This is a genomic window from Pseudomonas sp. NY8896 (genome assembly GCF_039634505.1).
This window is the reverse complement of record NZ_CP132350.1, coordinates 5,431,487-5,489,157: the sequence shown is the minus strand read 5'-3', so window position 1 is coordinate 5,489,157 and position 57,671 is coordinate 5,431,487. Positions and strand designations below refer to the sequence as shown.

The 57,671-nt window shown below is 62.2% G+C and carries 50 protein-coding genes (1 of these 50 cut by a window edge); 37 read left to right on the top strand and 13 right to left on the bottom strand.

The window, feature by feature from the left end; all coding sequences use genetic code 11:
- Window positions 1-64 carry the start of a succinyl-diaminopimelate desuccinylase gene (dapE, locus tag Q9451_RS24735; protein ID WP_012270818.1) on the bottom strand. Its footprint begins 1,088 nt before the window's first position, so 64 of the gene's 1,152 nt are visible here — the first part of the coding sequence; the start codon lies at window positions 62-64; its stop codon lies beyond the left edge, outside the window.
- Window positions 65-270: 206 nt separating this feature from the next.
- Between dapE and Q9451_RS24730 the strand changes: the two genes are divergently transcribed.
- From Q9451_RS24730 to Q9451_RS24715, 4 genes are all read left to right on the top strand, one after another.
- The gene (locus Q9451_RS24730; protein ID WP_012270819.1) at window positions 271-918 is read left to right on the top strand and encodes a DUF1120 domain-containing protein; all 648 of its coding nucleotides are present in this window, start codon (window positions 271-273) and stop codon (window positions 916-918) included.
- A gap of 145 nt (window positions 919-1,063) precedes the next feature.
- Window positions 1,064-1,738: a fimbria/pilus chaperone family protein gene (locus Q9451_RS24725; RefSeq protein WP_231118579.1), complete on the top strand. Its 675-nt coding sequence runs from the start codon at window positions 1,064-1,066 to the stop codon at window positions 1,736-1,738.
- Between the two features lie 44 nt (window positions 1,739-1,782).
- The gene (locus Q9451_RS24720; protein WP_012270821.1) at window positions 1,783-4,134 is read left to right on the top strand and encodes a fimbria/pilus outer membrane usher protein; all 2,352 of its coding nucleotides are present in this window, start codon (window positions 1,783-1,785) and stop codon (window positions 4,132-4,134) included.
- Complete coding sequence (locus Q9451_RS24715; protein ID WP_012270822.1) at window positions 4,100-5,248, top strand: DUF1120 domain-containing protein; 1,149 nt, start codon at window positions 4,100-4,102, stop codon at window positions 5,246-5,248. The genes Q9451_RS24720 and Q9451_RS24715 overlap by 35 nt, the downstream gene beginning before the upstream one ends.
- A 30-nt stretch (window positions 5,249-5,278) precedes the next feature.
- On the opposite strand, the gene Q9451_RS24710 is transcribed toward Q9451_RS24715, so the two are convergent.
- Window positions 5,279-7,867, bottom strand: coding sequence for a glycosyltransferase (locus tag Q9451_RS24710; protein ID WP_012270823.1), 2,589 nt, complete (start codon window positions 7,865-7,867; stop codon window positions 5,279-5,281).
- Window positions 7,868-7,986: 119 nt separating this feature from the next.
- Here Q9451_RS24710 and tcdA point away from each other — a divergent pair, with 119 nt between their 5' ends.
- The gene (gene tcdA / locus Q9451_RS24705; protein WP_012270824.1) at window positions 7,987-8,796 is read left to right on the top strand and encodes a tRNA cyclic N6-threonylcarbamoyladenosine(37) synthase TcdA; all 810 of its coding nucleotides are present in this window, start codon (window positions 7,987-7,989) and stop codon (window positions 8,794-8,796) included.
- Window positions 8,797-8,958: 162 nt separating this feature from the next.
- Here the strand turns inward: tcdA and Q9451_RS24700 are convergent, their stop codons facing one another.
- From Q9451_RS24700 to Q9451_RS24685, 4 genes are all read right to left on the bottom strand, one after another.
- On the bottom strand, window positions 8,959-9,369 hold the full coding sequence (locus tag Q9451_RS24700; RefSeq protein WP_012270825.1) for a SufE family protein: 411 nt from the start codon (window positions 9,367-9,369) through the stop codon (window positions 8,959-8,961).
- On the bottom strand, window positions 9,366-10,571 hold the full coding sequence (locus Q9451_RS24695; protein ID WP_012270826.1) for a cysteine desulfurase: 1,206 nt from the start codon (window positions 10,569-10,571) through the stop codon (window positions 9,366-9,368). The genes Q9451_RS24700 and Q9451_RS24695 overlap by 4 nt, the downstream gene beginning before the upstream one ends.
- A gap of 81 nt (window positions 10,572-10,652) precedes the next feature.
- Window positions 10,653-11,687, bottom strand: a complete 1,035-nt coding sequence (gene dapD, locus Q9451_RS24690) for a 2,3,4,5-tetrahydropyridine-2,6-dicarboxylate N-succinyltransferase (RefSeq protein ID WP_012270827.1) — start codon at window positions 11,685-11,687, stop codon at window positions 10,653-10,655.
- A 31-nt stretch (window positions 11,688-11,718) separates the two neighbouring features.
- Window positions 11,719-12,066: an ArsC family reductase gene (locus Q9451_RS24685; protein ID WP_003252272.1), complete on the bottom strand. Its 348-nt coding sequence runs from the start codon at window positions 12,064-12,066 to the stop codon at window positions 11,719-11,721.
- Window positions 12,067-12,374: 308 nt separating this feature from the next.
- Between Q9451_RS24685 and Q9451_RS24680 the strand changes: the two genes are divergently transcribed.
- Window positions 12,375-14,021 carry a Na+/H+ antiporter gene (locus Q9451_RS24680; RefSeq protein ID WP_012270829.1) on the top strand — a complete coding sequence of 549 codons (1,647 nt, stop codon included), beginning with the start codon at window positions 12,375-12,377 and terminating at the stop codon, window positions 14,019-14,021.
- 56 nt (window positions 14,022-14,077) lie between these two features.
- Here Q9451_RS24680 and Q9451_RS24675 read toward each other — a convergent pair whose 3' ends face one another.
- The 4 genes from Q9451_RS24675 to map all read right to left on the bottom strand — a co-directional run bounded on the left by Q9451_RS24675 (window position 14,078) and on the right by map (window position 19,207).
- Entirely contained in the window at window positions 14,078-14,308 is a 231-nt protein-coding gene (locus Q9451_RS24675) for a calcium-binding EF-hand-containing protein (protein ID WP_012270830.1), read from the bottom strand.
- A gap of 141 nt (window positions 14,309-14,449) precedes the next feature.
- Window positions 14,450-15,649 (bottom strand): succinyldiaminopimelate transaminase, encoded by a 1,200-nt coding sequence (gene dapC, locus Q9451_RS24670; RefSeq protein WP_012270831.1) that lies wholly within the window; start codon window positions 15,647-15,649, stop codon window positions 14,450-14,452.
- A 30-nt stretch (window positions 15,650-15,679) separates the two neighbouring features.
- Window positions 15,680-18,382: a [protein-PII] uridylyltransferase gene (locus tag Q9451_RS24665; protein ID WP_012270832.1), complete on the bottom strand. Its 2,703-nt coding sequence runs from the start codon at window positions 18,380-18,382 to the stop codon at window positions 15,680-15,682.
- A 42-nt stretch (window positions 18,383-18,424) separates the two neighbouring features.
- Window positions 18,425-19,207, bottom strand: coding sequence for a type I methionyl aminopeptidase (gene map / locus Q9451_RS24660; RefSeq protein WP_012270833.1), 783 nt, complete (start codon window positions 19,205-19,207; stop codon window positions 18,425-18,427).
- Between the two features lie 345 nt (window positions 19,208-19,552).
- Between map and rpsB the strand changes: the two genes are divergently transcribed.
- The 23 genes from rpsB to ispD all read left to right on the top strand — a co-directional run bounded on the left by rpsB (window position 19,553) and on the right by ispD (window position 45,665).
- Window positions 19,553-20,290 carry a 30S ribosomal protein S2 gene (gene rpsB, locus Q9451_RS24655; protein WP_012270834.1) on the top strand — a complete coding sequence of 246 codons (738 nt, stop codon included), beginning with the start codon at window positions 19,553-19,555 and terminating at the stop codon, window positions 20,288-20,290.
- A 185-nt stretch (window positions 20,291-20,475) separates the two neighbouring features.
- Window positions 20,476-21,339: a translation elongation factor Ts gene (gene tsf, locus Q9451_RS24650; protein ID WP_012270835.1), complete on the top strand. Its 864-nt coding sequence runs from the start codon at window positions 20,476-20,478 to the stop codon at window positions 21,337-21,339.
- Window positions 21,340-21,519: 180 nt separating this feature from the next.
- Window positions 21,520-22,263: a UMP kinase gene (gene pyrH, locus Q9451_RS24645; RefSeq protein ID WP_345960799.1), complete on the top strand. Its 744-nt coding sequence runs from the start codon at window positions 21,520-21,522 to the stop codon at window positions 22,261-22,263.
- Window positions 22,260-22,817, top strand: coding sequence for a ribosome recycling factor (frr, locus tag Q9451_RS24640; RefSeq protein WP_012270837.1), 558 nt, complete (start codon window positions 22,260-22,262; stop codon window positions 22,815-22,817). Before pyrH ends, frr begins: the two co-directional genes overlap by 4 nt.
- A 15-nt stretch (window positions 22,818-22,832) precedes the next feature.
- Window positions 22,833-23,588, top strand: a complete 756-nt coding sequence (gene uppS / locus Q9451_RS24635; protein ID WP_012270838.1) for a polyprenyl diphosphate synthase — start codon at window positions 22,833-22,835, stop codon at window positions 23,586-23,588.
- Window positions 23,588-24,403, top strand: coding sequence for a phosphatidate cytidylyltransferase (locus Q9451_RS24630; RefSeq protein WP_012270839.1), 816 nt, complete (start codon window positions 23,588-23,590; stop codon window positions 24,401-24,403). The genes uppS and Q9451_RS24630 overlap by 1 nt, the downstream gene beginning before the upstream one ends.
- Complete coding sequence (gene ispC, locus Q9451_RS24625) at window positions 24,400-25,590, top strand: 1-deoxy-D-xylulose-5-phosphate reductoisomerase (RefSeq protein WP_012270840.1); 1,191 nt, start codon at window positions 24,400-24,402, stop codon at window positions 25,588-25,590. The genes Q9451_RS24630 and ispC overlap by 4 nt, the downstream gene beginning before the upstream one ends.
- A gap of 71 nt (window positions 25,591-25,661) precedes the next feature.
- Entirely contained in the window at window positions 25,662-27,014 is a 1,353-nt protein-coding gene (gene rseP, locus Q9451_RS24620; RefSeq protein ID WP_012270841.1) for an RIP metalloprotease RseP, read from the top strand.
- Window positions 27,015-27,088: 74 nt separating this feature from the next.
- Window positions 27,089-29,452 (top strand): outer membrane protein assembly factor BamA, encoded by a 2,364-nt coding sequence (bamA, locus tag Q9451_RS24615; protein ID WP_012270842.1) that lies wholly within the window; start codon window positions 27,089-27,091, stop codon window positions 29,450-29,452.
- 44 nt (window positions 29,453-29,496) lie between these two features.
- Entirely contained in the window at window positions 29,497-30,000 is a 504-nt protein-coding gene (locus tag Q9451_RS24610) for an OmpH family outer membrane protein (protein ID WP_012270843.1), read from the top strand.
- 1 nt (window position 30,001) lies between these two features.
- On the top strand, window positions 30,002-31,057 hold the full coding sequence (gene lpxD, locus Q9451_RS24605) for a UDP-3-O-(3-hydroxymyristoyl)glucosamine N-acyltransferase (RefSeq protein WP_012270844.1): 1,056 nt from the start codon (window positions 30,002-30,004) through the stop codon (window positions 31,055-31,057).
- 114 nt (window positions 31,058-31,171) lie between these two features.
- Window positions 31,172-31,612, top strand: coding sequence for a 3-hydroxyacyl-ACP dehydratase FabZ (gene fabZ, locus Q9451_RS24600; protein WP_003252314.1), 441 nt, complete (start codon window positions 31,172-31,174; stop codon window positions 31,610-31,612).
- Window positions 31,609-32,385, top strand: coding sequence for an acyl-ACP--UDP-N-acetylglucosamine O-acyltransferase (lpxA, locus tag Q9451_RS24595; protein ID WP_012270845.1), 777 nt, complete (start codon window positions 31,609-31,611; stop codon window positions 32,383-32,385). Before fabZ ends, lpxA begins: the two co-directional genes overlap by 4 nt.
- Before the next feature lies 1 nt (window position 32,386).
- Window positions 32,387-33,514 (top strand): lipid-A-disaccharide synthase, encoded by a 1,128-nt coding sequence (gene lpxB, locus Q9451_RS24590; protein ID WP_012270846.1) that lies wholly within the window; start codon window positions 32,387-32,389, stop codon window positions 33,512-33,514.
- 1 nt (window position 33,515) lies between these two features.
- Window positions 33,516-34,139 (top strand): ribonuclease HII, encoded by a 624-nt coding sequence (rnhB, locus tag Q9451_RS24585; protein ID WP_012270847.1) that lies wholly within the window; start codon window positions 33,516-33,518, stop codon window positions 34,137-34,139.
- Between the two features lie 178 nt (window positions 34,140-34,317).
- On the top strand, window positions 34,318-37,842 hold the full coding sequence (gene dnaE / locus Q9451_RS24580) for a DNA polymerase III subunit alpha (RefSeq protein WP_012270848.1): 3,525 nt from the start codon (window positions 34,318-34,320) through the stop codon (window positions 37,840-37,842).
- Window positions 37,843-37,949: 107 nt separating this feature from the next.
- Entirely contained in the window at window positions 37,950-38,897 is a 948-nt protein-coding gene (locus Q9451_RS24575; RefSeq protein ID WP_041166396.1) for an acetyl-CoA carboxylase carboxyltransferase subunit alpha, read from the top strand.
- 141 nt (window positions 38,898-39,038) lie between these two features.
- Window positions 39,039-40,322: a tRNA lysidine(34) synthetase TilS gene (gene tilS, locus Q9451_RS24570; RefSeq protein ID WP_012270850.1), complete on the top strand. Its 1,284-nt coding sequence runs from the start codon at window positions 39,039-39,041 to the stop codon at window positions 40,320-40,322.
- A 269-nt stretch (window positions 40,323-40,591) separates the two neighbouring features.
- The gene (locus Q9451_RS24565; RefSeq protein ID WP_012270851.1) at window positions 40,592-42,220 is read left to right on the top strand and encodes a CTP synthase; all 1,629 of its coding nucleotides are present in this window, start codon (window positions 40,592-40,594) and stop codon (window positions 42,218-42,220) included.
- A gap of 3 nt (window positions 42,221-42,223) precedes the next feature.
- On the top strand, window positions 42,224-43,069 hold the full coding sequence (kdsA, locus tag Q9451_RS24560; protein WP_012270852.1) for a 3-deoxy-8-phosphooctulonate synthase: 846 nt from the start codon (window positions 42,224-42,226) through the stop codon (window positions 43,067-43,069).
- Window positions 43,070-43,223: 154 nt separating this feature from the next.
- Window positions 43,224-44,513, top strand: a complete 1,290-nt coding sequence (gene eno / locus Q9451_RS24555; protein ID WP_012270853.1) for a phosphopyruvate hydratase — start codon at window positions 43,224-43,226, stop codon at window positions 44,511-44,513.
- 166 nt (window positions 44,514-44,679) lie between these two features.
- Entirely contained in the window at window positions 44,680-44,961 is a 282-nt protein-coding gene (gene ftsB / locus Q9451_RS24550) for a cell division protein FtsB (RefSeq protein ID WP_012270854.1), read from the top strand.
- Window positions 44,958-45,665 (top strand): 2-C-methyl-D-erythritol 4-phosphate cytidylyltransferase, encoded by a 708-nt coding sequence (gene ispD, locus Q9451_RS24545; RefSeq protein WP_345960798.1) that lies wholly within the window; start codon window positions 44,958-44,960, stop codon window positions 45,663-45,665. Before ftsB ends, ispD begins: the two co-directional genes overlap by 4 nt.
- 69 nt (window positions 45,666-45,734) lie before the next feature.
- On the opposite strand, the gene Q9451_RS24540 is transcribed toward ispD, so the two are convergent.
- Entirely contained in the window at window positions 45,735-46,631 is an 897-nt protein-coding gene (locus Q9451_RS24540; RefSeq protein WP_012270856.1) for a LysR substrate-binding domain-containing protein, read from the bottom strand.
- Between the two features lie 107 nt (window positions 46,632-46,738).
- Between Q9451_RS24540 and Q9451_RS24535 the strand changes: the two genes are divergently transcribed.
- The 8 genes from Q9451_RS24535 to rpoS all read left to right on the top strand — a co-directional run bounded on the left by Q9451_RS24535 (window position 46,739) and on the right by rpoS (window position 53,933).
- Window positions 46,739-47,851: an S-(hydroxymethyl)glutathione dehydrogenase/class III alcohol dehydrogenase gene (locus Q9451_RS24535; RefSeq protein ID WP_012270857.1), complete on the top strand. Its 1,113-nt coding sequence runs from the start codon at window positions 46,739-46,741 to the stop codon at window positions 47,849-47,851.
- A gap of 8 nt (window positions 47,852-47,859) precedes the next feature.
- Entirely contained in the window at window positions 47,860-48,714 is an 855-nt protein-coding gene (gene fghA, locus Q9451_RS24530; RefSeq protein WP_012270858.1) for an S-formylglutathione hydrolase, read from the top strand.
- 76 nt (window positions 48,715-48,790) lie between these two features.
- Window positions 48,791-49,264, top strand: a complete 474-nt coding sequence (gene ispF / locus Q9451_RS24525; RefSeq protein ID WP_012270859.1) for a 2-C-methyl-D-erythritol 2,4-cyclodiphosphate synthase — start codon at window positions 48,791-48,793, stop codon at window positions 49,262-49,264.
- Window positions 49,261-50,319 (top strand): tRNA pseudouridine(13) synthase TruD, encoded by a 1,059-nt coding sequence (gene truD / locus Q9451_RS24520; RefSeq protein ID WP_012270860.1) that lies wholly within the window; start codon window positions 49,261-49,263, stop codon window positions 50,317-50,319. Before ispF ends, truD begins: the two co-directional genes overlap by 4 nt.
- Entirely contained in the window at window positions 50,307-51,056 is a 750-nt protein-coding gene (gene surE, locus Q9451_RS24515) for a 5'/3'-nucleotidase SurE (RefSeq protein WP_012270861.1), read from the top strand. Before truD ends, surE begins: the two co-directional genes overlap by 13 nt.
- Window positions 51,057-51,091: 35 nt before the next feature.
- Entirely contained in the window at window positions 51,092-51,730 is a 639-nt protein-coding gene (locus Q9451_RS24510; RefSeq protein ID WP_003252348.1) for a protein-L-isoaspartate(D-aspartate) O-methyltransferase, read from the top strand.
- A 229-nt stretch (window positions 51,731-51,959) separates the two neighbouring features.
- On the top strand, window positions 51,960-52,817 hold the full coding sequence (locus Q9451_RS24505; RefSeq protein ID WP_012270862.1) for a peptidoglycan DD-metalloendopeptidase family protein: 858 nt from the start codon (window positions 51,960-51,962) through the stop codon (window positions 52,815-52,817).
- Window positions 52,818-52,925: 108 nt separating this feature from the next.
- Window positions 52,926-53,933, top strand: coding sequence for an RNA polymerase sigma factor RpoS (gene rpoS, locus Q9451_RS24500; protein ID WP_003252351.1), 1,008 nt, complete (start codon window positions 52,926-52,928; stop codon window positions 53,931-53,933).
- A gap of 534 nt (window positions 53,934-54,467) precedes the next feature.
- On the opposite strand, the gene fdxA is transcribed toward rpoS, so the two are convergent.
- On the bottom strand, window positions 54,468-54,791 hold the full coding sequence (gene fdxA / locus Q9451_RS24495; protein WP_012270863.1) for a ferredoxin FdxA: 324 nt from the start codon (window positions 54,789-54,791) through the stop codon (window positions 54,468-54,470).
- A 140-nt stretch (window positions 54,792-54,931) separates the two neighbouring features.
- Entirely contained in the window at window positions 54,932-57,505 is a 2,574-nt protein-coding gene (gene mutS, locus Q9451_RS24490) for a DNA mismatch repair protein MutS (RefSeq protein ID WP_345960797.1), read from the bottom strand.
- Window positions 57,506-57,671: the final 166 nt, after the last annotated feature.

Below are 57,671 nucleotides of genomic sequence, written 5' to 3'. Positions count from 1 at the left end.
AGGGACGGCGGATCAGGTCGCAGGCCAGTTGAAGGGTAGGCGAGAGCTCGGCAGGCGCCGTCATGGTAAATCTCCGAAAGCAGGGCAAGGCAGGCAAGGAGCGGTAGTTTAAAGCAAAACCTATGTGTGAAGCGTGTGGTGTCGATTGATCGCAACAGAACGCTTGCCTTGAGGGGAGGTATTTCACGCTGAATACGCAGTGCGGGTGGGGGTAGGTTGCATCGGCCCCTAGAGGGTCAACCAACTCGTATCGAAAGGTAGAAGAGCGCTATGAATATCAAGCAGTGGATTGCCATGGGTATGGCACTGGGATGCAGTACAGCCGTGTTCGCCAATACTACAGATGTCATCGTCAGCGGAGTGATCAAGCCAAGTGCATGCACGCCGTCGCTCAGCGGAGGCGGAACGTTCGACTTTGGTGTCATCACGGCTGCCGAGCTCAGAGAGGATCGCGTGACCCGGTTCAAATCGCAGCCCCAGCAGCTTGCCGTGAACTGTGGTGCGCCAACTCGGTTCGCCTTGCGGGGCGTTGATGGTCGGGCAGACAGCAATATGTTGCCTTCCAACGTTACGTTCGGCCTGGGTACCAATGATCTCGATCAGCGTATTGGGGCTTATTTCCTGCAAGGGATTGGAAGCTCTGTTGTCGTCGACGGGAACAGTTCAGTGACTCGTCTGATTACGGCCGACAGCGGCAAATCCTGGGCGCCGGACAGCAACTCAATTAATTTCAGCCTGTACAACGGTAAGGAGGGCCACTTTCACGGCTTTGCGGTAGACGCGCAGATACCTACTGCCATCAAGCAGTTGACCGCTGACCTGCAGGTCGACATGAGCATCTCCGCGCTCAAGAACCTGACGGTCACCGACGACATCACCATCGATGGTGCTTCGACCATCGAGGTGTCCTACCTCTAAGGGCGCACCGAGCGCGCGCTTGTCGCTACGATGGCAAGCGCGGGCTCGGTCCCTTCCCTCGCTCGCTGCCTTTCGGGCAGCGAGCCTGTCTTGTATCGAGTCGAGCATGAGCAAATTGAAGCAATTGCTGTTGAGTGCTGGCTGCATGCTGCTGTCGATCAGCGGCGCCCAGGCCGCCGGCATGGTCCCGGAAACTTCCGTGGTGATCGTCAATGAAGCCGAAGGCGAGGCAACGATCACGGTGCGAAATGATGATCCAGCCCCAGCGCTGTTACTGGTAACCCTGCAGAACCTGCCGGAGGATGAGGAGCCCCTGTTGTTCCTCACCCAGCCCGCCTGGCGTGTCGAGGCCGGCGAGCAGCAGCAGGTGAGGTTCATGCTGCGTGCAACCGCGCCTCTGCACACCCAGCGGTTGAAGCGGGTTGTATTCGAAGGCGTGCCACAGCAGGAAGTGGCCGGTAAGCGTATTGCCAGGGTGGGGGTCAGTGTAAGGCAGAACCTGCCGGTCATCATTCACCCCAAGGGCCTGGCCCCCAACCGCTCGCCCTGGGAGGGCTTGCAGTGGCGCTACGGCACGCAAGGTTTACAGGTTGATAACCCGACGCCCTATGTGGTTAGGCTGGCGCAGGAAGTGAGGTTGATGCCTGCGAATGCGCAAGGCTACTTGCCACGCGCCTACATTTTGCCTGGCGAGTCGCTTGAGGTTCGCCTGGAATCGCCAGCCCCACAGGCCCCGCAAAGTGTCAGGCTGTTCCCGGCCACAGTGTACGGCTTTGCCGTCGATGAATTTGAAGCGCCGTTACTCAGGGGCGGCAATTGAATGGGCGGGCCAAGAGCAGCCGAACAGCGAACTGGCAATGTCTGATGGCGCTCCCTTGGGCCTTTCTATTTCTTGAGTGCAGAGCCAGCGATGGCCTGACATTCGATCTCGAACTCCTGCGTCAACGGGGTTTGAGTGAGGAGCTTGCGGCCTACTTTCGTGACATGCCGCGCTTCACCCCAGGCAATCACATCGTGAGCCTGACTATAAACGGCTCACGATCAGGAACGGTACAGGCACGCTTTCTGAACGACGGCAGCTTGTGCATTGACACTGGCCTGCTCGAGGCGGGTGGGATTCGGTTGCCGACGGCTGCGGCGAGCGAAAGCCAGGGCTCCTGCATCGACTTGCTGTCAAGCTACCCACAGAGTCAGATACAGGCAGACCCTCAGTCCGCCAGTGTGACCATGGTGGTGCCTGCGCAAGCCCTGCGCCCGGCCGCCGCAGGTGATGACCTTTCGGCTTATGACTCAGGTGGGTTCGCTGCAATGTTCAACTACGACGTGTCGATGCTCGATACGCGTTTCAAGGACGGCAGCAGCAGATCCTGGACTGCCCTTACCGAGCCGGGTTTGAACCTGGGGGACTGGATCGTGCGCAGCCGTCAGATTGCCAGTCTGGGGCAACAGGCAAGTCGGCTCAACGCACTGGAAGCCTACGCCCAGCGAACGTTCGCCGATCAGGCGACTGTCCTGCAGGTCGGTCAGATCCAGATGGGTAACCCCGTGCTGAGCGGCGTTTCGGTTGACGGTTTTCAGCTGTTTTCCGAGCAGGCGTTGGGCCATCTACAACAACGTCGCGTGGTTCAAGGCATCGCCAAGTCCCAAGCGAGGGTGGAGATCTACCAGCGCAACCGCCTGGTGTATGCCACCGTCGTGCCGCCAGGCCCGTTTTCCATTGATAGCCCTGCGCCAGTCGATGCCTTTGCTGAACTGGAAATGGTTATCCATGAAGCGGACGGTGAGGAGCGTCGCCTGACCTTGCCTGCCTCGCCGATGGCGGCGGGGTTGTCAGGAGGATACCAGTTCGGCATTGGTCAACTTCGCCACAGTCGCGCCGCGTCACCTTGGGTGCTTAGCGCCGGGTGGAGCGGGAGTGTGCTTGATGGCTTGGAAGTGGGGGGAGGGCTAATTGCGACCGACAGCTATCAGGCTACCGGGTTCGCGCTCGGTGCTCAGCCGTGGACGCAGGCTCAGATGCAATGGTCGCTGGGCTACTCGCAGCCGTTGCATCAGGAGAGGGGGATGCAAAGCCAGATGACCCTGAACCAGCAGTTTGCCGGCGGATGGGGAGCGGGCTTGACCTATGGGCTGCAGAGCCAAAGTTATCAGGACCTCCAGCAGGCGCTTGAGCCGTCAGGTCGCTTGGAGGGCTTGCGCGATTTTTTCAGCGTCGGCCTGTCATGGCAGGGCACTGGGCTGGGCAACTTCAGTGTCGGGGGCGGCCAATCGCGCACGCGTAATGGCCAGACCAGCAGCCAGGCAAACCTGCGCTGGGGAGCGACGTTGGGGCAGGTGTCATTGAATGCTGGTGTGGAATGGAGCCTCAGAGGAGCAGATGATCGAGGGCGTCTTCTTTACATGAGCGCTAGCGTGCCATTGGGCACCAATCGTCGTCTTGGTGCCTCGACCCGAGCTTCAGGTGACCACTACCGTTCTTCATTCAACCTGCGAGAACAGGTCAGCGATACGTTAGGTTATCGCCTGAGTGGCAGTCACGATAGCCATGATCCGGCGCTGCTACCCAGTGTGGGGGTTTCCTGGCTGGCCCCCTTCAGCCAGGTGCAGCTGGATTACTCAAAGACTGGCGATTCTGCACGAACCCTGGCAGCCAACCTGCGCGGTGGGGCCCTTGGGCATGCACAGGGCATCACGCTAGCACCTTATTCCATTCAGGATACTTTCGCGCTCATCGAAGTGGGTGATCTTCACGGGGTGAAGGTCGATACGCCCAGCGGCCCCGTATGGACCGATCGCCAAGGCCGAGCCATTGCCTCACGGATTACCCCCTACGCAGACAATCGAGTGCAGGTGCAGCCCCGAAGCCTGCCGCGCAGTGTCGATCTGGCCAACAGCCTTGGCATCGTACGGGCAGGTCGAGGCGCGGTTTCCCAATTGAGTTTCATCGTCGAGCGGACCAGGCGCGTGCTGTTGCAGACTTTGCAGGGCGACGGGCCGCCCTTGGCGGACAGTTCCATGGTAGTGGATGCCAACGGAAGCTTCGTGACCATGGTGCAGGCCGGAGGCTTGATATTCCTGCATGACTTCCAAGAGGAAGAGCGCTACCACGTGACCTCGCCAGACGGCTCTGGTTGTGCCCTTGAGTTCACCCTCAGCGACAGCCCGGACCCGGAGCAATATTATGAAACGACCACCGCACGCTGCCATGCGATCTGAATGCGTGTGCAGACAGCTGTGCCTGGCCTTGCTGTTGATGGGCATGAGCTGTGCTGCGGCCGCACAGGGTTGTCAGATTACGCTCGGCCAGCCCCAGATCGATTACGGCAAGGTCAACAAGACCCAGTTGCAGAAACAAGGCAATCGCTACCTACTGGGAGAGCGGCACCTGCAGATGACAGTCCAGTGTTCCAGAGATACCGATATGGTCCTCAGCTATCTGGCTGATGGCATCAATGGCGATGTTTTCGGTTTTGCTGAGCGAGGGCAGTATTCACTGCTGCTTTCTGATGCGCGGCTCGATGGCCGTCCGGTGGCCTTGGGAGCAGCAAGCGCGCGCAGCCCCTGGCAGATGAAGGGCGACAAGGTTCACTGGTTGCCAGCAATGCAGCTCGCGCCACTAGAGGCCAATGTACCCCTTCAAGGCACAACCTTCACGGCTCGCCTGACCGTTGATGCATGGCTCGACGCAACGTCGGATCTGTCGAGCACGGCCGAGCTGCAGGCAAGTGGCATGATGGCTGTCGACGATGCTGCCGTGAGCCTGGCACTGCAAGCCAATGTTGTACCCGCAGCGTGTAAATTGCATCTGGGCAATGACGGCCTCGTGGATTTTGGCGTGATCGCGACCGGGGAGTTGTCTGCCAGTAAAACCAGTACCTTGCGACGGTCTTTGTCCGCCGCGGTGACTTGTGACAGCCCCACTCGGTTTGCCCTTCGCGCGATTGACAACCGCCAGTCAGGAACGTTCGCCCATGTGCAAGGCCTTGCACGTTCTGTCTTGTTTGGCGCGGGTAAAAAGGCCAGCGACAGCCTGGCGTGGTCGTTGCGGTTCGACGGTGCGGTGGTAGGCGATGGGCTTGCATTGCAACCCCTGTATTCCTCTCAAGGTGGTGCTGGCTGGGAGCCAACCCCACGAACAGCGTTCCTTCACACCGACAATCGCCTGCACGGGTTCGCGGCCAGCGAACGCACTGCTGCCGGGCCTACCTTGATCAGGCAGCTCGACGCTATGCTGATGGTCGAGCTGTATGTTGCGCCTATGCGCCAGCTCGACCTGCGTGACGAGACGCTCATCGATGGGGCGGCCACGCTGGAGCTCATCTATCTGTGAGGATGAGCTGCAGGTGGCCGGCAGTCCAGGTCAAGTGTGCGCGGGATGTACCTGGGGTGCAGGCTTGGGCAGCGATGACAGGAACGCCATCACCAGCGCCGCCAGATAAGGCAACGACTGTACCAGCAGCATCGCCACCCAGAAGCGCATGTCCGAGCTCGGCAGCCCCTGCACCAGGTAGATGCCTAGCGCCGCCCCCCACAGCAGCAACATGATGAACAGCTCTTCACGCGCTTCGGAAATCGCCACCAGCAACCCGTGGCTGTCGGCATTCTTTGGCGTGCGGAAGAACGGCATGCTGCTGGTGAAGAACCCGTACAGCACCGCCTTGGCGATGGTATGTGACAGCGCCAGCCCCGCCAGCGCCGCCGCAAAGGCATCCTTCAGGTTCACCCCCACCGCACGGCGGTAGAGGAAGATGATTTTGCCGACCTTGAAGAAGAACAGCGCCAGTGGCGGGATGGCGAAGATCATCAGTGGCGGGTCGACCCGGTGCGGCACGATGATCATCGCCGCCGACCACAGCAACGCACCGACGGTGAAGAAGATGTTCATGCCATCGGCGATCCATGGCAGCCAGCCGGCCAGGAAGTGATAGCGTTGGCCACGGGTCAGCTCACTGCCCTTGCCGCGCAGCAGGGCGCCGGCGTGGTGCTTGATGATCTGGATGGCGCCGTAGGCCCAGCGGAAGCGCTGCTTCTTGAAGTCGATGAAGGTGTCGGGCATCAGGCCTTTGCCGTAGCTGTTGTGGGCATAGGCGGCCGACAGGCCCTTCTCGAATACCCGCAGGCCCAGTTCGGCGTCCTCGCAGATGCACCACTCGGCCCAGCCCAGCTCTTGCAGCACGCTGCGCCGGGTCATGGTCATGGTGCCGTGCTGGATGATCGCATCACGGTCGTTGCGGGTGACCATGCCAATGTGGAAGAAGCCCTTGTATTCGCTGTAGCACAACTTCTTGAAGGCGCTTTCGTGCTGGTCGCGGTAGTCCTGCGGCGACTGCACCACGGCAATTTTCGGGTCGGCGAAGTGCGGCACCATGTGCTTGAGCCAGTTGCGGTCGACGCAGTAGTCCGAGTCGATGACCGCGATCACTTCGGCGTCCTTGGCCGTGTGCGGGATCAAGTAGTTCAGCGCGCCACCCTTGAAACCGGCCAGGGGCGCGACGTGGAAGAACTTGAAGCGCTCGCCGAGCTTCTCGCAGTGGGCCTTGAGCGGCTCCCACACGGCTGGGTCCTTGGTGTTGTTGTCGATCACCAGCACTTCGTAATCGGGGTAGTCCAGGGCAGCCAGGGCGTCGAGGGTTTGTTTCACCATTTCTGGCGGTTCGTTGTAGCACGGCACATGCACCGACACCTTGGGCCGGTAGGCACTGTCGGCCTGCACCGGCAGGAACTCGCGGCGGCGCTTGTGTATCCAGACGGCCTCGGCCAGTTCGTGGGCTTCGGTGAGCAGCACGATGAACACGCCCAGCGCACCGAGGGCCAGCAGCACGCCCACGGTCAGGCTGAACCAGGTGCTGTACTGCTGGCTGTAGTCGTAGGCGATCCACACCAGCACCGACCCGCACAGGAAGGTGATGAACGTGAGGAAGGTCCGGCCACGCTGGCGCAGGGCCGAGCCGTCGATGAACAGCACCATCAGGGCGATCATCGCCAGCACCACCGAGGCCACCGCCAGAGCACGCCACTGCGGGATCGCCACCACCGGGCCGTCGAAGTTGAACTTCTGCTGGCGCTCGGCGTTGTACACGCCCCAGTAGGCGCCTACCGAGCCTTCGTCGCTGGCTTTCCACGGCTGGTCGTAGGCTTCGATGACAAAGTAGTTGTAGCCACGGCGGTTGAGGGTGTTGACCAGGGTGCGCAGGTAGATGGCCTGGTCGGCCTGGGTGGCATCGGCACCCCCGCGCATGCGGCCGTTGCTTGGCCAGCCGACTTCCGACAGCAGCAGGGGTTTGCGCGGGAACTGGTGCTTCAGCTCACGGGCGCGGTCGAGGACGAACTCGACCGAGTCCTTCATCGGCACGAACTCCCAATAGGGCAGGATATGCGCGGCAATCAGGTCGACGTGCTTGGCCAGTTCTGGGTGTTCCTTCCAGATGTGCCATTGCTCACTGGTGGTCACCGGCACTTTTACGGCCGCACGTACCCGATCCAGGTATTTGATCAGGTTTTCCGGGGTGACTTCTTCGCGGAATAGCGCCTCGTTACCGACCACTACCCGCACCACACTGCGCGAGGTGTTGGCCAGCTCGATGGCGGTGGCGATTTCGCGTTCGTTGCGTTCCAGGTCCGGGCTGATCCAGATGCCCAGCGTCACCCGCAGGCCGAACTCCTCGGCCAGGCGCGGGATGTCGGCCTGGGTGCCTTCCACGGTGTAGATACGGATGCTGTCGGTCAGTTTGCTCAACTGCTCCAGGTCCTGGCGCATCTCGTCGTCAGTAGGGTACTGGCCCTTCTGCGGGCTTTCACCCAGGCGGAATGGCGAATACGAAAAGCCAGAGATCTGCTCTGGCCAGGCGGGGGCGGAAACCGGGCGGTTGATCAGTGCCCAGAACCCGGTGAACAGCGCGGCGATGGCCAGCACCACAACCAGGTTCAGGCCGAATTTACGTGAAGACATTGTCGTCCATTTGTGTCGAAGTGATAGGACATTAAAGCAGGGTTGGTAGTCTCTTTCCTAACGATGCAGGCGATGGGCCCGCTGGCATATAATGCGCGCCGGTTTTTTGGGGTATGAACATGAGCACAGAAGATCCACGCTTCGCCGGCGTTGCCCGGCTGTACGGCGACCAGGGGCTGCAACGCCTGGGCCAGGCCCATGTGGCGGTGGTCGGTATTGGCGGAGTGGGCTCCTGGGTGGCCGAAGCGTTGGCCCGCAGTGGCGTGGGCGAAATCACCCTGTTCGACCTGGACGATGTCTGCGTCAGCAACACCAACCGCCAGGCCCATGCCCTGGAAGGCCAGGTGGGGCGGCCCAAGGTTGAGGTCATGGCCGAACGCCTGCGAGCGATCAACCCGGCGTGCAAGGTGCATGCGGTGGCTGACTTCGTCACCCGCGAGACCATGGTCGAGTACATCCATGAGCAGCTGGATTGCGTGATCGACTGCATCGACAGCGTGATGGCCAAGGCGGCGCTGATCGCCTGGTGCCGGCGGCGCAAGATCGCGATTGTCACCACCGGTGGTGCGGGTGGGCAAATCGACCCGACGCAGATCCAGATCGCCGACCTGAACAAGACCTTCAACGACCCGCTCGCTTCGCGGGTGCGCTCAACCCTGCGCCGCGACTACAACTTCTCGCGCAATGTCAGCCGCAACTATGGCGTACCGTGCGTGTTCTCCAGCGAACAGCTGCGTTACCCCAAGGGCGATGGCAGCGTTTGCCTGCAGAAAAGCTTCGTGGGTGAGGGCGTAAGGCTGGACTGCGCGGGTGGCTTTGGCGCGGTGATGATGGTGACCGCGACCTTTGGCATGGTGGCAGCCAGCAAGGCGATCGAGAAGCTGGTGGCCGGTGCGCGGCGCCCTTCGGAGCGTATCAAACCTGAGTAACCATTCTCAGGCCTACTCGGTCTTTGTAGGAGCGGCCTTGTGTCGCGAAAGGGCCGCAAAGCGGCCCCAGCAATTTTGGCGGCGAAGCTGAAAATGTGGGGGCCGCTGCGCGCCCCATCGCGACACAAGGCCGCTCCTACAGGGAGCAGCGTTGCCCTGGATTTAGCGGTTGGACGCCAACTCCGCCATCCGCTGCAGCACCGCATGCAGCCCATTGCTGCGCGACGGCGACAGTTGGCGCTCAAGCCCCAGCTGTGTAAACCACGCGCGCAGATCGAGCATGGCCAACTCGTCACTGGCCAACCCCTGCACCCTCACCAGCATCAACGCCAGCAGCCCGCGCAACAGGCGTGCATCGCTACTGGCCTTGAACCGCCACAAGCCGTCGACCTGCTCGGCCACCAGCCAGACCAGGCTTTCGCAGCCATGCACCCGGTTGGCTTCGGTCTTTTCAGTCTCGGCCAGCGGTTCCAGTCGCTCGCCCCATTGCATCAGCAGCCGCGCGCGCTGCTCCCAGCCCTTGCCCTGTTCAAAAGCGTCCAGCGCCTGGCGTGCCTGCTCCGGCATGTTCATCGCAGCAGCTCCAGGCCCTGATCCAGCGCCGTGAAAAAGCGCTGCAAGTCATCGCTGTCGTTGTACAAGCCCAGCGACACCCGAATTGCGCCTTCCAGGCCCAAGCCTTTCAGCAGCGGCATGGCACAGTGGTGACCGGCGCGCACGGCAATGCCTTGCTCGGTGAGCAAGTGGGCAATATCGGCATTGTGCACGCCCTCGATGACGAAGCTGGCCAGGGCCGCCTGTGGCGTACCGAGTATGCGCACGCCTTCGCGGTCAGCCAGGCCGCGCAGCAGGTGCTGGTGCAGGCTGGTTTCGTGGGCCGCGACCGCTTGGGCATCGAGGCTGGCCAGGTAGCCCAGGGTTGCGCCAAGGCCGATCACCCCGGCTATGGGCGGCGTACCTGCCTCGAACCCCAGCGGTGCCGGGCGGAAGCTGGCGCTGTGGTACTCGGCAAGTTGCACCATCTCGCCACCGAACTGCCAGTGGCGCAGCAGCCCCAGCGCTTGGCTGTGGCCATAAAGCACGCCGACGCCGTCCGGGCCGTACAGCTTGTGGCTGGAAAACACATAGAAGTCGCACCCCAGTTGCTGCACGTCATGGCGGCCGTGCACCACGCCCTGGGCACCATCGACCACGGTCAGCGCGCCTTGGGCGCGGGCATGGGCCAACAGCGCCGGTAGCGGTTGCCAGGTACCCAGTACGTTGGACAGCTGGCTGACTGCCAGCACGCGGGTGCGCGGGCCGATCAGTTGCAGTGCCTGGTTCAGGTCGATGCAACCATGAGCGTCCAGCGGCAGTACCACCAGGCGCAGGTTGCGCCGGTGCGCCAGCTGTTGCCAGGGCAGCAGGTTGGCATGGTGCTCCAGGGCACTGACGGCAATTTCGTCCCCGGCTTCGAGGCGGTGTTCCAGGCCGTATGCCAGCAGGTTCAGTGCCGAGGTGGCGCCGTGGGTGAACACCACTTGCCGTGAGTCTGCGGCATTGAGCCAGGCGGCGACCTTGTCGCGGCTGGTTTCGAAGGCCTGGGTCGCCAGCGCACCGGGCAAGTGCTGGGCACGGTGCACGTTGGCTGCGCCATGGCCGTAGTAATGGCTCAGGGCATCGAGCAGGGCTTGCGGCTTCTGGCTGGTGGCGGCGCTGTCCAGGTAGGTCTGGTGCTGCCGTTGCAGGGCGGCGATGGCGGGAAAGTCGGCACGCCAGGGGGAGGGCTGGAACATGTTCGCGGGGCCTGGAATGAAAATCGGGTCTGGCGCGTTGGCGCCAGACCCGATCTTAACACTTCAAACCCGACAAGGTTCTCAGTTGTGGGCGTGCAGTGCTTCGTTCAGCTCGATGGCCGACTTGTGAGTCTTGCACTCTACGGCGCCGTTCAGCGAGTTGCGGCGGAACAGCAGGTCGGTCTGGCCAGCCAGGTCGCGGGCCTTGACCACTTTCACCAACTCGTTGTTCTCGTCCAGCAGGTTCACCTTGGTGCCGGCGGTGATGTACAGGCCGGCTTCGACGGTGTTGCGGTCGCCCAGCGGAATGCCGATACCGGCGTTGGCGCCGATCAGGCAGCCTTCGCCGACCTTGATGACGATGTTGCCGCCACCGGACAGGGTGCCCATGGTCGAGCAACCGCCGCCCAGGTCCGAACCTTTGCCGACGAATACGCCAGCGGACACGCGGCCTTCGATCATGCCTGGGCCTTCGGTGCCCGCGTTAAAGTTGACGAAGCCTTCGTGCATGATGGTGGTGCCTTCGCCGATGTAGGCGCCCAGGCGCACACGGGCGGTGTCGGCGATACGCACGCCGGCCGGGACCACGTAGTCGGTCATTTTCGGGAACTTGTCCACCGAGAACACTTCCAGCAGCTCGCCCTTAAGGCGCGCTTCCAGTTGCAGCTCGGCCAGTTCGGCCAGATCGACCGCGCCCTGGTTGGTCCAGGCCACGTTCGGCAGCAGCGGGAAGATACCGGCCAGGCTGACGCCGTGTGGCTTGACCAGGCGGTGCGACAGCAGGTGCAGCTTGAGGTAGGCCTCTGGGGTGGAGGTCAGGGCAGCGTCTTCGGCCAGCAGGGTGGCGACCAGCGGCTTGTGGCTCTCGGCCAGGCGGGTCAGCAGGGCGGCCTGGGCAGCATCAACGCCTTTCAGGGCTTCGGCCAGTTGGGCGGCCTGGCCGTTGCTGAAGGCGATGGCCTGGTTGCCACCTTCGTAACCGAGAACAGGGGCTACCGCAGCAACCAGTTCGGCGCTCGGGTTAAGCAAAGGTTGTGCGTAGAACACTTCCAGCCAGGCGCCCTGGCGGTTCTGGGAGCCGACACCGAAGGCCAGGCTGAACAGGGTATTGGACATGTGATTACCTCGTGCGAAATAGGGTAGGGGCTCAGGCCAGGGCAGCGGCGTACAGGTCGGGCTTGAAGCCGACCAGGGTACGCGCGCCAAGGTCCAGCACCGGGCGTTTGATCATCGACGGCTGGGCCAGCATCAGCTCGACGGCCTTGGCCTGGTCGAGGTCTGCCTTGCTGGCGTCGTCCAGCTTGCGGAATGTGGTGCCGGCACGGTTGAGGATGACTTCCCAGCCGTGTTCGTCGCACCAGCGGTTCAGGCTGTCACGGTCGATGCCTTGGGTCTTGTAATCGTGGAATTCGTAGGCGATGGCCTTGTCTTCGAGCCAGGTACGCGCCTTTTTCATGGTGTCACAGGCTTTTATGCCGTAGAGCGTGTAGGTCATTGTGTACATTGGGGGTGCAGGTTGCCCCAATCTCTCCGTTTTTCGATGTCAGTCGCGGGATTATGCGGGAACCAAACTGTGAGCGCCACGGGTGTGCTCGCCTTGAGTCTTGCAGTGGGTCGGCGATTGGGTGCCGGCCGTGCGGCGCTCGATCTCACAGACGAAGAAGTATCATCATGTTACATATTCACCTGCCACCTGCGACTATCGTGCAGCGGCCCCAAACCGTCGGTCGCCGCTAACATATTGTTTCAATGGCGATGTTTCGCCCTGCTATCGTTTCTGGTTCACAAAGGAAGCTCTCCCGGATGCAGTCCGCCTACACCGTCCTCATCCTGCTGACGCTGGTCAGCCTGTCGAAGCTGGTCGGCCGCATGATTCCGCTTCCCTTGCCGCTGGTGCAGATCGCCGCCGGTGCCTTGCTGGCCTTGCCGACACTGGGCCTGCATGTGGCCCTTGACCCCGAACTGTTCCTGTTCCTGTTCTTGCCGCCGCTGCTGTTTGCCGACGGCTGGCGCATCCCCAAGCGGGAGCTGTGGCGCATTCGCGGGCCCGTGGTGGCGCTGGCCGTCGGGCTGGTCCTTTTCACCGTGGTTGGGGCTGGATACTTCATTCACTGGCTGCTGCCGAGCATCCCGTTGCCAGTGGCCTTCGCCCTGGCAGCGGTACTTTCGCCAACCGACGCCGTGGCGGTTTCGGCCATTGCCCAAGACCGCCTGCCCACGCCGCTGATGCACATGCTGCAGGGCGAAGCCCTGATGAACGATGCGTCGGGCCTGGTGACCTTCAAGTTTGCCTTGGCAGCGGCGATTACCGGGGTGTTCTCGCTGACCGATGCAAGCTTCAGTTTTGTCCTGGTCGCGCTTGGCGGTCTGGCGGTGGGTGTGGGCTTGAGCTGGCTGGTCGGCCGCCTGCGCGCCTGGATGATCGCTCGCGGCTGGGACGACCCAGCCACGCATGTGGTGTTCATGCTGCTGTTGCCATTTGCTGCCTATGTGCTGGCCGAGCGTCTTGGCGTGTCGGGCATCCTTTCGGCGGTGGCGGCGGGCATGATGCAGAGCTGGCTCGACCTGCTGCCACGGCAAACCAGCACCCGCCTGCTCAACCGCAGCGTCTGGTCGCTGCTGGAGTTCGCCTTCAACGGCCTGATCTTCCTGCTGTTGGGCCTGCAGTTGCCGGACATCATCAAGGCGGTGGTCAGCCACGAACCCACCGTCTGGCCGACCCTGGCCTACCGCTGCCTGGATGTGGTGGCGATCTTTGCCGCGCTTATCCTGCTGCGTTACATCTGGGTGCAGAGCATCTGGCGCTCGATCGGCGTGGTGCGTCGCTGGCGTGGCAAACCGGCGCTGGTGCTGATGCCTACAGCGCGCTCCTGCTGGCTGCTGACCCTGGGCGGGGTGCGGGGTGCGGTGACCTTGGCAGGTGTGATGTCGGTGCCGTTGCTGATGGGGGCGGGCAAGGCCTTCCCGGAACGTGACTTGTTGATCTTCATTGCCGCCGGGGTGATCCTGCTGTCGTTGATCAGTGCCTGTATCGCGTTGCCGTTGTTGCTGCGCGGGGTGACCAAGAGCCCGGACGAGCGCCTGCGCCAGGAAGTGCAGGAAGCCTGGCGGCGCACGGCCGAAGCGGCGATCCATGCCCTGGAGGCAGAGGAGGTGATCGACAGCAATGCGCCGCAGGACGCCGCGCAGGCGACCTTGGCGACCGAACTGAAAGCGCGGTTGATGGCAGAATACCGGGATGAGCTGGACAGCTACAACGACAGCGCCGAAGCCAAGGCGCTGGCCGAGCAGATGGACCTGCTGGAGCGGCATTTGCGCTTGCGTGCACTGAGGGCGCAGCGGTTGGAGCTATACAACCTGCATCGCCAGCACCTGGTCGGTGATGAAGTGGTGCGCCAGGTCCTGGGGGAGCTGGACATGAGTGAAGCGAACCTTGGGCAAGTCAGGTAGGGCGTCGAAATGGCGAGGATTGCCCGCGCTGACCGAGAGCACGGGCGTTGCCTGGCTTACTTGCAGGCAGGGGAGCCATCGAGGCGCAGCAGGGTTTCGCCCACCTCTATGAAACCGTCGCCGTTCACATCCATCAGTGCCAGGATGGCATCCCTCTCATCGCTACTGTGCAAGTTGTCGAAGCGCTTCTTGAATTCTTCCAGCGAAACCTTGCCGTCGCCGTTGTCGTCCATTTCGAGGAGCCAGCTTTTGGCATCCTGACATATATCGCTGCTGATCCGGGTCATGGGTGTTGCCTCGTCTGCGGTGGAGGAGGCTTAACCTTAAGGTCGGGGTGATTGGGGCGATATTGGCGTATTCAGCCTGGCCGGTAGGGCAATTCGACGGCGTCGATCTGCCCTGCCGGTCGGCAAGGTTTTCAGGACGGCTCAGCGCTTTTGCAAGAACGCGCGAATACGCTCCGCCGCCTCGATGCACTCGGCCAGGGGGGCAACCAGGGCCATGCGCACACGCCCGCTACCGGGGTTCACGCCGTCGACTTCGCGGGACAGGTACGAACCTGGCACCACGGTCACGTGTTCGGCTTCGAACAGGTCACGGGTGAAGGCGGCATCGTCGTTGCCCGGCACCTTGGCCCACAGGTAGAAGCTGCCGTCCGGGCGTTGTACGTCGAGCACCGGTTGCAGGATATCCAGCACGGCATCGTACTTGGCTCGGTACTGGTCGCGGTTGGCGCGCACATGTGCCTCGTCCTGCCAGGCGGCGACGCTGGCCAGTTGGGTCTGCACGGGCATGGCACAGCCGTGGTAGGTCCGGTACAGCAGGAACGGCTTGATGATCTCGGCATCGCCAGCGACGAAGCCCGAGCGCAGGCCCGGCAGGTTGGAGCGCTTGGACAGGCTGTGGAACACCACGCAGCGCTTGAAGTCACTGCGGCCCAGTTCGGCGCAGGCGGTCAGCAGGCCCGGTGGCGGTGCGTCCTCATCGAAGTACAGCTCGCTGTAGCATTCGTCGGCCGCAATCACGAAGTCGTGCTCATCGGCCAGTGCAATCAGCTTTTTCAGGGTGTCCATCGGCACCAGCGCGCCGGTGGGGTTGCCTGGCGAGCACAGGAACAGGACCTGGCAGCGCTTCCATACCTCGGCCGGGACGGCGTCGAAGTCGGGGTTGAAGCCGTTGCTTTCCAGGCACGGCAGGTAGTGCGGGGTGGCACCGGCCAGCAGTGCTGCGCCTTCGTAGATCTGGTAGAACGGGTTGGGGCTGATGACCAGGCCGTCATCGGCACGGTTGACCACGGCCTGGGTGAAGGCGAACAGGGCTTCACGGGTGCCGTTTACCGGCAGGATGTGGCGGTCGGCATCCAGCCAGCCGGCCGGTACGCCAAAGCGCCGTTCGCACCACTGGCCGATAGCCTGGCGCAGGGCCGGCAAGCCGAGGGTGCTGGGGTATACCGCCAGCTTGTCGAGGTTGTCGGCCATGGCCTGGGCGACGAACGCCGGCGATTCGTGCTTCGGCTCACCGATCGACAGGGCGATGGCGCGTTTGTCCGCCGCAGGCTTCACGCTGCCCAGCAGGGCGCGGAGCTTTTCGAACGGGTAAGGCTGAAGCTGGGTCAAGGCATGGTTCATCTGCGCAAGGTCTCGTCAATCGTCTAATCGTTAAAAAGTCACGCGGGTCGGGCTGGTGTCGCTACCTTGGCCGGCCTGTAGCTGCTGCACGATGGCTTCCTGCAGGCGGCTGCACAGCTGCGGGTCCGACAGCGGCTGGTTGTCGGCATCGGTGATGAAGAACACGTCTTCCACCCGCTCACCGAGGGTGGCGATTTTGGCGTTCTGCAACGACAGGTCGAACTCCAGGAAAATCCGCCCCAGCCGGGCCAGCAGACCAGGGCGGTCGGGTGCAGTAATTTCGAGGATGGTCACTGGCCGCTGGGCATCGTTGAGGATGGTCACCTGCGGTGGGAAATCGAAGTGCTTGAGCTGGCGCGGCACTCGGCGCTGGATGATGGTCGGGTAGTCCTCGGGGTTGCGCAGCGCTTCGGTCAGGCCGTCGCGAATCTGCTTTACCCGCTGCGGGTTGTCGCCGATCGAGCCACCGTCGTTGTCCAGCACGATGTAGGTGTCGAGGGTGAACTGGCTGCTCGACGTGATGATGCGCGCATCGTGGATGTTCAGGTTCAGCTGCGACATGGCCGCCACCGTCACGGCGAAGAAATCGTGCTGGTCGGGGGCGTAGATGAAGATCTGCGTGCCGCCTTCGAACTCGCGCTGGGTGGTTTCCTTGATCAGTACCAGCGGCCCACCATCGGCCGGTTGCTGGAGAATTGCATCCGTGTGCCAGGCCACATCGGCGGCGTTGTGCTTGAGGAAGTAGTCGTCACCCAGCTGCGACCACAATTGTTCCACGTCGTCTGGGTCGGTGCCCTCGCGCACCAGGATATCCAGCGCTGATGACTGGGTCTGGCGAATCTGCTCTTCGCGGTCCAGCGGGTTTTCCAGGCCGCGACGCAGGGCGCGCTTGGTCTCGGTGTACAACTGGCGCAGCAGGCTGGCCCGCCATGAGTTCCACAGGCTGGGGTTGGTGGCGTTGATATCGGCCACGGTCAGCACGTACAGGTAATCGAGGCGGGTCTCGTCGCCCACGTGCAGGGCAAAGTCATTGATCACCTGCGGGTCGGACAAGTCCTTGCGCTGGGCAGTGGTCGACATCACCAGGTGGTTTTGCACCAGCCAGACGATCAGGCGGCTGTCCCAGGCCGGCAACTGGTGGCGCTCGCAGAATTTTTGCGCGTCCACCGCGCCGATTTCCGAGTGGTCGCCCTGGCGGCCCTTGCCGATGTCGTGGTACAGGCCGGCCAGGTAGATCAGCTCGGGCTTGGGCAGGCGCCCCATGAGCTTGCTGGCCAGCGGAAATTTTTCGGATACCGGCGTGTATTGCAGCTTGCGCAGGTGCTTGATGAGGTTGAGGGTGTGCGCATCGACTGTGTAGATGTGGAACAGGTCATGCTGCATCTGCCCGACGATCAAGCCAAACTCCGGCAGGTAGCGGCCAAGGATGCCGTAGCGGTTCATCCGCCGCAGGTTGCGGTGAATGCCGATTTCGCACTTGAACAGCTCGATGAACAGGCTGGTGTTGCGGATATCGGTGCGGAACGTGTCGTCGATCAGGTGCCGGTGCTCGCGCAGCAGGCGCACGGTATCGGCACGTACGCCCTTGATTTCCGGGCGCTGGGCCATGAGCACGAAAATTTCCAGCATGGCGAACGGCGTGCGCTTGAACACGTTCGGGTTGGCCGCTTCTATATAGCCGTCATGCAGGCGGAAGCGCGCATTGAGCGGCTGGGTGCTGCCACTTTCCTCGTCGGCGAGGATGACCTCTTCGAAGTGCTGGACGATCAGGTCGCACAGCTGGCTGATGCTCATCACCACCCGGTAATACTGCTGCATGAACTGCTCGATCGCCCGCTTGGGGTTGTCGTCGCCGTAGCCCAGCAGTGTGGCCAGGCTGCGCTGGTGGTCGAACAGCAAGCGGTCTTCGGCGCGTCCGGCAAGCATGTGCAGGGCGTAGCGCACCTTCCACAAAAAGTCCTGGGACGAGGCCAGCAGTTCATTCTCGCTTTCCAGCAAGAAACCCTCGCCGGCCAGCGCATGCAGGTTCAGGGTGCCGTATTGGCGGCGGGCCACCCACAGCACCGTCTGGATGTCGCGCAGGCCACCTGGCGACCCTTTGACGTTGGGTTCCAGGTTGTACTCGGTATCGTTGTACTTGTGGTGGCGGGCCTTGAGCTCGGCGCGCTTGGCCAGGAAGAACTCCTTGCTCGGCCACATGTGCGCGGTGCTGGTCACCTCCAGCATGCGCTGGCGCAGGGCCTCTGGGCCGCAGATGGTGCGGCTTTCCATCAGGTTGGTGATGACCGTCAGGTCGGCGCGGGCCTGTTCGGCGCATTCGTCGACGGTGCGCACGCTTTGGCCCACTTCCAGGCCGATGTCCCACAGCAAGGTAAGGAAGCGTTCGATAGCGTCGCGGTACTGCTCGTGCTCGGCAGCGCCCAGCAGTATCAGCAGGTCGATGTCCGAGTGCGGGTGCAGCTCACCGCGCCCGTAACCGCCTACCGCGACCAAGGCGATGCCGCTTTGGTCGCCCCAGTCGAACTGGTTCCACGCCTGTTGCAGGATGTTGTCGACGAGCCAGGCGCGGGCTTCGATCAGTGGGCGGATTTCGCTACCAGCACGAAAACGCTTGTCGAGCACCTCGCCGGCCAGACGGATGGCTTTCTTGAAGGCGGCGATAGGGCTCGCCTTGAGGGCCAGTTCCGCCTGGAACTGGCCACGGTCGAACAGCTCGGGATCCACCTGGGGCATCGCGTCACATTCCTGTCGTGGGGTGGCCTGTGGGGGGCGAGGTCAGGCCGAAGTGCGCGGGATGGTGTCGTCCTTGCGCAGGGTGAAAATCTCGTAGCCGGTCGCGGTCACCACCAGGGTGTGTTCCCACTGGGCTGAAAGCTTGCGATCCTTGGTAATGGCAGTCCAGCCGTCGCCCAGCACCTTGGTGTCGGCCTTGCCCTGGTTGATCATCGGCTCGATGGTGAAGGTCATGCCTTCTTTAAGCTCCATGCCGGTGCCGGCGCGGCCGTAGTGCAGGATCTGCGGCTCTTCGTGGAACACCTTGCCGATGCCGTGGCCGCAGAACTCGCGCACCACGGAGAAGCCGTTCTTTTCCGCGTGCTTCTGGATCACTTCGCCGATATCGCCCAGGCGGCAGCCCGGCTTGACCAGCTCGATGGCCTTGTACATGCACTCCTGGGTAACCTTGGACAGGCGCTCGGCCCATACCGGCACGTTACCGACGTGGAACATGCGGCTGGTATCGCCGTGGTAGCCGTCCTTGATCACGGTGACGTCGATGTTCAGCGTGTCACCGTCCTTGAGCGGTTTGTCGTTGGGGATGCCATGGCAGACCACATGGTTGATCGAGGTGCAGATCGACTTCGGGTAGCCCTTGTAGTTGAGCGGCGCCGGGATGGCCTGCTGGACGTTGACGATATAGTCATGGCACAGGCGGTCGAGCTCTTCGGTGGTAACACCGGGCTTGACGTGTTCCTCGATCATTTCCAGCACGTCGGCGGCCAGGCGGCCGGCGATGCGCATCTTCTCGATGTCTTCTGCGGTCTTGATGTTGACGGTCATTACAGGCTCTCTACAGCGCCGCATGCGGCGCGAACAAACGGGAAAGGCCGGATTCTAGCAGAGCAGGGCGGCATTCTGTCGGGATAAAGGCGGCCATGCTGCTCTCTACAGGAGGCATTTTGGCCTGTTTGACGGGGCGCTGCAAAAACCGCTGACGGACGCGACCTCATCCGGGTTTCGTTCGCTCGCGGTCTGTGGTATAACATGCGCCGCTTTCGGGGACGACCCCGTCAGCTTAAACCCACACACGTGTCGACACGATGACCTGGGTGCCCCGGATTCTCGAATTTGCGGGTTGGTCATTGGGACGCGTGGAGGCCCAACCCGACTTATCAAGGAACTATCATGTCCCAAGTCAATATGCGCGATATGCTGAAGGCCGGTGTGCACTTCGGCCACCAGACCCGTTACTGGAACCCGAAAATGGGCAAGTACATTTTCGGCGCGCGTAACAAGATCCACATCATCAACCTGGAAAAAACCCTGCCAATGTTCAACGACGCTCTGGCGTTCGTAGAGCGTCTGGCTCAGGGCAAGAACAAGATCATGTTCGTCGGCACCAAGCGTTCCGCCGGCAAGATCGTCGCCGAGCAAGCTGCTCGCGCTGGTTCGCCATACGTTGATCACCGCTGGTTGGGCGGCATGCTGACCAACTACAAAACCATCCGCGCTTCGATCAAGCGTCTGCGCGACCTGGAAACCCAGGCCGAAGACGGCACCTTTGCCAAGCTGACCAAGAAAGAAGCCCTGATGCGTTCGCGCGATCTGGAAAAGCTGGACCGCAGCCTGGGTGGTATCAAGGACATGGGCGGTCTGCCTGATGCCCTGTTCGTGATCGACGTTGATCACGAGCGCATTGCTATCACCGAAGCAAACAAGCTGGGCATCCCGGTTATCGGCGTTGTCGATACCAACAGCAGCCCGGAAGGTGTTGACTACATCATCCCAGGCAACGACGACGCCATCCGCGCCATCGAGCTGTACATGACTTCGATGGCTGACGCCATCATCCGCGGCCGCAACAACGTTGCTGGCGGCACCGAAGTCTATGTTGAAGAAGCGGCTGCACCTGCTGCTGAGTAATAGGCGCTAGCGTCTACTTGGCACGCAAAAAGGGGGCTCTGCCCCCTTTTTGCCACCTTGAAATCCTGCTGTCAGCATCGGCCCCGCATCATGGGCGTGCTGAAATGAAAACAGCGGATTAGCAGAATTGAACGCCCGTGATCAACGGGTGGAATGGTTGAAAAACTTTCCAAGAGGATTTTGAAATGGCAGCAATTACTGCAGCGCTGGTAAAAGAACTGCGCGAGCGTACCGGCGAAGGCATGATGGATTGCAAAAAGGCCCTGGAAAAGGCCGGCGGCGACATCGAAAAAGCCATTGACGACATGCGTGCCTCGGGCGCCATCAAGGCCGCCAAAAAGGCTGGCAACGTCGCTGCTGAAGGCGCTATCGCCGTCAAGACCGACGGTAAATCCGCCGTCCTGCTGGAAGTGAACTCGCAGACCGACTTCCTGGCCCTGCAAGACGACTTCAAGAACTTCGTTGCCGAAAGCCTCGAAGAAGCCTTCGCCCAGAAGCTGACCGATGCTGCTCCGCTGATCGCCTCGCGTGAAGCTGCTCGTGAAGCCCTGGTTGCCAAGTGCGGCGAGAACGTCAACATCCGTCGCCTGGTGCGCGTTGAAGGTGACGTTGTCGGTGCCTACCTGCACGGCAACAAGATCGGCGCTGTCGTCGTTCTGAAAGGCGGTGACGTAGAGCTGGCGAAAAACATCGCCATGCACGTTGCAGCGTCGAACCCTGAGTTCCTGGATTCGTCGGAAATCTCCGCCGAGGCCATCGAGCGCGAGAAGGGTGTCTTCCTGCAGCTGAACGCCGACAAGATCGCCGGCAAGCCGGAAAACATCGTTGAAAACATGATCAACGGCCGTATCACCAAGTTCAAGGCCGAAGCCTCGCTGAAAGAGCAAGCCTTCGTCATGAACCCAGAAGTCAAGGTTGGTGAACTGGCCAAGAAAGCCGGTGCTGAAATCGTTTCCTTCACCTACTTCAAAGTAGGCGAAGGCATCGAGAAGCCAGTCGACGACTTCGCTGCTGAAGTTGCCGCTCAGGTAGCTGCTGCCAAGCAGTAAGACAGCCTCGTCTGTCGCCCCAAAGAGGCTGCCCGCTCACGCGCGCAGCCTCTTTGTCAAAACGGCAAAGGGTTTATAAGGCCCGCCGCCGCTGGCGCCAAAACGGTGCCACGCTACAGTTAGCAGGCTGCAAACAGCCCGCATGAATTTTCTAAAAGTACGCCGCAGGAGAGACTCGCAATGGCTCAGCAGGTGAGTGGTCGCCAACCTCGCTATAAACGCATTTTGCTCAAACTTAGCGGCGAGGCCCTGATGGGCTCGGAAGACTTCGGGATCGACCCGAAAGTGCTGGATCGTATGGCCCTTGAAGTTGGCCAGTTGGTAGGGATCGGTGTCCAGGTCGGCCTGGTGATCGGCGGTGGCAACCTGTTCCGCGGTGCCGCGCTCAGCGCAGCCGGCATGGACCGTGTCACCGGTGACCACATGGGCATGCTGGCCACCGTGATGAACGCCCTGGCCATGCGCGACGCGCTGGAGCGCTCGAACATCCCGGCCCTGGTCATGTCGGCCATTTCCATGGTCGGTGTCACCGATCATTACGATCGTCGCAAAGCTATTCGCCACCTCAACTCCGGGGATGTGGTAATTTTCTCCGCCGGTACTGGCAACCCGTTCTTCACCACCGACTCCGCAGCCTGCCTGCGTGCCATCGAAATCGATGCCGATGTGGTGCTGAAGGCGACCAAGGTCGATGGTGTGTACACTGCCGATCCATTCAAGGACCCGCACGCCGAGAAGTTCGATCACCTGACCTACGACGAGGTCCTGGATCGCAAGCTGGGTGTGATGGACCTGACTGCAATCGTTCTGTGTCGCGACCACGGGATGCCATTGCGGGTATTCAACATGAACAAGCCTGGCGCCCTGCTGAACATCGTGGTGGGTGGCGCTGAAGGTACTCTGATCGAGGAAGGCCAAGCATGATCAACGACATCAAGAAAGACGCGCAGGAGCGCATGACCAAGTCCCTCGAGGCCCTGGGCCGCAACCTGGCGGCAATCCGCACTGGTCGCGCGCACCCAAGCATCCTGGATACCGTCAAGGTCACTGCCTGGGGCAGCGAAATGCCGCTGAACCAGGTTGCCGCGATCACCGTCGAAGATGCTCGCACCCTGAAGATCGTCGCTCACGACAAGAACCTCAGCGCTGCCATCGAGAAGGCCATCCTTACCTCCGACCTGGGCCTGAACCCATCCAGCGCCGGTACCACCATTCGTGTGCCGATGCCGGCCCTGACCGAGGAAACCCGCAAGGGCTACACCAAGCAGGCCAGCGGTGTGGCCGAGGACGCCAAGGTAGCTGTGCGCAACGTGCGCCGCGACGCCCTGGCTGACCTGAAGAAGCTGACCAAGGACAAGGAAATCAGTGAAGACGAAGAACGTCGCGCCGCTGATGAGATCCAGAAGCTGACCGACAAGTTCGTTGCCGAAGTCGATGCTGCCTTCAAAGCCAAGGAAAAGGACCTGATGGCCGTTTAAGGCCGGGGTTTTTTAATGGAAAAGACCAAGCCAGCGGTGCCGTCCTCGGTGCCGCGTCATGTCGCGATCATCATGGATGGCAACAACCGCTGGGCGAAGAAACGCCTGCTGCCCGGCGTTGCCGGGCACAAGGCGGGTGTCGACGCCGTTCGCGCGGTCATCGAAGTCTGTGCCAAGTCCGGGGTCGAGGTGCTGACCCTGTTCGCCTTCTCCAGCGAAAACTGGCAGCGCCCCGCCGAAGAAGTGGGTGCGCTGATGGAGTTGTTTTTCTCGGCCCTGCGCCGTGAGGCCAAGCGCCTCAATGAAAACAACATCAGCCTGCGCATCATCGGTGACCGTTCGCGTTTCCACCCTGAGCTGCAGGCTGCCATGCGCGAAGCCGAGGCAGTGACCGCCGGTAACAATCGCTTCATCCTGCAGATTGCAGCCAACTACGGTGGCCAGTGGGACATCGCCCAGGCCGCCCAGCGGCTGGCGCGGGAAGTGCAAGCTGGGCACCTGCGCCCGGAAGACATCACCCCGGGCCTTTTGCAGGCCTGCCTGGCAACCGGCGAGCTGCCATTGCCGGACTTGTGCATCCGCACCGGTGGCGAGCACCGCATCAGTAATTTCCTGCTGTGGCAGCTGGCCTATGCCGAGTTGTATTTCTCCGACCTGTACTGGCCGGACTTCAAACACGAGGCCATGCGCAATGCCCTGGCCGATTTCGCTTCGCGCCAGCGCCGCTTTGGTAAGACCAGCGAGCAGGTCGAGGCTGGAGCTCGTGCTTAATGCTTAAACAACGCATCATTACTGCGCTGATCCTGCTGCCGATCGCGCTGGGCGGTTTCTTCCTGCTCAACGGTGGCGATTTCGCCCTGTTCATCGGCTTCGTGGTGACCCTCGGTGCCTGGGAGTGGGCGCGCCTTGCCGGGCTGATGGCCCAGCCGCTGCGTATTGCCTATGCCGCGGTGGTCGCCGGGGCGCTGATGCTGCTGTACATCCTTCCAGAGCTGGCGCCCTGGGTGCTGGGCGCCGCGGTGATCTGGTGGGGGCTGGCAACCTGGCTGGTGCTGACCTATCCGCGCAGCAGCGAGCTGTGGGCCAGTGCTGCCTGCCGGCTGCTGATCGGCCTGCTGGTGCTGCTGCCCGCCTGGCAGGGGCTGGTGCTGCTCAAGCACTGGCCGCTGGGCAACGGGTTGATCCTGTCGGTCATGGTGCTGGTGTGGGCTGCCGACATTGGCGCGTACTTCTCTGGGCGGGCGTTCGGCAAGCGCAAGCTGGCCCCGCAAGTCAGCCCGGGCAAGAGCTGGGAGGGCGTGTACGGTGGTCTGGCGGTCAGCCTGCTGATTACCCTGGGTGTCGGCATCAGCCGCGACTGGAGCTTTGGTCAGGTCCTGCTCGGCCTGCTGGGCGCCGCGCTGCTGGTCATGGCCTCGGTAGTCGGTGACCTGACCGAAAGCATGTTCAAGCGCCGCTCCGGCATCAAGGACAGCAGCAACCTGCTGCCCGGCCACGGTGGCGTGCTTGATCGCATCGACAGCCTGACTGCGGCAATCCCGATTTTTGCGGTGCTGTTGTGGGCTGCCGAATGGGGTGTGATGTGAGTCGCCCGCAGCGTATTACCGTGCTCGGGGCCACTGGCTCCATCGGCCTGAGCACGCTGGATGTGATCGCGCGGCACCCTGATCGCTATCAGGCGTTTGCCCTCAGTGGCTATTCGCGCGTCGACGAGCTGTTGGCGCTGTGCGTGCGTCATCGCCCGGCGTTCGCCGTGGTGCCGAGCGCCGAGGCAGCCGCAAGGCTGCGCGCAAGCCTGGCTGCAGCCGGCTGCGCCACCGAGGTGCTGGAAGGCGAGGCCGGGCTGTGCCAGGTGGCGTCGGCAGCGGAAGTGGATGCAGTGATGGCGGCCATTGTCGGTGCCGCCGGCCTGCGCCCTACGCTGGCGGCTGTCGAGGCTGGCAAGAAGGTATTGCTGGCCAACAAGGAAGCGCTGGTGATGTCGGGCGCGCTGTTCATGGAGGCAGTGCGGCGCAGTGGCGCCGTGTTGCTGCCGATCGACAGTGAGCACAACGCGATCTTTCAGTGCATGCCTGGCGACTACGCCCGAGGCTTGAGTGCCGTTGGTGTGCGCCGGATCCTGCTGACCGCTTCCGGTGGTCCGTTCCGCGAGACGCCGGTCGAGGCGTTGTTGGACGTGACCCCGGAACAAGCCTGCGCGCACCCTAACTGGTCCATGGGGCGCAAGATTTCCGTGGATTCGGCCAGCATGATGAACAAGGGGCTCGAACTGATCGAAGCCTGCTGGCTGTTCGATGCTGCGCCGGCCAAGGTCGAGGTGGTGGTGCACCCGCAGAGCGTGATCCACTCGCTGGTCGACTATGTGGACGGGTCGGTGCTCGCGCAACTGGGCAACCCGGACATGCGCACACCGATCGCCAATGCCTTGGCCTGGCCTGAACGGATCGACTCCGGGGTCGCGCCGCTGGACCTGTTCGCCATCGCCCGTCTGGATTTCCAGGCGCCCGACGAACAACGCTTCCCTTGCCTGCGCCTGGCGCGGCAGGCTGCCGAGGCCGGCAATAGCGCGCCCGCCGTGCTCAATGCGGCCAACGAAGTGGCGGTCGAGGCATTTCTTGAGCGGCGTATCCGCTTCCCGGAGATCGCGGGTATGATCGAACAGGTACTCGACCAGGAGCCCGTCGTGCCGCTGCCGTCGCTGGACGCGGTGTTTGCCGCCGATCAGCGTGCCCGGGAGCTTTCCCGTGAGTGGCTGAGGCGTCACGGTCGCTGATGCAGGCTCGCCACGGTTCGTGAGGGGGCTGGGCGTGACACCGGCCCGCTGAACATCATTCGGAGATGGACATGACAGCGCTCTACATGATTATCGGCACCCTTGTGGCCTTGGGGGTGCTGGTCACTTTCCACGAATTCGGCCACTTCTGGGTGGCGCGCCGCTGTGGCGTCAAGGTGTTGCGTTTTTCGGTGGGCTTCGGCACGCCGCTGCTGCGTTGGCATGACCGCCACGGCACCGAGTTCGTGGTTGCGGCTATCCCGTTGGGGGGCTACGTCAAGATGCTCGACGAGCGCGAAGGCGATGTGCCGCCAGCGCTGGCTGGGCAATCGTTCAATCGCAAGTCGGTACGCCAGCGTATCGCGATCGTCGCGGCAGGCCCGATTGCCAACTTTCTGCTGGCTATCCTGTTTTTCTGGGTGCTGGCGATGCTGGGTACCCAGCAGGTCCGTCCGGTAATCGGTGCGGTCGATAGTGGCAGCCTGGCAGCATCGGCCGGTCTGACCGCAGGTCAGGAAATCGTTTCTATCGATGGCAAAGCGACCAACGGTTGGTCAGCGGTCAATCTGCAACTGGTTCGTCGCCTGGGTGAGAGCGGTACGTTGCAGGTTGGCGTGCTTGAAGAGGGCGCCAGCGCTGAGCGCCAACTGCAGGTCAAGCTGGACAGCTGGCTCAAGGGCGCTGACGAGCCGGACCCGATCCAGTCTCTGGGGCTGCACCCTTGGCGCCCGGCGATCACGCCAGTGCTTGCCGAGATCGATCCGAAGGGGCCGGCAGCCGCTGCGGGCCTGAAAACCGGTGACAAGTTGCTGGCTGTCGATGGCCAGGCCGTCACTGAATGGCAGCAAGTAGTCGACAGTGTTCGCGCCCGCCCAGATGCCAAAGTAGTGGTGCGTGTGGAGCGCGACGGTGCGGCCCTGGAGCTGCCGGTGACCCTGGCCCGCAAGGGCGAGGGCAAGGCAGTTGGTGGCTATCTGGGTGCCGGGGTAAAAGGTGGCGAATGGCCTGCCAACATGCTCCGCGAAGTCAGCTACGGCCCGCTGGATGCGGTGGGTGAGGGCTTGTCGCGCACCTGGAACATGAGCGTCCTGACCCTTGAATCGCTGAAGAAAATGCTGTTCGGGGAGCTCTCGGTAAAAAACTTGAGTGGACCGATAACCATTGCTAAAGTGGCGGGCGCTTCAGCCCAGTCCGGCGTGGGGGATTTCCTGAATTTCCTGGCCTACCTGAGCATAAGCCTGGGGGTTCTTAACCTGCTGCCCATTCCAGTACTGGATGGGGGGCATTTGCTGTTTTACCTGGTCGAGTGGGCGCGCGGTCGTCCGCTATCCGATCGGGTGCAAGGTTGGGGGGTCCAGATCGGTATCAGTTTGGTCATAGGGGTGATGTTGCTCGCCCTGATCAACGATCTGGGTCGACTATAAAAGCTTCGCTCAATTGCGAACCTGCCGTTTTGTGGCGGTAGGTTGTTTATTGCCAGTTGGAATAAAAGGACTTCATGAAACGTCTGCTGCTAACTGCGGTCATGTCCGCACTGATGATCGCTGAAGTTCACGCCGAGTCCTTCACCATCTCCGATATTCGCGTCAACGGCCTGCAGCGGGTTTCCGCCGGCAGTGTGTTCGGTGCCCTGCCGCTGAACGTCGGCGACCAGGCCGATGACCGCCGCTTGGTGGACTCGACCCGTTCCCTGTTCAAGACCGGGTTCTTCCAGGACATCCAGTTGAACCGCGATGGCAATGTGCTGATCATCAACGTGGTCGAGCGCCCGTCGGTGTCGAGCATCGAGATCGAAGGCAACAAGGCGATCAGCACCGAAGACCTGATGAAGGGCCTGAAGCAATCGGGCCTGGCCGAGGGCGAAATCTTCCAGCGTGCCACCCTCGAAGGTGTGCGTAACGAGCTGCAGCGCCAGTACGTGGCCCAGGGCCGCTACTCGGCCGAGGTCGACGCCGAAGTGGTGCCGCAGCCGCGCAACCGTGTGGCGCTGAAGATCAAGATCAACGAAGGCACCGTCGCCGCCATCCAGCACATCAACATCGTTGGCAACAACGTGTTCGATGATGAAACCCTGGGGCAGCTGTTCGAGCTGAAGACCACCAACTGGCTGTCGTTCTTCAAGAACGATGACAAGTACGCCCGTGAAAAACTCTCCGGTGACCTGGAGCGCCTGCGTTCCTACTACCTGGACCGCGGCTACATCAACATGGACATCGCCTCCACCCAGGTGTCCATCACGCCGGACAAGAAGCACGTCTACATCACCGTCAACATCAACGAAGGCGAGAAGTACACCGTTCGCGACGTGAAGCTGTCCGGTGACCTCAAGGTGCCGGAAGACCAGGTCAAGTCGCTGCTGCTGGTGCAGCCAGGCCAGGTATTCTCGCGCAAGGTGATGACCACCACCTCCGAGCTGATCACCCGCCGCCTGGGTAACGAAGGCTACACCTTCGCCAACGTCAACGGCGTGCCACAGCCGAACGACCAGGACCACACGGTCGACATCATGTTCGTGGTCGACCCGGGCAAGCGTGCCTACGTCAACCGCATCAACTACCGCGGCAACACCAAGACCGAAGACGAAGTGCTGCGCCGCGAAATGCGCCAGATGGAAGGCGGGTGGGCGTCGACCTACCTGATCGACCAGTCCAAGACCCGTCTGGAGCGCCTGGGCTTCTTCAAGGAAGTCAACGTAGAGACCCCACCGGTGCCGGGCACCGACGACCAGGTCGACGTCAACTACAGCGTCGAAGAGCAGGCCTCCGGCTCGATCACCGCCAGCGTCGGTTTCGCCCAGAGCGCCGGCCTGATCCTCGGTGGTTCGATCAGCCAGAGCAACTTCCTCGGTACCGGTAACAAAGTATCCGTCGGCCTGACCCGTTCGGAATACCAGACCCGCTACAACTTCGGCTTCGTTGATCCCTACTTCACTGCCGATGGCGTCAGCCTGGGCTACAACGCCTTCTACCGCAGCACCGACTACGACGACCTCGACGTCGACGTGGCCAGCTATGCGGTCGACAGCTACGGTGCCGGCGTGAGCCTGGGCTACCCGATCAGCGAAACCTCGCGCCTGACCTACGGCCTGAGCGTGCAGCAGGACAAGATCAAGACCGGTAAGTACACCGTTGACGAGATCTTCGATTTCCTCGACCAGGAAGGCGACAACTTCCTGAACTTCAAGGCTTCGATCGGTTGGTCCGAATCGACCTTGAACAAAGGCGTGCTGGCCACCCGTGGTCACTCGCAAAGCCTGACCCTGGAATCCACCATTCCGGGCAGCGACCTGTCGTTCTTCAAGCTCGACTACCGTGGGCAGCTGTTTCAGCCGATCAGCAACGACTACACCCTGCGCCTGCACACCGAACTGGGCTATGGTGATGGTTATGGCAGTACATCGGGCCTGCCGTTCTACGAGAACTACTTCGCAGGTGGCTTCAACTCTGTCCGTGGCTTCAAGGACAGCAGCCTGGGCCCGCGCAGTACCCCGAGCCGTGGCGCGGATGATCCTAACGGCAAACCCGGTACCATCCGTGACCCGGACCAGGATCCGCTGCCGTTCGGTGGCAACGTGCTGGTTCAAGGTGGCGTCGAATTGCTGTTCCCGCTGCCGTTCGTCAAGGATCAGCGTTCGCTGCGCACGTCCGTGTTCTGGGACGTGGGTAACGTGTTCGACACCAATTGCGGCAACAAACCTGATTGCGAGAAGGTCGGCTTCTCGGGCATGGCCAGTTCGGTCGGCCTGGGTGTCACCTGGATTACCGCACTGGGCCCGCTGAGCTTCAGCCTGGCAATGCCGGTCAAGAAGCCGGACGATGCCGATACCCAGGTGTTCCAATTCTCTCTGGGCCAGACCTTCTAAGGTCGGCCCCTGCTTAATGACAACGGTTTATCCAGGAGTGCATCGTGCGTAAATTGGCTCAACTGGCCGTAGTGGCCGCGGCGCTGGTCGCCACCCCGGCTTTCGCCGAAATGAAGGTAGCCGTGCTGAACTATCAGATGGCCCTGCTCGAGTCGGATGCCGCCAAGAAGTACGCGGTCGATGCCGAGAAGAAGTTCGGCCCGCAACTGACCAAGCTGAAAAGCCTGGAAAGCAGCGCCAAGGGCATCCAGGACCGCCTGATCAAGGGCGGTGACAAGATGCAGCAGCAGGAGCGTGAGCGCCTGGAGCTCGAGTTCAAGCAAAAGGCCCGCGACTTCCAGTTCCAGTCCAAGGAGCTGAACGAAGCCAAGGCCGTCGCTGACCGCGATATGCTCAAGCAGCTGAAGCCGAAGCTGGATGGCGCCGTCGAGGAAGTGATCAAGAAAGGCGGTTTCGACCTCGTTCTCGAGCGTGGTGCGGTCATCGATGTCAAACCTCAGTACGACATCACCCGCCAGGTCATCGAGCGCATGAACCAAGCCCGTTGATATGAGTGTGACCATGACGCTAGGCCAACTGGCCGAGGCCCTCGGTGCCACCCTCAAGGGGCCCGAGGCGCTGCAGATTACCGGGCTGGCCACCTTGCAAGAGGCTGGCCCCGGTCAGTTGAGCTTCCTCGCCAACCCGCAGTACCGCAAGTACCTGGATAACTGCCAGGCGGGTGCGGTATTGCTCAAGGCCGCGGATGCCGAGAGTTTCGCTGGCAATGCCCTGATCGTGGCCGACCCCTACCAGGCGTATGCGCGTATTTCCCACCTGTTCGACCCTAAACCCAAGGCTGTGGCGGGAATCCATCCCAGCGCCGTGGTGGCTGAGGACGCGCAGGTAGACGCCAGCGCCAGCATCGGGCCGTTCGCGGTCATCGAAAGTGGTGCACGTATCGAGGCTGATGTCAGCATCGGCGCACATTGCTTCGTCGGTGCGCGTTGCGTTGTAGGTGAGGGCGGCTGGCTGGCGCCGCGGGTTACGTTGTATCACGACGTCACCATCGGCAAGCGTGTGGTCATCCAGTCGGGTGCTGTGATCGGCGGCGAAGGCTTCGGTTTTGCCAATGAGAAGGGCATCTGGCGCAAGATTGCCCAGATTGGTGGCGTCACCATTGGTGATGACGTGGAAATCGGCGTCAATACTGCCGTTGACCGTGGTGCGCTGTCCGACACGCGGATCGGGGACGGGGTCAAGCTCGACAACCAGATCCAGATCGCCCACAACGTGCAGATCGGTGACCACACGGCTATGGCCGCTTGCGTAGGCATCTCCGGCAGTACACGCATCGGCAAGCATTGCATGCTGGCCGGCGGCGTGGGCCTGGTGGGGCACATCGATATTTGCGATAACGTATTTGTTTCCGGGATGACAATGGTAACCCGTTCGATCACCGAACCCGGTTCCTATTCATCCGGCACAGCCATGCAGCCTCTGGCTGACTGGCGCAAGAGCGCTGCGCGTATCCGCCAGCTGGATGACATGGCCAAACGTCTTCAGCAGCTGGAAAAACGCGTCGATACCGTGACCTCAGGTGGCCTGCCGACATCAGAAGGCTGATACCATTCCCTGAGCAAGAGTGAACAGTCGCTAGCTGGCTCCTCTTTGGATTGCAAAAGGAGCGTGTGGTCAGCACCTGCGCTCCCTATTCTTATTACAGGCTTCCCCCCCGAAATGATGGACATCAACGAGATTCGCGAATACCTGCCTCACCGCTACCCGTTCCTGCTGGTGGATCGTGTGACGGATCTGGACTTCGAGGCCCAGAGCATTCGTGCCTACAAGAATGTCAGCATCAACGAGCCGTTTTTCAATGGCCACTTCCCGGCGCACCCGATCATGCCGGGCGTCCTGATCATCGAAGCCATGGCCCAGGCGGCCGGCATCCTTGGTTTCAAGATGCTCGATGCCAAGCCGGCCGATGGCACCCTGTACTATTTCGTCGGTTCCGACAAACTGCGTTTCCGTCAGCCGGTACTGCCGGGTGACCAGCTGGTGCTGGAAGCCAAGTTCCTCAGCCGCAAAAGCATGATCTGGAAGTTCGAATGCCGCGCCCTGGTCGATGGCAAACCGGTTTGCTCGGCAGAAATCACCTGCGCGGAACGCTCCCTATGAATTCGATTGATCCTCGGGCCATTATCGATCCGTCGGCCAAGCTGGCCGATGGGGTCGAGGTCGGCCCTTGGTCGATCGTTGGCCCTGATGTAGAAATCGGGGAGGGCACCGTTATCGGCCCGCATGTTGTGCTCAAGGGGCCGACCCGTATTGGCAAGCACAACCGTATCTTTCAGTTTTCCTCGATCGGTGAAGACACCCCGGACCTCAAGTACAAGGGGGAGCCGACGCGCCTGGTGATTGGCGATCACAATGTGATCCGCGAAGGGGTGACCATCCACCGTGGTACTGTTCAGGACCGCGCGGAGACCACCGTGGGTGACCACAACCTGATCATGGCCTACGCCCACATTGGCCACGACAGCGTCATCGGCAACCACTGCATCCTGGTCAACAACACGGCGCTGGCCGGTCATGTGCATGTGGGTGACTGGGCGATCCTGTCCGGCTACACCCTGGTTCACCAGTACTGCCACATTGGCGCCCACGCGTTTTCCGGCATGGGTACGGCGATTGGCAAGGATGTTCCGGCTTTCGTGACCGTGTTCGGCAGCCCGGCCGAAGCCCGCAGCATGAACTTCGAGGGCATGCGCCGCCGTGGTTTCAGCGACGAGGTGATCCACGTGCTGCGTCGTTGCTACAAGATTGTCTACCGTCAGGGCCTGACCGTCGAAGACGCGCTCAAGGAACTGGCCGAGCCGGCCGCGCAACATCCTGAGGTCGAGCTGTTCCGTCAGTCGATCGTGAGCTCCGCCCGCGGTATTACACGCTGATATGGCCCAGCTTTGCGTAGCGCTGGTCGCCGGTGAGGCCAGCGGCGATATTCTGGGTTCAGGCTTGATGCGTGCCCTCAAGGCACGTCACCCTGATGTACGTTTTATCGGCGTCGGCGGCCCTTTGATGGAAGCCGAAGGCCTGCAATCCTATTTCCCCATGGAGCGCCTGGCCGTCATGGGCCTGGTCGAAGTACTGGGGCGCCTGCGCGAGCTGCTCAAGCGCCGCAAGCTATTGATCCAGACGTTGATCGACGAAAAACCCGACGTTTTCATCGGTATCGACGCCCCGGACTTCACCCTCAATATCGAACTGAAACTGCGTCAGGCCGGCATCAAGACCGTGCACTACGTCAGCCCATCAGTGTGGGCCTGGCGGCAGAAGCGTGTGCTGAAGATTCGCGAAGGTTGCGACCTGATGCTGACGCTGTTGCCGTTTGAGGCGCGCTTCTACGAAGAGCAAGGTGTACCGGTGCGCTTTGTCGGCCACCCGCTGGCCGACACCATCCCGCTTGAAGCTGACCGCTCGGTCGCGCGTGCCGCACTGGGCCTGGGCGAAGGGCCGATAGTGGCGCTGATGCCCGGTAGCCGGGGTGGTGAAGTAGGGCGCTTGGGCGCGTTATTCCTCGATGCAGCCGAGCACCTGTGTCAGCAGGTGCCGGGTGTGCGCTTTGTGCTGCCCTGTGCCAACGCTGCGCGGCGTGCCCAGGTCGAGCACATGCTTGAAGGGCGCCAGCTGCCGCTGACCTTGCTCGATGGCCAGTCGCACCAAGCCCTGGCGGCCTGTGACGCGGTGTTGATCGCTTCGGGCACCGCGACCCTCGAAGCGCTGCTGTACAAGCGGCCGATGGTGGTGGCGTACCGCCTGGCACCGTTGACCTACTGGATTCTCAAGCGCCTGGTGAAAAGCCCCTACGTGTCGTTGCCGAACCTGCTGGCCCAGCGCGAGCTGGTGCCCGAGCTGCTGCAGGACCAAGCCACCAGCCAAGCGTTGGCCAACACCCTTGCGCCGCTGGTGCGCGATGGTAGCCAACAGACCGAACGTTTCGACGAAATTCACCGCACCCTGCGCCGTGACGCCTCCAACCAGGCGGCCGAGGCGGTACTGGCCCTGCTCAAGGACCGCTGACATGCAAATTGGACTGGACTTCAACCTGGTCGAAGACCTGGTTGCCGGCGTTGACGAAGTGGGCCGTGGCCCGCTGTGCGGCGCAGTGGTTACGGCGGCAGTGATCCTCGACCCTGCGCGACCGATTCTTGGCCTGAACGATTCGAAGAAACTCACTGAGGCCAAACGCGAGGCGCTGTTCGACGAGATCTGCGAAAAGGCCCTGAGCTTCTGCATCGCCCGCGCCGAGGTCGAGGAAATCGACCGCCTGAATATCCTGCAAGCCACCATGCTGGCCATGCAACGTGCGGTGGAAGGCCTGCACATTACCCCCAAGCTGGCCTTGATCGATGGCAACCGCTGCCCGAAGCTGGCCGTGCCGGCGTCGCCTGTGGTCAAGGGCGATAGCCAGGTGCCGGCCATTGCGGCGGCATCGATCCTGGCCAAAGTAACCCGTGATCGGGAAATGAGCGCATTCGAACTGATCTACCCAGGGTATGGCATCGGCGGGCACAAGGGTTACCCGACTCCCGTGCACCTTGAGGCGCTCGCGCGCCTGGGGCCTACGCCCATTCATCGGCGTTCGTTTGCCCCGGTGCGGGCGGCGTGGGAAGCGCGTGAAGGCGTCACCGATTCCCTGATCTGACCTGCCAGGGCCGCTTCGCGGGCTTGCCCGCTGCCGCAGGTGCGGCGTCGCTGCTGATGGCAGCAAACTCTCGGTGGGAGCGGGGGTGCCCGCGGAGGGCTGCGACGCAGCCCCAAATCCCCTCCCCATTTAAGCTACAATCCCGCCCTTGTCGTTAAGCACTGCTACAGGATCTTCCATGTCGGTTCCCTTCGTTCACCTGCGCGTCCACTCCGAATTCTCGCTGGTCGACGGTCTGGTGCGGATCAAACCGCTGGCCAAGGCGCTGGCCGGGATGAACATGCCAGCGGTGGCGATCACCGACCAGAGCAACATGTGCTCGCTGGTGAAGTTCTACAAAACGGCCATGGGCGCCGGCATCAAACCGATCTGCGGTGCCGACCTGTGGCTGGCCGGTGCCGACCCGGAAGCCCCGCTGTCGCGCATTTGCTTCCTGGCCATGAACCCCCAGGGCTATCGCAACCTCACCGAATTGATCTCGCGGGGCTGGACCGACGGCCAGCGAAACGGCCTGGTCATCCTCCAGCGTGAATGGATCGCCCCCGCCAGCGAAGGCCTGATTGCCCTGTCTGCGGGCAAGGAAGGCGACATCGGCATGGCCTTGCTCAATGGTCGAGACGATGAAGCCCAAGCCCTGCTGCAAGACTGGATGGGCATGTTCCCCGAGCGCTTCTATGTAGAAGTACAGCGCACCAATCGCGCCCGCGACGAAGAATACGTGCACGCTGCGGTAGCCCTGGCCGACAAGTTTGGCGCGCCGCTGGTGGCCACCAACGACGTGCGTTTCATCAAGCAGTCGGACTTCGACGCCCACGAAACCCGTGTATGCATCGGCGAAGGCTGGACCCTCGACGACCCACGCCGCCCGCGTGGCTACAGCGACCAGCAGTACCTGAAGTCGGCCGAGGAAATGGCCGAGTTGTTCAGCGACCTGCCCGACGCCATCGCCAACACGGTCGAAATCGCCAAGCGCTGCAACATCCAGGTGCAGTTGGGCAAATACTTCCTGCCTGACTTCCCGACGCCCAACGGCATGGGCATCGACGATTACCTGCGGCATGTGTCCTACGAGGGCCTTGAAGAGCGCCTGGCGGTGCTGTGGCCGAAAGACACCACGCCCAATTACGAAGAGAAGCGCCAGGTTTACCTCGACCGCCTGAAGTTCGAGCTGGATATCATCATCCAGATGGGCTTCCCCGGTTACTTCCTGATCGTCATGGACTTCATCAAGTGGGCCAAGAACAACGATGTGCCGGTCGGCCCGGGGCGGGGGTCGGGTGCCGGCTCGCTGGTGGCCTACGTACTGAAGATCACCGACCTTGACCCGCTGGCCTATGACCTGCTGTTCGAGCGCTTCCTGAACCCTGAACGTGTTTCCATGCCCGACTTCGACGTCGACTTCTGCATGGACGGCCGCGACCGGGTCATCGACTACGTGGCCGAGGCCTACGGCCGTAACGCGGTAAGCCAGATCATCACCTTCGGTACCATGGCCGCCAAGGCGGTGGTGCGTGACGTGGCGCGGGTGCAGGGCAAGTCCTACGGCCTGGCCGATCGCCTGTCGAAGATGATCCCGTTCGAAGTGGGCATGACCCTGGAGAAGGCCTACGAGCAGGAAGAAATCCTGCGCGACTTCCTCAAAAGCGACGAAGACGGCCGCGAAATCTGGGACATGGCCCTGAAGCTGGAAGGTGTGACCCGGGGTACCGGCAAGCACGCCGGTGGTGTGGTTATCGCGCCGACCAAGCTTACCGATTTTTCGCCGATCGCTTGTGATGAAGAAGGCGGTGGCCTGGTCACCCAGTTCGACAAGGATGACGTCGAGGCCGCCGGCCTGGTGAAGTTCGACTTCCTCGGCCTGCGTACCCTGACCATCATCAAGTGGGCGATGGAGATCATCAACCGCGAGCAGGCCAAGAACAACCTGCCCGACTTGAACATCGACTTCATCCCGCTGGATGACCGCAAGACCTACGAGCTGTTGCAGAAGGCCGAAACCACGGCCGTGTTCCAGCTTGAATCGCGGGGCATGAAGGAGCTGATCAAGAAGCTCAAGCCCGACTGCCTGGAAGACCTCATCGCACTGGTGGCACTGTTCCGCCCCGGCCCGCTGCAATCGGGCATGGTGGACGACTTCATCAACCGCAAGCACGGCCGCGCCGAGCTGGCCTACCCACATGCGGACTACCAGTACGAAGGCCTCAAGCCGGTACTGGCGCCCACCTACGGCATCATCCTGTACCAGGAACAGGTGATGCAGATCGCCCAGGTGATGGCAGGCTATACCCTGGGCGGCGCCGACATGCTGCGCCGGGCGATGGGTAAGAAAAAGCCCGAGGAAATGGCCAAGCAGCGCGGTGGTTTCATCGAAGGTTGCGTGGCCAACAATATCGATGCGGACCTGGCTGGTAACATCTTCGACCTGGTAGAAAAGTTCGCCGGTTACGGTTTCAACAAATCTCACTCCGCAGCCTATGGCCTGGTGTCTTACCAGACCGCCTGGCTGAAAACCCACTACCCGGCGCCATTCATGGCTGCGGTACTGTCGGCGGATATGCACAACACCGACAAGGTGGTGGTGCTGGTAGAAGAAGTTCGCAGCATGAAGTTGCGTCTGGACGCGCCAGATGTGAACTTCTCCGACTTCAAGTTCACCGTCAACAACGACGGCCGTATCGTCTACGGCCTGGGTGCCATCAAGGGCGTCGGCGAAGGGCCGGTGGAAGCAATCGTCGAGGCCCGTGCCCAGGGCGGCCCGTTCAAGGACCTGTTCGACTTCTGTGACCGCATCGATCTCAAACGGGTGAACAAGCGTACCCTCGATGCGCTGGTGCGCAGCGGCGCGCTGGACCGGCTGGGCCCGCACTTCCATGACGAGATAAAGGCCTACCAGGCCAACATCGACATCAACCGTGCGACCTTGCTCTCGGCGCTGGGTGAGGCCATCAAGGCTGCCGAGCAAGCGGCCCACACCGCTGACAGCGGTCACGTCGATCTGTTCGGCAGCATGTTCGACGAGGCGCAAGTCGACGTCTATGCCAACCACCGCAAGGTCCGCGAGCTGACCCTCAAGGAGCGCTTGAAGGGCGAAAAAGACACCCTTGGCCTGTACCTGACCGGTCACCCGATCGACGAGTACGAGACCGAGATCCGCCGCTTCGCCCGCCAGCGCATCATCGACCTCAAGCCGTCGCGCGAAACCCAGACCATCGCCGGCATGATCATCGCCTTGCGGGTGATGAAGAACAAAAAGGGCGACAAGATGGGCTTCGTTACCCTGGATGACCGCTCCGGGCGCATAGAGGCTTCCCTGTTCGCAGATGCCTACATCGCGGCACAGTCCTTGCTGCAGGCCGATGCCATGGTGGTGGTCGAAGGCGAGGTCAGCAACGACGACTTCTCCGGCGGCCTGCGCCTGCGGGTTAAGCAGGTCATGACCATGGAAGACGCACGCACCAAGCTGGCCGAGAGCCTGCGCCTGAAAGTGGCGCACGATGCCCTGAAGGGCGACCGGCTGAAGTGGCTGGGTGAGCTGATCACCCGCCATCGCGGTGCTTGCCCGATCACCCTGGAGTACACCGGCAGCGACGCCAAGGCCATGTTGCAGTTCGGCGAGCAGTGGGCGATCGACCCGGCCGACGGGCTGATTCAGGCGCTGCGTGACCAGTTCGGGCGTGAGAACGTCTTCCTGCAATATCGTTGAACCGACAAAACATTTAATCTCGACCTGAATGCGCCTGATCCCTTAAGGTATGGCGCCAAACGGATCAACCGGCCGGCCGCCTGGCCGTAGACCCAAGACGGATGACTATGAACCCGAATTTTCTCGATTTCGAACAGCCGATTGCCGACCTGCAAGCCAAGATCGAAGGCCTGCGCCTGGTAGGTAACGACAACTCGCTGAACATCAGCGATGAAATTGCCCGTCTGCAAGACAAGAGCAACACCCTGACCGAAAGCATCTTCGGCAACCTGACCAGCTGGCAGATCGCCCGCCTGGCCCGTCACCCACGTCGTCCTTATACCCTGGACTACCTGGAGCACATCTTCACCGAGTTCGAAGAGCTGCACGGTGACCGCCACTTCTCCGATGACGCTGCCATCGTAGGCGGCACCGCCCGCCTGGACGGCAAGCCAGTCATGGTCATTGGTCATCAGAAGGGCCGCGAAGTACGCGAGAAGGTGCGTCGCAACTTCGGCATGCCGCGCCCGGAAGGCTACCGCAAGGCTTGCCGCCTGATGGAGATGGCCGAGCGCTTCAAAATGCCGATCCTGACCTTCATCGACACCCCAGGTGCATACCCAGGCATCGACGCCGAGGAGCGCAACCAGAGCGAGGCAATCGCCTGGAACCTGCGCGTGATGGCGCGCCTGAAAACCCCGATCATCGCCACCGTGATCGGTGAGGGTGGTTCTGGCGGTGCACTGGCCATCGGCGTGTGCGACCAACTGAACATGCTGCAGTACTCCACCTACTCGGTGATCTCGCCGGAAGGCTGCGCTTCGATCCTGTGGAAGACTGCCGACAAAGCCGCTGACGCCGCCGAGGCAATGGGCATCACTGCCGAGCGCCTGAAGAGCTTGAACATTGTCGACAAGGTCATCCAGGAGCCGCTGGGCGGCGCCCACCGTGACCCGGCCAAGATGTCGGAAGCCATCCGTGCCGACCTGGTGCAGCAACTGGACATGCTCGGCAAGTTCGACAACGACGCGCTGCTGGCACGCCGTTACGAGCGCCTGATGAGCTACGGCCTCTGATAGCGAGATGACGGGCACCGGCTTTGCCGGTGTTCGCGGGCACGCCCGCTTGCACAGGTAATGCTCTACCCTCGGGGCTAGCGGCATACTTGTGGGAGCGGGCGTGCCCGCGAATGCTTTGTTGAATCGAGCGAGGGCTAGATGATCAACCTCAACCCCTGGCTCAATGCCCCCAACTGGTACATCGCCTACTCCGGCGGCCTCGACTCCACCGTCCTCCTGCACCTGCTGGCTGACTACGCCCGCAACCACGCGTCCCCCCCGTTGCGCGCCATTCATGTCCATCACGGCCTGCAAACCGCCGCTGACGCCTGGCCTGCCCATTGCCAAGCCATCTGCGACAATCTCGGCATCGAACTCCAGGTCATCCACGTCCAGGTCAGCCCTGGCGCGAGTGTCGAACAGGCCGCTCGCGACGCCCGCTATGCCGCTTTCAAGCAAACGCTCGGCCCTGGCGACATCCTGTTCACCGGCCAGCACCGCGACGACCAGGCTGAAACCCTGCTGTTCCGCCTGCTGCGCGGCGCCGGTCTGCGTGGCCTTGCGGCAATGCCGGGGCAGCGGGCGCTAGGGCAGGGCAGCCTGGCCAGGCCGTTGCTGGGGTGTGCCCGGCAACAGTTGCAGGACTACGCCAGCGCCCACCGGCTGGCCTGGATCGAAGACCCGTCGAACACTGACACACATTTCGCCCGCAACTACCTGCGCGGCGAGGTGTTCCCGCGCTTGCAACAACGTTGGCCACAAGCCAGTCAGAACCTCGCCCGCGCTGCAGAGCACTTGGGTGAGGCCCTGGGCCTGCTGGACGAGCTGGCCCAGGCCGACCTGGCGCGCGCGCAGGAGGGGGCACCCGCCGCGTGGTCGGCGCTACCATCGCTCGGCCTGGCTGCCCTGGCGACGCTTTCGCCGTCCCGTCAACGCAATGCCTTGCAATATTGGCTGAGCCAGCGCACCCGTTTGCCCGACACGCGGCATTGGGCTGGCTGGGCAGACCTGCGCGATGCCGGCGCCGATGCCCAGCCAGTCTGGTCGCTTGCCGATGGGCGGTTGCTGCGTAGCCAAGGGCGCGTCTGGTGGTTGAGTGGCGATTGGCTGAAGACACCCATCGGCCAGCTGGCCTGGGCTGATCCTGACGAGCCGTTGCTGTTGCCGGGCAATGGTAGTGTGCGTCTTGTTGGCGCAGGCCAGCTCGATGGGTTGCGCATCGCCTACCGCCTGGGTGGTGAAATGCTGGAGATCCCCGGCCGTGGACGGCGCGACCTCAAGCGCCTGCTCAACGAGCAGCAAGTGCCGCATTTCCTGCGTTCGCGCCTGCCGCTGCTGTATCGGGGCGAACGCCTGCTGGCAGTGGCCAACTTGCCCAGGCAGGTGCAGGCGGATTGCCAGCTGCATTGGCAGTTACCGACGAACGCGCAAGGTTTGAGCTGAAGGGTACATTCCGGTAGACTACCCTCCCTTCTTGATACAACTTCTGTGGGTTCCGCGAAAACACAGGGGTTGCCGATTACCAAGCAGTTTTTTGCTGGGCTGATTCTGGAAATGACGAGCGAGCTCCATGCCGGGGATACCCCTGGTCTGTACAGACGCGGCAGTTTTTCGAGATGCACTGTGATTGACGCAGGTGATCGGGGGCTTCGGCCTTCCTTCGCTTTCTCCGGCGGCGCTGGCCGCCTTAACGCAGACTTCTAGGGTTTTTCATGACGCGCTACATATTCGTCACGGGCGGTGTTGTTTCTTCATTGGGGAAAGGCATTGCCTCGGCTTCCCTGGCGGCCATCCTGGAAGCGCGGGGCCTGAAGGTCACCATGCTCAAGCTGGATCCGTACATCAACGTCGATCCGGGCACCATGAGCCCGTTCCAGCATGGTGAAGTGTTCGTCACCCACGATGGCGCCGAGACCGACCTCGACCTGGGCCACTACGAGCGGTTCATCCGCACCACCATGACCCAGAACAACAACTTCACCACCGGCCGTATCTACGAGCACGTGCTGCGCAAGGAGCGCCGTGGTGATTACCTGGGCGCGACCATCCAGGTCATCCCGCACATCACCGACGAAATCAAGCGTCGCATCATCAAGGGCGCCGGCGATGCCGACGTGGCCCTGGTGGAAATCGGCGGTACCGTGGGTGACATCGAGTCGCAGCCGTTCCTCGAGGCCATTCGCCAGCTGCGCGTCGAAGTGGGTTCCAAGCGCGCCATGCTGATGCACCTGACCCTGGTCCCGTACATCGCCACCGCTGGCGAAACCAAGACCAAGCCGACCCAGCACTCGGTCAAGGAGCTGCGCTCCATCGGCCTGCAGCCTGATGTGCTGATCTGCCGCTCCGACCACCCGGTCGATGCCTCGTCGCGTCGCAAGATCGCGCTGTTCACCAACGTTGAAGAGCGTGCGGTGATTTCGCTGGAAGACGTCGACACCATCTACAAGATCCCGGGCGTACTGCACGCACAGGGCCTGGACGACTTCGTCGTCGAGCGCTTCGGCCTGCAGTGCAATGGCGCCGACCTGTCCGAGTGGGACAAAGTGGTCGATGCCAAGCTCAACCCAGAGCACGAAGTGACCATTGCCATGGTCGGCAAGTACATGGAACTGCTGGATGCGTACAAGTCGCTGATCGAGGCAATGAGCCACGCCGGCATCACCAACCGCACCAAGGTCAACCTGCGCTACATCGACTCGGAAGACATCGAGAACCAGGGCACCAGCCTGCTCGAAGGCGCCGATGCCATCCTGGTGCCTGGCGGTTTCGGCCTGCGCGGCGTGGAAGGCAAGATTACCGCGGTGCAATACGCCCGTGAGAACAAGGTGCCGTACCTGGGTATCTGCCTGGGCATGCAAGTGGCGGTGATCGAATTCGCCCGTAACGTGATGGGTTGGAAAGACGCCAACTCCACCGAATTCGACCGTAACAGCGGCCACCCTGTGGTCGGCCTGATCACCGAGTGGGCCGATGCCACCGGTGCCGTCGAGACCCGCGACGAGGCTTCCGACCTGGGCGGTACCATGCGCCTGGGTGCTCAGGACTGCCAGCTGGCTGCCGGTTCCAAGGTGCACGACTGCTACGGCAAGGACGTGATCACCGAGCGTCACCGTCACCGCTACGAAGTGAACAACAACCTGCTGCCGCAGCTGGTCGACGCAGGCCTGGTGGTTTCCGGTCGTTCCGAAGACGGCGCGCTGGTGGAAGTGGTCGAGTCCAAGGACCACCCATGGTTCGTCGCTTGCCAGTTCCACCCAGAATTCACTTCGACCCCACGTGACGGCCACCCGCTGTTCAGTGGTTTCGTCAAGGCAGCTCTGGCTCAGAAGAACAAGGCCTGATCAATGACCCAGAAGATCATTCGCGTCGGTAACATCGAGATCGCCAACGACAAGCCGTTCGTCCTGTTCGGCGGCATGAACGTCCTGGAATCCCGTGACCTGGCAATGAAGGTCTGCGAAGAGTATGTGCGGGTTACCGAAAAGCTCGGTATCCCGTATGTGTTCAAGGCCAGCTTCGACAAGGCCAACCGTTCGTCGGTGACGTCCTACCGTGGCCCAGGCATGGAAGAAGGGCTGAAGATCTTCGAAGAGATCAAGCGCACCTTCAACGTGCCGGTGATTACCGACGTACACGAGCCTTACCAGGCCGAGCCCGTCGCCAAGGTGTGCGACATCATCCAGTTGCCGGCTTTCCTGTCGCGGCAGACTGACCTGGTGGTGGCCATGGCCAAGACCGGCGCGGTGATCAACATCAAGAAGGCCCAGTTCCTCGCCCCCCAGGAAATGAAACACATCCTGGCCAAGTGCGAAGAGGCCGGTAATGACCAGTTGATCCTCTGCGAGCGTGGTTCGAGCTTCGGCTACAACAACCTGGTGGTGGACATGCTCGGCTTCGGCATCATGAAGCAGTTCGAGTACCCGGTGTTCTTCGACGTGACCCACGCCCTGCAAATGCCGGGTGGCCGCAGCGATTCGGCGGGTGGCCGCCGTGCCCAGGTCACCGACCTGGCCAAGGCCGGCATGAGTCAGGGCCTGGCCGGGCTGTTCCTCGAGGCCCACCCCGACCCGGACAACGCCAAGTGCGATGGCCCATGCGCCCTGCGCCTGGACAAACTGGAGCCGTTCCTGGCCCAGCTCAAGCAATTGGACGACCTGGTGAAAAGTTTTCCGACGGTAGAAACCGCGTAAAGCTCATTTCTCGGGTAAAGTACCGCCCGATCCACCCCTGACCAGTCGGTCAGGGGCTCCCTTCACCTGGCCTGCCCAAAGCAAGTCCGCCCGGTGAACGGCAAGAATTTCCTAAGCTAAGTTGTTTTCGTCAAATTCTGGAGTGCTTACAACAATGGCAAAAATCGTCGACATCAAAGGTCGTGAAGTTCTCGATTCGCGTGGCAACCCCACCGTGGAAGCCGATGTACTGCTCGACAACGGCATCATCGGCAGCGCTTGCGCGCCGTCCGGTGCTTCCACCGGCTCGCGCGAAGCGCTGGAGCTGCGTGATGGCGACAAGAGCCGTTACCTGGGCAAGGGCGTGCTGAAGGCCGTCGCCAACATCAACGGCCCGATCCGTGAGCTGCTGCTGGGCAAGGACCCTTCCGACCAGAAGGCCCTGGACCGCGCCATGATCGAACTGGACGGTACCGAGAACAAGGCCAAGCTGGGCGCCAACGCCATCCTGGCTGTTTCCCTGGCTGCCGCCAAAGCTGCCGCCCAGGACCAGGACCTGCCGCTGTACGCGCACATCGCCAACCTGAACGGCACTCCTGGCCAGTACTCGATGCCGGTGCCGATGATGAACATCATCAACGGTGGCGAGCACGCCGACAACAACGTCGACATCCAGGAGTTCATGGTTCAGCCGGTTGGCGCCAAGACCTTCTCCGACGGCCTGCGCATGGGTACCGAAATCTTCCACCACCTCAAAGCCGTGCTCAAGGCCCGTGGCCTGAACACCGCCGTAGGTGATGAAGGTGGTTTCGCGCCTAACCTGGCTTCCAACGAAGACGCCCTGGGCGCCATCGCCGAAGCGGTCGAAAAAGCCGGCTACAAGCTGGGCACCGACGTGACCCTGGCCCTGGACTGCGCGGCTTCCGAATTCTACGAAGACGGCAAGTACAACCTGTCCGGCGAAGGCAAGTCGTTCGACGCCGAAGGCTTCGCCGAGTACCTGAAAGGCCTGACCGAGCGCTTCCCGATCATCTCGATCGAAGACGGCCTGGACGAGTCCGACTGGGCTGGCTGGAAAATCCTCACCGACAAGATCGGTGAAAAAGTCCAGCTGGTCGGTGACGACCTGTTCGTGACCAACACCAAGATCCTCAAGGAAGGCATCGAGAAGGGCATCGGTAACTCGATCCTGATCAAGTTCAACCAGATCGGCTCGCTGACCGAAACCCTGGAAGCGATCCAGATGGCCAAGGCTGCTGGCTACACTGCAGTGATCTCGCACCGTTCCGGTGAAACCGAAGACTCGACCATTGCCGACCTGGCCGTGGGTACTGCCGCGGGTCAGATCAAGACCGGTTCGCTGTGCCGTTCCGACCGCGTTTCCAAGTACAACCAGCTGCTGCGCATCGAAGAGCAACTGGGCGCCAAAGCGGTTTACCGTGGTCGTGCCGAGTTTCGCGGCTAAGCAAGAGATGGTAAAAAGGCAGCAGCCGGAGCGGTAGGAACGTTCGTACTGAACTTAACTACGTTCCAACGGGTTTCTGTCAACGAAGCCTGGCCTCGGCCAGGCTTCGTGCTATTCGAGGCCCCGTAAAAAAGTATGCGGCAGCCTTTTTAACCTGGATAACGTGATGCGCAGTCCCTATTGGGTGTTCCTCGTTCTGCTCCTGCTGCTGGGTGGCCTGCAGTACCGCCTGTGGGTGGGTAACGGCAGCCTGGCGCAAGTGACCGAGCTGAAGCAGCAGATTGCCGACCAGCATGCCGAAAACGAGCGCTTGCTTGAGCGTAACCGCGTGCTCGATGCCGAAGTGCTGGAGCTGAAAAAAGGCATGGAGACCGTTGAAGAACGGGCTCGCCATGAATTGGGGATGGTCAAAGAGGGCGAAACCCTCTTCCAGTTGCCACAGAAATGATCAATACCTTGCCGGCCTTCTGGGCCGTGATTCCTGCTACGGGCGTTGGTGCCCGCATGGCTGCCGACCGCCCCAAGCAATACCTGGAGCTGGCTGGGCAGACCCTTCTCGAGCACAGCCTCGATTGTTTTCTTGGCCACCCGGCGCTTGCAGGGGTGGTAGTCAGCATTGCCGATGACGACCCGTATTGGCCTGGCCTGCGCTACGCCAGCGACCCGCGCATCCAGCGCGCGGCAGGTGGGCGTGAGCGCGCTGACTCGGTGCTCAACGCCTTGCTGGTGCTGCATGCCCAAGGGGCCTCGGACAGCGATTGGGTACTGGTGCACGATGCCGCGCGGCCAAACCTGGCGCGCAGCGACCTGGACAAGCTGTTGTCGGAATTGGCAGACGACCCGGTGGGTGGCCTGCTGGCGGTGCCGGCGCGCGATACCCTCAAGCGTGCCGATGGCAATGGCCGGGTGAGCGCTACCGTGGACCGCAGCACCATCTGGCAGGCGTATACGCCGCAGATGTTCCGCCTGGGTGCGTTGCACCGTGCGTTGGCCGAGTGCCTGGTGTCGGATGTCGTGGTGACCGATGAGGCTTCGGCCATCGAGTGGTCCGGTCAAGCGCCGCGGCTGGTTGAAGGGCGAAGTGACAACATCAAGGTGACCCGGCCGGAAGACCTGGAGTGGTTGCGCCAGCGTTGGGCAGGGCGTCGCTAAGGCTTTGGACCAGTGCTGGCTTCTTCGCGGGCATGCCCGCGAAAGGGCCAGTACAAGCAGCGCACTCCTTCAGCCGAGACGATATTCCGGCAACCCCGCCAACCCTTCCTTCAGGTAATCCACCAACCGCCGTACCTTCGGCGAAAGGTGCCGCTGCTGCGGATATAGCGCCCATACCGCTGTATTTGGTGGCTGGTGCGCCTCTAGCAGTGACACCAGCGCACCGTTGTTCAGGTGTTCCAGCACGTAATAATCCGGCAGTTGGCACAACCCTATCCCTTGCAACGCCGCATCCAGCACCGCCTGCCCACTGTTGCAGCGCCAATTGCCCTGCACCCGCTGGCTGATTTCACGGCCATCCTGCTGCAGCGCCCACAAATCCGAACTGCCCACCAGGCAATTGTGCCGCGCCAGCTCCGAAAGGCTGTGTGGTCGGCCATAGCGCTCGAGATAGGCCGGCGAGGCGCACAGGTACATGCGCCTGGGTGCCAGGCGGGTGGCCACCAGCCGAGAGTCGGCCAGCCTGCCCAGGCGGATGGCCAGGTCCATGCCTTCATGCAGCAGGTCGAGGGTATGGTTGCTTAGTTCCACATCCACCCGCAGTTGCGGATACAGCGCCATGAACCGCGTTACCAGTGGCACGATGAAGCGCTCGCCATAGGCTACCGCGCAGGTCATGCGCAGCAAACCCTTGGGCTCGCTGGCCAGGTCGCCCATGGCGCGCAGGGCTTCCTCGCGGCCATCCTGCAGGCGCTGGCAATGCTGCAGAAAGGTCTGCCCGGCCTCGCTCAGGGTTACCCGGCGGGTGCTGCGGTACAGCAGGCGCGTCTGCAGGCGCTCCTCCAGGCGAGCGATCTGCCGGCTGATATGTGACGAAGATACTCCCAGCCGTTCAGCGGCCGCGGTGAACTGGCCTGATTCGGCTACGGCGACGAATTCGTCGATGCCTTCCCAGCGGCTGCTCATTGATTATCCCTGTATGGCAATAATGTTTTGTCTTTGCCCGGATTATTCATCAAAAGCGGCTGAATTACACTGCAAGTCTGAATCGACCCTCTGTCTGGAGACCTTTGATGATCAAGTCCCGTGCTGCCGTAGCCTTCGAGGCCAAGAAACCCCTGGAAATCGTCGAAGTCGACGTGGCCATGCCCAAGGCCGGTGAAGTGCTGCTGCGCGTGGTCGCCAGCGGTGTTTGCCATACCGACGCCTACACCCTGTCCGGGGCGGACCCGGAGGGTATCTTCCCGTCGATTCTCGGCCACGAAGGCGGCGCGATCGTCGAAGCGGTAGGCGAGGGCGTGACCTCGGTAGCTGTCGGTGATCACGTGATCCCGCTGTATACCCCGGAATGCGGCAAGTGCAAGTTCTGCCTCTCGGGCAAGACCAACCTGTGTCAGGCCATTCGTGCCACCCAGGGCAAAGGCCTGATGCCGGACGGCACCACGCGTTTCTCGTACAAGGGCCAGCAGCTGTTCCACTACATGGGCACGTCGACCTTCTCCGAGTACACCGTGCTGCCGGAAATCTCCGTAGCCAAAATCCAGAAGGAAGCCCCCCTGGAAAAGGTCTGCCTGCTGGGCTGTGGCGTCACCACCGGTATCGGCGCGGTGCTCAACACCGCCAAGGTCAAGCCGGGTGACACCGTGGCCATCTTCGGCCTCGGCGGTATCGGCCTGTCGGCGGTGATCGGTGCGGTCAAGGCCAAGGCCTCGCGTATCATCGCCATCGACATCAACCCGGCCAAGTTCGAAATCGCCCGTCAACTGGGTGCCACCGACTGCGTCAACCCGAAAGACTACGACCGCCCGATCCAGGAAGTGATTGTCGACCTCACCGACGGTGGCGTGGACTTCTCCTTCGAGTGCATCGGCAACGTGCAACTGATGCGCGCGGCCCTGGAATGCTGCCACAAGGGCTGGGGCGAGTCGGTGATCATTGGTGTGGCGGGTGCCGGCCAGGAAATCGCCACCCGTCCGTTCCAGCTGGTTACCGGCCGGGTATGGCGCGGTTCGGCGTTCGGCGGCGTGCGAGGCCGCAGCGAGCTGCCAAGCTACGTGGAAATGTCCGAGAAGGGCGAAATCCCGCTGGACACCTTCATCACCCACACCATGGGCCTGGAAGACATCAACAAGGCCTTCGACCTGATGCATGAAGGTAAGAGCATCCGTAGCGTGATCCACTTCTGAGGTACGCCATGAGCCTGGATAACATCTCCTGCCAGAAGAGCTTCGGCGGCTGGCACAAGCGTTACCGGCATCACTCCAAGGTGCTGGGTTGCGACATGGTGTTCGCCGTGTACCTGCCGCCGCAGGCCGAACAGGGTGAGAAGCTGCCGGTGTTGTACTGGCTCAGTGGCCTCACCTGTACCGACGAGAACTTCATGCAGAAGGCCGGCGCTCAGCGCCTGGCCGCCGAGCTTGGGCTGATCATCGTCGCCCCCGACACCAGCCCGCGTGGCGAGCAGGTGCCGGGCGACCCGGATGGCGCGTGGGACTTCGGCCTTGGGGCCGGCTTCTACCTCAACGCCACCCAGCAGCCCTGGGCCCAGCATTACCGCATGCATGACTATGTGGTACAGGAGTTGCCAGCCCTGATCGAAGCGCACTTCCCGGCGTCGGGCGAGCGCAGCATCAGCGGCCACTCCATGGGCGGGCATGGCGCGCTGGTGTGCGCCTTGCGCAACCCAGGGCGCTACCGTTCGGTGTCGGCGTTTTCCCCCATCAGCAACCCGATGGATTGCCCGTGGGGCGAGAAAGCTTTCAGCCGCTACCTGGGTGAAGATCGGGCGCGCTGGCGCGAGTGGGATGCCAGCGTGTTGCTGGCCGAAACCCCTGCCGGCGAGTGCCCGCCGTTGCTGGTTGACCAGGGCGACCGTGACGACTTTCTCGAGAAACAGCTCAAGCCCGAAGCGCTGGAGCAGGCCGCACGCAAAGGGGGCCATGCACTGACCCTGCGCCTGCAGCCGGGCTATGACCATAGCTACTACTTCATTGCCAGCTTCATCGAGGAGCACCTGCGCCATCATGCGGTGGCACTGGGGCGGGTGTAGCACCCTGGGCCAAAAGCCGCCAAACCCGCTGCAAAGCAGGTAGAATCACGCCCTGACTCATTCAGGGCGTTTTTCTATGCGTATTGGCCATGGCTACGATGTGCACCGTTTCTGCGACGGTGATTTCATTACCTTGGGCGGGGTGCGTATCCCCCACAAATACGGCCTGCTGGCCCATTCCGACGGCGACGTGCTGCTGCACGCCCTGAGCGATGCCTTGCTGGGCGCCGCGGCGCTGGGCGACATCGGCAAGCACTTCCCCGACACAGACCCGCAGTTCAAGGGGGCCGACAGCCGAGCGCTGCTGCGCCATGTGGTCGGCATCGTCAGGGCCAAGGGCTGGAAGGTCGGCAATGTCGACGCCACCATCGTCGCGCAGGCGCCGAAGATGGCCCCGCACATCGAGACCATGCGCCAGCTGATCGCCGAAGACCTGCAGGTCGAGCTCGACCAGGTCAACGTCAAGGCCACCACGACTGAAAAGCTGGGCTTCACCGGCCGCGAGGAGGGGATTGCCGTGCATTCGGTCGCCCTGCTGCTGCCAGCATGACCGAACTGGAACTGCTGGGCCCGCGCGCATCGGGCGAACCGTTGGGCACCGCCGTACTCAAGGCGGTGGCCGAGGATTTCCAGGTCGACGAAGTGCTGGATATCCCCCTGTCGGGGCAGGGCGAGCACCTGTGGCTGTGGGTCGAGAAGCGTGACCTGAACACTGAAGAGGCCGCCCGCCGCCTGGCCCGTGCCGCAGGCGTGCCCGTGCGCAGCATCAGCTATGCCGGCCTGAAGGACCGCCAGGCGCTGACCCGCCAGTGGTTCAGCCTGCACCTGCCGGGCAAGGCCGACCCGGACCTGTCGCGGGCCGAGGATGCCAGCCTGCGTGTGCTCAAGCAGGTGCGCCACCTGCGCAAGCTCCAGCGCGGCGCGCATTCGGCCAACGGTTTTACCCTGCGCCTGACGGCTCTGGCAGCCGATCACCAGGCGCTGGACACGCGCCTGGAACAGCTGAAGCAGAACGGTGTGCCCAACTATTTTGGCACCCAGCGCTTCGGCCACGGCGGTGGTAACGTGCATGACGCCCTCGAGTGGGCTGCCCGCAAGGCTTTGCCTGAGCAGCGCAACGTGCGTTCGCGGCTGCTTTCGGCTGGGCGCAGCTTCCTGTTCAATCAACTGCTGGCTGCGCGTGTCGCTGACGGCAGCTGGGCTCGCGCCCAGGTCGGCGACCTGCTGGCGTTCACTGACAGCCGTAGTTTCTTCCCGGCCGGTGAGGCGGAATGTGCCGACCCGCGCCTGGCGATTCTCGATCTGCACCCGACTGGCCCTATGTGGGGCGAGGGCGCCTCGCCTGCTGGCGCAGCCACTGCCCAGCTGGAAAACGCCGTTGGCGCACGGCAGCCGGCACTTTGCCAGTGGTTGGCCCAGGCGGGCATGGATCACGAACGGCGAATTCTGCGGCTCCCTATTGGCGGCCTGACGTGGCATTATCCCGAGCCTGATATCCTGCAACTGGAATTCGTCCTGCCGGCCGGATGCTTCGCCACCGTGGTGGTGCGTGAAGTCGTGGATCTGGTGTCGGCAGGGCAGACGGACAGCCCATGCGTATTCTGATTTCGAACGACGACGGTGTTACCGCACCCGGCATCGCCGCGTTGCACGCTGCGCTGGCGGATTACGCCGAGTGCGCGGTGATCGCCCCGGATCAAGACAAGAGCGGCGCCAGCAGTTCGCTGACGCTGGACCGGCCACTGCACCCGCAGACCCTGGCCAACGGCTTCATCAGCCTCAACGGCACGCCAACCGACTGTGTGCACCTGGGCCTCAATGGGTTGTTGCCACAGGCGCCAGACATGGTCGTGTCGGGGATCAACCTCGGTGCCAACCTGGGCGACGACGTGCTGTATTCGGGTACGGTCGCTGCGGCGTTGGAAGGCCGTTTCCTCGGCGGTACCTCGCTGGCGTTCTCGCTGTTGTCGCGCCAGCCGGACAACCTGCCGACCGCTGCCTATATCGCCCGTCGATTGGTCGAGGCACAGTCGCGCCTGGCGCTGCCGCCCCGCACCGTACTCAACGTCAATATCCCCAACTTGCCGCTGGAGCACATCCGTGGCATCCAGCTCACCCGCCTCGGTCATCGGGCGCGGGCGGCGGCGCCGACCAAGGTGGTCAACCCGCGCGGCAAGGAAGGCTACTGGATTGCCGTGGCCGGTGATGCCGAGGATGGGGGGCCGGGCACCGACTTCCACGCGGTCATGCAGGGCTACGTATCGATCACCCCGCTGCAACTCGATCGCACCTTCAATGATGCCTTCGAGCAGCTCGACGGTTGGCTGGAGGGCCTGCTCTGATGCGCGAGGACGATATGCTGCGGCGTGGTATCGGCATGACCTCCCAGCGTACCCGGGAGCGGCTGATCCAGCGCCTGTGCGAAGAGGGTGTGTCGAATACCAAGGTGCTCGACGTGATCCGTCGTACCCCGCGCCACCTGTTCGTCGACGAGGCGCTGGCACATCGCGCCTATGAAGACACCGCGTTGCCGATCGGCCACAACCAGACCATCTCGCAACCGTTCATGGTTGCCCACATGAGCGAGCTGCTGCTCGAAGCCGGGCCGCTGGACAAGGTGCTGGAAATCGGCACCGGCTCGGGTTACCAGACGGCGATCCTGGCCCAGCTGGTCGAGCGGGTATTCTCGGTGGAGCGCATCAAGGTATTGCAGGATCGGGCCAAAGAACGCCTGGTGGAGCTGAACCTGCGCAACGTGGTGTTCCGCTGGGGCGATGGTTGCGAGGGATGGCCGGCATTGGCGCCGTACAACGGCATCATCGTCACTGCCGTGGCGCCGGAAGTGCCGCAGGCATTGCTCGACCAGCTGGCACCTGGAGGCCGCATGGTCATCCCGGTGGGGCCGGCCGGCGAAGCGCAGCAACTGATGCTGATCGTGCGCGAGGAGCATGGGTTCTCCCGTCGCGTGCTGGGGGCTGTGCGTTTCGTGCCGCTGCTCAATGGTCCGTTGGCCTGAGCCCAGCTTGCATTGGCTGTTTGGGTAGGCACCACGCGGTATTTTTGGGCCTGCAGCGAATTCTTGCCGCTTCGCCCTGTCTATCTGGCGGGGCGAAGCGCCAGCGTACACCGGGGCTTTGCAACAGCCTATTGCTCCAGTCTGCCAATACCGGCTGGCTTGGTTATAATTGCAACAATATTGCATTTCTTGTCTTCATATCGTTTTCGGCACCATGAGGGGAGCGCGGGTGGGTCACACAGTCATTCGGCAGCGCAAGGACGGGTCAGGTTTCAAGCTTCTGGTGATTGCATTGGCCATGGGCACGCTACTGGTGGGTTGCTCGAGCACCAGCAGCAACAGCGCGCGGGTGGTCGACCGCAACAACAGCGTGCCCAAGCGCCCGGCGGTGACTTCCGGGCAATACATCGTCAAGCCTGGCGACACCCTGTTCTCCATCGCCTTCCGTTATGGCTGGGACTACAAGGAGCTGGCCGCACGCAACGGTATCCCGGCGCCTTACACCATCCGCCCGGGCCAAGCGATTCGTTTCAGCAGCGGTTCTAGCAGCAGTACCACGGTGGTATCCAACCCTTCCTCGTCGAGCCGCACCACGGTCACGCGGCGGCCTGTGGGCAGCCCCGCCACGGCGCCGGCCAGCACCAGCAAACCAGCTACTCCGGCCCCTTCCACCAGTGCGCCAGTGGTTGCCACCGTGCCGGCTGCGGAGCGCGCGGTAGGCGGCTGGACCTGGCCTGCCAACGGCGTGTTGATTGGAAAATTTGCTTCAAACGGTAGTTTGAATAAAGGCATTGATATCGCCGGTGATTTGGGACAGCCTGTTTTTGCTGCGTCTGATGGTGCGGTGGTTTACGCCGGGAGTGGTTTGAGGGGCTACGGCGAGCTGATCATCATCAAACACAGCGATACCTACGTCAGTGCCTACGGCCATAACCGCAGGCTGTTGGTTCGGGAGGGGCAGCAGGTCAAGGCAGGGCAGTCGATTGCTGAAATGGGGTCTACGGGCACAGATCGGGTGAAGCTGCATTTTGAGATTCGCCGCCAGGGCAAACCCGTCGATCCGCTCCAGTTCCTGCCACGCCGTTGATCGTTGTACCCGGCCTGTTCCTGTGATGTAGAGGGGACAGGCTCAAGCGCTACCAGGGATAAAGGTGCCGCTCGAGTCTGAGTTCGAACTCAGCAAAGGACTATAACAATGGCTCTCAGTAAAGAAGTGCCGGAGTTTGACATCGACGATGACGTCCTCCTGATGGAGACGGGTATCGTTTTGGAAACGGATGTGGTGTCAGACGAACCTGCTGTATCTTCGGTTCGGACGAGGGCCAAGTCGGGCTCTTCGCTCAAGCAACACAAGTACATCGATTACAGCCGGGCGCTCGATGCCACCCAGCTGTATCTCAACGAGATTGGTTTCTCGCCGCTGCTGTCGCCGGAAGAAGAAGTGCACTTTGCGCGCTTGTCGCAAAAGGGCGATCCTGCCGGCCGCAAGCGCATGATCGAAAGCAACCTGCGCCTGGTTGTAAAAATTGCCCGTCGTTACGTGAACCGTGGCCTGTCGCTGCTCGACCTGATCGAGGAGGGCAACCTGGGGCTGATCCGTGCGGTCGAGAAGTTCGACCCAGAGCGTGGTTTCCGGTTCTCGACCTATGCGACCTGGTGGATTCGCCAGACCATCGAACGGGCGATCATGAACCAGACCCGCACCATCCGCCTACCGATCCATGTGGTCAAGGAACTGAACGTCTACCTGCGCGCTGCACGCGAGCTGACCCAGAAACTCGACCACGAACCCTCGCCAGAAGAAATCGCCACGTTGCTGGAGAAGCCGGTCGCCGAGGTCAAGCGCATGCTTGGCTTGAACGAGCGGGTGTCTTCGGTGGATGTGTCGCTTGGCCCGGACTCGGACAAGACCCTGCTCGACACCTTGACCGACGACCGCCCGACCGACCCGTGCGAGCTGCTGCAGGATGATGACCTGTCGCAGAGCATCGATCAGTGGCTGGGTGAGTTGACCGACAAGCAGCGTGAAGTGGTGGTGCGGCGCTTTGGCCTACGCGGGCATGAGAGCAGTACCCTTGAAGATGTTGGCCTGGAGATCGGCCTGACCCGGGAGCGGGTGCGGCAGATTCAGGTAGAGGGGCTTAAGCGCTTGCGCGAGATCCTGGAGAAGAACGGCTTGTCCAGCGAGTCGTTGTTCCAGTAGCGAAGGCTCGTAACACAAAGCGCCCCGATGACCTCGGGGCGTTTTTGTGTGTGGCTAAAAGAGTTATCCCCATCCGAGATTGCAGGGCTGCAAAGCTGCCTCAAAACCTGGGCATAACAGATATCCAATGTGTATTGCGCTACCCCAGTAACATTCCATGTAAGCCTTTTCTTACTTGTTTTGTAAGCTATCTATGCAAGTCTCAGTAAATCATTGTCGTTTTCAGCCTCTGTATTTTTCCAACTCATTGAAAACAATGGCTTATTTTGCTGTGAGGGAATATGTCCCCGGCAATACCTTGTGAGGGTTCGCGCTTGCCCGTCCGGCTCAACCCGCTAGTATTCGAACTGTGCACAGGGACATGCACAGGCTTTCAGGACGAAGGCCAAGGACGTCGCAAGAAGCGATTTCATCAGGATGATGTTTGGGACAAGCAGGGACTACGGAAAAAATGTGGGCGGGTCAAACCGCCCCTTTTTTTGCCCGCAGAAAACAAAAAAGGCCCCGAGGGGCCTTTTTCGCATCTGGGCGTTATCAGCGCTCCAGGTCGGCAATCTTGCCAGTCTTGCCATCCCACTCTTCGGCGTCAGGCAAGGCATCCTTACGCTCGGTGATGTTCGGCCAGACTTCCGCCAGTTCGGCGTTCAGCTCGATGAAGTTCTCCATCCCTGCAGGGATTTCGTCTTCCGAGAAGATGGCTTGCGCTGGGCACTCCGGTTCGCACAGGGCGCAGTCGATGCACTCGTCCGGGTGGATGACCAGGAAGTTCGGGCCTTCGTAGAAGCAGTCCACCGGACAGACTTCCACGCAGTCGGTGTATTTGCATTTGATGCAGTTGTCGGTGACGACGAAGGTCATTTCTAATTCTCTCCTCAGGCGACGGCGGCGGCCCTTCCTCTCAGGGCCGCGCGGTTTACAGGTATGTGGCTGCAGGCCAGGCTAATAACCTGCAGCACCAGCAAACCGCGGCGGATTCTATCAGCTTGTAGTGGGCGCCGTTATAACAGGTTCTTTAGTTGATATAGCATTTCGATAGCTTGACGCGGGGTCATGTCGTCCAGCTGCAGCTTGCCCAGCTTCTCGATGGCCGGGTGTGGCAGGCTGGCGAACAGGTCGCTTTGGTGCGGTACCTGCGGCGCATCCTTGGCTTTTGCGGCCGGGGGCTGCTCGTGCGGCAGGCTGGTGGTTTCCAGGCGCCCCAGGTGTTCGCGGGCACGCTGGATGACCACTGTCGGTACGCCGGCCAGTTGCGCCACGGCCAGGCCGTAACTCTGGCTGGCAGGGCCAGGCAGCACGTGGTGCAGGAAAACGATGCGTTCGTTGTGCTCGGTGGCGTTCAGGTGCACGTTGGCCACCAGCGGCTCGCTCTCCGGCAGCACGGTCAGTTCGAAGTAGTGCGTGGCAAACAGCGTGTAGGCACGCAGCTGGGCCAGGCGCTCGGCGGCGGCCCAGGCCAGCGACAAGCCGTCGAAGGTGCTGGTGCCGCGGCCGACTTCGTCCATCAGCACCAGGCTGCGGTCGGTGGCGTTATGCAGAATGTTGGCGGTTTCGCTCATCTCGACCATGAACGTCGAGCGCCCGCCGGCCAGGTCATCGCTGGAACCGATGCGGGTGAAAATGCGGTCGACCAGCGACAGCTCGCAGCTGGCCGCCGGCACGAAGCTGCCAATGTGTGCCAGCAGCACGATCAAGGCGGTCTGGCGCATGTAGGTGGACTTACCGCCCATGTTCGGGCCAGTGATGATCAGCATGCGTGTGCTGTTGTCCAGGCCCAGGTCGTTGGCCACGAACGGCGTGGTCAATACCTGCTCCACCACCGGGTGGCGGCCTTGCACGATGCGCAGGCACGGCTCGTCGACGAAGCGCGGGCAGTTCAGGTCAAGGTTCAGTGCACGTTCGGCCAGGTTGCTGAGTACATCCAGTTCGGCCAGGGCAGCGGCGCTGTCCTGCAGCGGCGCCAGGTGGCTGATGAGGGTTTCCAGCAGGGCGTCGTACAGCATTTTTTCGCGGGCCAGGGCGCGGCTCTTGGCCGACAGTGCCTTGTCCTCGAATGCCTTCAGCTCCGGGGTGATGAAGCGCTCGGCGCCCTTGAGCGTCTGCCGGCGAATGTAGTCGCCTGGGGCCTGCTCGGCCTGCTTGGTCGGTAGCTCGATGAAGTAGCCGTGCACGCGGTTGTAGCCGACCTTGAGGTTGGCAAGGCCTGTGCGAGCCTTTTCCCGGGCTTCCAGGTCGATCAGGAACTGGCCGGCGTTTTCGCTGATCGCCAGCAGGTCGTCCAGCTCATTGTCATAGCCGGCCTTGAGCACGCCGCCGTCGCGGATCACCGCCGGCGGGTTGTCGATGATCGCCCGCTCCAGCAGGCTGGCCAGTTCCGGGTAGGTGCCGGTGATGGCTGCCAGGCGCGCAAGGTGCGGTGCCTCGAGCTCGGTCATGGCGTTCTGCAGCTCGGGCAATGCGCCCAAGGCATCACGCAGGCGCGCCAGGTCGCGCGGGCGGGCATTGCGCAGGCCGATGCGAGCGAGGATCCGCTCGATATCGCCAATTTCCTTCAACTGCGGCTGCAGCTTCTCGAAGCGATAGCTGTCGAGCAGGCAGCGGATCGAACCCTGGCGTGCCTGCAGTACCTTGAGGTCGCGCAGCGGGCGGTTCAGCCAGCGGCTCAGCAGGCGGCTGGCCATGGCGGTCTGGCAGCGGTCGATCACCGACTGAAGGGTGTTGTCGCGCCCGCCGGCCAGGTTGATGTCCAGCTCCAGGTTGCGGCGGCTGGCGCCATCGAGGATGACCGTGTCGTCCAGGCGCTCGTGGCGCAGGCTGCGCAGGTGGGGCAGGGCGGTGCGCTGGGTTTCCTTGGCGTAGGTCAGCAGGCAGCCGGCGGCACCGATGGCCAGGGTCAGCTTGTCGCAGCCGAAGCCTTTGAGGTCTTTGGTCGCGAATTGCTGGCACAGGGCCTTGCGCGCCGAGTCGCGGTCGAAGTCCCACGGTGCGCGGCGGCGGGCGCCAGGGCGTTTCTCCGCAGGCAAATCGCGCGGCCAGTCGTCCGGGATCAACAGCTCGACCGGGTTCAGCCGCTCGAGCTCGGCCAGCAGGTTTTCCCAGCCCTTGATCTCCTGCACGCTGAAGTTGCCGCTGGTGATGTCCAGTACGGCCAGGCCGAACAGGCGCTCGTCGCCGAGCAGCGCGGCAATCAGGTTGTCGCGGCGCTCGTCGAGCAGGGCCTCGTCACTGACCGTGCCAGGGGTGATGATGCGCACCACCTGGCGCTCCACCGGGCCCTTGCTGGTGGCTGGGTCGCCAATCTGCTCACAGATCACCACCGATTCGCCCAGCTTGACCAGCTTGGCCAGGTAGCCTTCGAGCGAATGGAACGGGATCCCGCACATGGGAATGGACTGGCCGGCCGACTGACCGCGGGCGGTCAAGGTGATATCCAGCAGTTTCGCGGCTTTTTTCGCATCTTCGTAGAAGATTTCGTAGAAGTCGCCCATGCGGTAGAACATCAGCTGGTCTGGGTGCTGGTTTTTCAGCTTCCAGTACTGCTGCATCATCGGTGTGTGTGCGGAAAGATCTGACATTCAGGGCCTTACAGCGGGTGATCTGGTTGGCAAGGGTAAACCGGCAATGGTACAGGCTTTTTCAGCGAGATGCAGGCGCAGGCATTGGGGCATGTTCGCGCAGCCTGGCGGCAAAGGTGGAGCCGTGCGGCGTTAACCTCTAGAATGCGCGGCCCTCGACAAACGC

Bases quoted from the DNA above. Each gene is read 5' to 3' on its own strand.
- Q9451_RS24730 (WP_012270819.1), top strand. From the start codon at position 271: ATGAATATCAAGCAGTGGATTGCCATGGGTATGGCACTGGGATGCAGT.
- Q9451_RS24725 (WP_231118579.1), top strand. From the start codon at position 1,064: ATGCTGCTGTCGATCAGCGGCGCCCAGGCCGCCGGCATGGTCCCGGAA.
- Q9451_RS24720 (WP_012270821.1), top strand. From the start codon at position 1,783: ATGGCGCTCCCTTGGGCCTTTCTATTTCTTGAGTGCAGAGCCAGCGAT.
- Q9451_RS24715 (WP_012270822.1), top strand. From the start codon at position 4,100: ATGAAACGACCACCGCACGCTGCCATGCGATCTGAATGCGTGTGCAGA.
- Q9451_RS24710 (WP_012270823.1), bottom strand. From the start codon at position 7,867: ATGTCTTCACGTAAATTCGGCCTGAACCTGGTTGTGGTGCTGGCCATC.
- tcdA (WP_012270824.1), top strand. From the start codon at position 7,987: ATGAGCACAGAAGATCCACGCTTCGCCGGCGTTGCCCGGCTGTACGGC.
- Q9451_RS24700 (WP_012270825.1), bottom strand. From the start codon at position 9,369: ATGAACATGCCGGAGCAGGCACGCCAGGCGCTGGACGCTTTTGAACAG.
- Q9451_RS24695 (WP_012270826.1), bottom strand. From the start codon at position 10,571: ATGTTCCAGCCCTCCCCCTGGCGTGCCGACTTTCCCGCCATCGCCGCC.
- dapD (WP_012270827.1), bottom strand. From the start codon at position 11,687: ATGTCCAATACCCTGTTCAGCCTGGCCTTCGGTGTCGGCTCCCAGAAC.
- Q9451_RS24685 (WP_003252272.1), bottom strand. From the start codon at position 12,066: ATGACCTACACGCTCTACGGCATAAAAGCCTGTGACACCATGAAAAAG.
- Q9451_RS24680 (WP_012270829.1), top strand. From the start codon at position 12,375: ATGCAGTCCGCCTACACCGTCCTCATCCTGCTGACGCTGGTCAGCCTG.
- Q9451_RS24675 (WP_012270830.1), bottom strand. From the start codon at position 14,308: ATGACCCGGATCAGCAGCGATATATGTCAGGATGCCAAAAGCTGGCTC.
- dapC (WP_012270831.1), bottom strand. From the start codon at position 15,649: ATGAACCATGCCTTGACCCAGCTTCAGCCTTACCCGTTCGAAAAGCTC.
- Q9451_RS24665 (WP_012270832.1), bottom strand. From the start codon at position 18,382: ATGCCCCAGGTGGATCCCGAGCTGTTCGACCGTGGCCAGTTCCAGGCG.
- map (WP_012270833.1), bottom strand. From the start codon at position 19,207: ATGACCGTCAACATCAAGACCGCAGAAGACATCGAGAAGATGCGCATC.
- rpsB (WP_012270834.1), top strand. From the start codon at position 19,553: ATGTCCCAAGTCAATATGCGCGATATGCTGAAGGCCGGTGTGCACTTC.
- tsf (WP_012270835.1), top strand. From the start codon at position 20,476: ATGGCAGCAATTACTGCAGCGCTGGTAAAAGAACTGCGCGAGCGTACC.
- pyrH (WP_345960799.1), top strand. From the start codon at position 21,520: ATGGCTCAGCAGGTGAGTGGTCGCCAACCTCGCTATAAACGCATTTTG.
- frr (WP_012270837.1), top strand. From the start codon at position 22,260: ATGATCAACGACATCAAGAAAGACGCGCAGGAGCGCATGACCAAGTCC.
- uppS (WP_012270838.1), top strand. From the start codon at position 22,833: ATGGAAAAGACCAAGCCAGCGGTGCCGTCCTCGGTGCCGCGTCATGTC.
- Q9451_RS24630 (WP_012270839.1), top strand. From the start codon at position 23,588: ATGCTTAAACAACGCATCATTACTGCGCTGATCCTGCTGCCGATCGCG.
- rseP (WP_012270841.1), top strand. From the start codon at position 25,662: ATGACAGCGCTCTACATGATTATCGGCACCCTTGTGGCCTTGGGGGTG.
- bamA (WP_012270842.1), top strand. From the start codon at position 27,089: ATGAAACGTCTGCTGCTAACTGCGGTCATGTCCGCACTGATGATCGCT.
- lpxD (WP_012270844.1), top strand. From the start codon at position 30,002: ATGAGTGTGACCATGACGCTAGGCCAACTGGCCGAGGCCCTCGGTGCC.
- fabZ (WP_003252314.1), top strand. From the start codon at position 31,172: ATGATGGACATCAACGAGATTCGCGAATACCTGCCTCACCGCTACCCG.
- lpxA (WP_012270845.1), top strand. From the start codon at position 31,609: ATGAATTCGATTGATCCTCGGGCCATTATCGATCCGTCGGCCAAGCTG.
- lpxB (WP_012270846.1), top strand. From the start codon at position 32,387: ATGGCCCAGCTTTGCGTAGCGCTGGTCGCCGGTGAGGCCAGCGGCGAT.
- rnhB (WP_012270847.1), top strand. From the start codon at position 33,516: ATGCAAATTGGACTGGACTTCAACCTGGTCGAAGACCTGGTTGCCGGC.
- dnaE (WP_012270848.1), top strand. From the start codon at position 34,318: ATGTCGGTTCCCTTCGTTCACCTGCGCGTCCACTCCGAATTCTCGCTG.
- Q9451_RS24575 (WP_041166396.1), top strand. From the start codon at position 37,950: ATGAACCCGAATTTTCTCGATTTCGAACAGCCGATTGCCGACCTGCAA.
- tilS (WP_012270850.1), top strand. From the start codon at position 39,039: ATGATCAACCTCAACCCCTGGCTCAATGCCCCCAACTGGTACATCGCC.
- Q9451_RS24565 (WP_012270851.1), top strand. From the start codon at position 40,592: ATGACGCGCTACATATTCGTCACGGGCGGTGTTGTTTCTTCATTGGGG.
- kdsA (WP_012270852.1), top strand. From the start codon at position 42,224: ATGACCCAGAAGATCATTCGCGTCGGTAACATCGAGATCGCCAACGAC.
- eno (WP_012270853.1), top strand. From the start codon at position 43,224: ATGGCAAAAATCGTCGACATCAAAGGTCGTGAAGTTCTCGATTCGCGT.
- ftsB (WP_012270854.1), top strand. From the start codon at position 44,680: ATGCGCAGTCCCTATTGGGTGTTCCTCGTTCTGCTCCTGCTGCTGGGT.
- ispD (WP_345960798.1), top strand. From the start codon at position 44,958: ATGATCAATACCTTGCCGGCCTTCTGGGCCGTGATTCCTGCTACGGGC.
- Q9451_RS24540 (WP_012270856.1), bottom strand. From the start codon at position 46,631: ATGAGCAGCCGCTGGGAAGGCATCGACGAATTCGTCGCCGTAGCCGAA.
- Q9451_RS24535 (WP_012270857.1), top strand. From the start codon at position 46,739: ATGATCAAGTCCCGTGCTGCCGTAGCCTTCGAGGCCAAGAAACCCCTG.
- fghA (WP_012270858.1), top strand. From the start codon at position 47,860: ATGAGCCTGGATAACATCTCCTGCCAGAAGAGCTTCGGCGGCTGGCAC.
- ispF (WP_012270859.1), top strand. From the start codon at position 48,791: ATGCGTATTGGCCATGGCTACGATGTGCACCGTTTCTGCGACGGTGAT.
- truD (WP_012270860.1), top strand. From the start codon at position 49,261: ATGACCGAACTGGAACTGCTGGGCCCGCGCGCATCGGGCGAACCGTTG.
- surE (WP_012270861.1), top strand. From the start codon at position 50,307: ATGCGTATTCTGATTTCGAACGACGACGGTGTTACCGCACCCGGCATC.
- Q9451_RS24510 (WP_003252348.1), top strand. From the start codon at position 51,092: ATGACCTCCCAGCGTACCCGGGAGCGGCTGATCCAGCGCCTGTGCGAA.
- rpoS (WP_003252351.1), top strand. From the start codon at position 52,926: ATGGCTCTCAGTAAAGAAGTGCCGGAGTTTGACATCGACGATGACGTC.
- fdxA (WP_012270863.1), bottom strand. From the start codon at position 54,791: ATGACCTTCGTCGTCACCGACAACTGCATCAAATGCAAATACACCGAC.
- mutS (WP_345960797.1), bottom strand. From the start codon at position 57,505: ATGTCAGATCTTTCCGCACACACACCGATGATGCAGCAGTACTGGAAG.